At 37.6% G+C, this 57,671-nt stretch carries 51 protein-coding genes, 11 tRNA genes, 1 rRNA gene and 1 other annotated feature (1 of these 64 running past the window's edge); of the genes, 13 read left to right on the forward strand and 50 right to left on the reverse strand.

The window, feature by feature from the left end; translation table 11 throughout:
- The 13 genes from ACFSO7_RS00180 to ACFSO7_RS00240 form a co-directional block, all read right to left on the reverse strand.
- Positions 1 to 318 (reverse strand): 16S ribosomal RNA (locus ACFSO7_RS00180); the annotation flags it as partial.
- A 99-nt stretch (positions 319 to 417) separates the two neighbouring features.
- Positions 418 to 491, reverse strand: a tRNA-Gly gene (locus ACFSO7_RS00185).
- Between the two features lie 21 nt (positions 492 to 512).
- Positions 513 to 589 (reverse strand) — tRNA-Pro (locus tag ACFSO7_RS00190).
- Between the two features lie 6 nt (positions 590 to 595).
- Positions 596 to 672 (reverse strand) — tRNA-Arg (locus ACFSO7_RS00195).
- 77 nt (positions 673 to 749) lie between these two features.
- Positions 750 to 835: transfer RNA gene (locus tag ACFSO7_RS00200), tRNA-Leu, on the reverse strand.
- 65 nt (positions 836 to 900) lie between these two features.
- Positions 901 to 985: transfer RNA gene (locus ACFSO7_RS00205), tRNA-Leu, on the reverse strand.
- A 16-nt stretch (positions 986 to 1,001) separates the two neighbouring features.
- Positions 1,002 to 1,077 (reverse strand) — tRNA-Lys (locus ACFSO7_RS00210).
- A 166-nt stretch (positions 1,078 to 1,243) separates the two neighbouring features.
- Positions 1,244 to 1,318 (reverse strand) — tRNA-Gln (locus ACFSO7_RS00215).
- A 15-nt stretch (positions 1,319 to 1,333) separates the two neighbouring features.
- Positions 1,334 to 1,409: transfer RNA gene (locus ACFSO7_RS00220), tRNA-Asp, on the reverse strand.
- A gap of 81 nt (positions 1,410 to 1,490) precedes the next feature.
- Positions 1,491 to 1,562 (reverse strand) — tRNA-Glu (locus ACFSO7_RS00225).
- 9 nt (positions 1,563 to 1,571) lie between these two features.
- Positions 1,572 to 1,662: transfer RNA gene (locus ACFSO7_RS00230), tRNA-Ser, on the reverse strand.
- Between the two features lie 4 nt (positions 1,663 to 1,666).
- Positions 1,667 to 1,741 (reverse strand) — tRNA-Asn (locus ACFSO7_RS00235).
- Between the two features lie 178 nt (positions 1,742 to 1,919).
- A complete protein-coding gene (locus ACFSO7_RS00240) occupies positions 1,920 to 2,393 on the reverse strand; it encodes a SprT family protein (protein WP_377874286.1) in 474 nt (157 codons plus the stop codon).
- A gap of 98 nt (positions 2,394 to 2,491) precedes the next feature.
- Here ACFSO7_RS00240 and cmpA point away from each other — a divergent pair, with 98 nt between their 5' ends.
- Complete coding sequence (gene cmpA / locus ACFSO7_RS00245) at positions 2,492 to 2,605, forward strand: cortex morphogenetic protein CmpA (protein ID WP_377874288.1); 114 nt, start codon at positions 2,492 to 2,494, stop codon at positions 2,603 to 2,605.
- Positions 2,606 to 2,653: 48 nt separating this feature from the next.
- On the opposite strand, the gene ACFSO7_RS00250 is transcribed toward cmpA, so the two are convergent.
- From ACFSO7_RS00250 to acpS, 6 genes are all read right to left on the reverse strand, one after another.
- A complete protein-coding gene (locus ACFSO7_RS00250) occupies positions 2,654 to 4,831 on the reverse strand; it encodes a Tex family protein (RefSeq protein WP_377874289.1) in 2,178 nt (725 codons plus the stop codon).
- A 166-nt stretch (positions 4,832 to 4,997) separates the two neighbouring features.
- Positions 4,998 to 5,348 (reverse strand): type II toxin-antitoxin system endoribonuclease NdoA, encoded by a 351-nt coding sequence (gene ndoA, locus ACFSO7_RS00255; RefSeq protein WP_377874291.1) that lies wholly within the window; start codon positions 5,346 to 5,348, stop codon positions 4,998 to 5,000.
- Positions 5,349 to 5,352: 4 nt separating this feature from the next.
- Positions 5,353 to 5,634, reverse strand: a complete 282-nt coding sequence (locus tag ACFSO7_RS00260; RefSeq protein ID WP_377874293.1) for a CopG family ribbon-helix-helix protein — start codon at positions 5,632 to 5,634, stop codon at positions 5,353 to 5,355.
- A 124-nt stretch (positions 5,635 to 5,758) separates the two neighbouring features.
- A complete protein-coding gene (alr, locus tag ACFSO7_RS00265; RefSeq protein ID WP_377874295.1) occupies positions 5,759 to 6,925 on the reverse strand; it encodes an alanine racemase in 1,167 nt (388 codons plus the stop codon).
- Between the two features lie 443 nt (positions 6,926 to 7,368).
- Positions 7,369 to 8,382, reverse strand: a complete 1,014-nt coding sequence (locus tag ACFSO7_RS00270; RefSeq protein ID WP_377874297.1) for a LolA family protein — start codon at positions 8,380 to 8,382, stop codon at positions 7,369 to 7,371.
- 207 nt (positions 8,383 to 8,589) lie between these two features.
- On the reverse strand, positions 8,590 to 8,940 hold the full coding sequence (gene acpS, locus ACFSO7_RS00275; protein ID WP_377874299.1) for a holo-ACP synthase: 351 nt from the start codon (positions 8,938 to 8,940) through the stop codon (positions 8,590 to 8,592).
- Between the two features lie 281 nt (positions 8,941 to 9,221).
- Between acpS and ACFSO7_RS00280 the strand changes: the two genes are divergently transcribed.
- Positions 9,222 to 9,806, forward strand: coding sequence for a rhomboid family intramembrane serine protease (locus tag ACFSO7_RS00280; protein WP_377874301.1), 585 nt, complete (start codon positions 9,222 to 9,224; stop codon positions 9,804 to 9,806).
- A 52-nt stretch (positions 9,807 to 9,858) separates the two neighbouring features.
- On the opposite strand, the gene cshA is transcribed toward ACFSO7_RS00280, so the two are convergent.
- From cshA to ACFSO7_RS00300, 4 genes are all read right to left on the reverse strand, one after another.
- Positions 9,859 to 11,352 carry a degradosome RNA helicase CshA gene (gene cshA, locus ACFSO7_RS00285; RefSeq protein ID WP_377874303.1) on the reverse strand — a complete coding sequence of 498 codons (1,494 nt, stop codon included), beginning with the start codon at positions 11,350 to 11,352 and terminating at the stop codon, positions 9,859 to 9,861.
- Between the two features lie 299 nt (positions 11,353 to 11,651).
- Positions 11,652 to 13,025: a UDP-N-acetylmuramoyl-tripeptide--D-alanyl-D-alanine ligase gene (locus ACFSO7_RS00290; protein ID WP_377874305.1), complete on the reverse strand. Its 1,374-nt coding sequence runs from the start codon at positions 13,023 to 13,025 to the stop codon at positions 11,652 to 11,654.
- Between the two features lie 311 nt (positions 13,026 to 13,336).
- A complete protein-coding gene (locus ACFSO7_RS00295) occupies positions 13,337 to 14,422 on the reverse strand; it encodes a D-alanine--D-alanine ligase (RefSeq protein WP_377874307.1) in 1,086 nt (361 codons plus the stop codon).
- 211 nt (positions 14,423 to 14,633) lie between these two features.
- Entirely contained in the window at positions 14,634 to 15,407 is a 774-nt protein-coding gene (locus tag ACFSO7_RS00300) for a hypothetical protein (protein WP_377874309.1), read from the reverse strand.
- Between the two features lie 267 nt (positions 15,408 to 15,674).
- Between ACFSO7_RS00300 and ACFSO7_RS00305 the strand changes: the two genes are divergently transcribed.
- The 3 genes from ACFSO7_RS00305 (at position 15,675) to ACFSO7_RS00315 (ending at position 16,745) form a co-directional block, all read left to right on the forward strand.
- The gene (locus ACFSO7_RS00305) at positions 15,675 to 15,779 is read left to right on the forward strand and encodes a YjcZ family sporulation protein (RefSeq protein ID WP_377874311.1); all 105 of its coding nucleotides are present in this window, start codon (positions 15,675 to 15,677) and stop codon (positions 15,777 to 15,779) included.
- 99 nt (positions 15,780 to 15,878) lie between these two features.
- Positions 15,879 to 15,998, forward strand: a complete 120-nt coding sequence (locus ACFSO7_RS00310) for a YjcZ family sporulation protein (protein WP_377874313.1) — start codon at positions 15,879 to 15,881, stop codon at positions 15,996 to 15,998.
- 198 nt (positions 15,999 to 16,196) lie between these two features.
- Entirely contained in the window at positions 16,197 to 16,745 is a 549-nt protein-coding gene (locus ACFSO7_RS00315; protein WP_377874315.1) for a thioredoxin family protein, read from the forward strand.
- Between the two features lie 81 nt (positions 16,746 to 16,826).
- Here the strand turns inward: ACFSO7_RS00315 and ACFSO7_RS00320 are convergent, their stop codons facing one another.
- On the reverse strand, positions 16,827 to 17,270 hold the full coding sequence (locus ACFSO7_RS00320) for a GreA/GreB family elongation factor (RefSeq protein ID WP_377874317.1): 444 nt from the start codon (positions 17,268 to 17,270) through the stop codon (positions 16,827 to 16,829).
- A gap of 159 nt (positions 17,271 to 17,429) precedes the next feature.
- The gene (locus ACFSO7_RS00325; RefSeq protein ID WP_377874319.1) at positions 17,430 to 18,467 is read right to left on the reverse strand and encodes a flavin-containing monooxygenase; all 1,038 of its coding nucleotides are present in this window, start codon (positions 18,465 to 18,467) and stop codon (positions 17,430 to 17,432) included.
- Positions 18,468 to 18,813: 346 nt separating this feature from the next.
- Between ACFSO7_RS00325 and ACFSO7_RS00330 the strand changes: the two genes are divergently transcribed.
- From ACFSO7_RS00330 to ACFSO7_RS00350, 5 genes are all read left to right on the forward strand, one after another.
- On the forward strand, positions 18,814 to 21,030 hold the full coding sequence (locus tag ACFSO7_RS00330) for an MMPL family transporter (protein ID WP_377874321.1): 2,217 nt from the start codon (positions 18,814 to 18,816) through the stop codon (positions 21,028 to 21,030).
- A 129-nt stretch (positions 21,031 to 21,159) separates the two neighbouring features.
- Entirely contained in the window at positions 21,160 to 22,179 is a 1,020-nt protein-coding gene (locus ACFSO7_RS00335) for a SepM family pheromone-processing serine protease (protein WP_377874323.1), read from the forward strand.
- Between the two features lie 48 nt (positions 22,180 to 22,227).
- Positions 22,228 to 22,468: a binding site (T-box leader), on the forward strand.
- 225 nt (positions 22,469 to 22,693) lie between these two features.
- Positions 22,694 to 25,750 carry an isoleucine--tRNA ligase gene (gene ileS, locus ACFSO7_RS00340; protein WP_377874481.1) on the forward strand — a complete coding sequence of 1,019 codons (3,057 nt, stop codon included), beginning with the start codon at positions 22,694 to 22,696 and terminating at the stop codon, positions 25,748 to 25,750.
- A gap of 40 nt (positions 25,751 to 25,790) precedes the next feature.
- On the forward strand, positions 25,791 to 25,952 hold the full coding sequence (locus tag ACFSO7_RS00345; protein WP_377874325.1) for a hypothetical protein: 162 nt from the start codon (positions 25,791 to 25,793) through the stop codon (positions 25,950 to 25,952).
- 126 nt (positions 25,953 to 26,078) lie between these two features.
- Complete coding sequence (locus tag ACFSO7_RS00350; RefSeq protein ID WP_377874483.1) at positions 26,079 to 27,032, forward strand: nuclease-related domain-containing protein; 954 nt, start codon at positions 26,079 to 26,081, stop codon at positions 27,030 to 27,032.
- A 404-nt stretch (positions 27,033 to 27,436) separates the two neighbouring features.
- Here the strand turns inward: ACFSO7_RS00350 and ACFSO7_RS00355 are convergent, their stop codons facing one another.
- Genes ACFSO7_RS00355 through ACFSO7_RS00365 form a run of 3 tightly spaced genes read right to left on the reverse strand, consistent with a single transcriptional unit; the run spans position 27,437 to position 30,007 of the window.
- Entirely contained in the window at positions 27,437 to 28,222 is a 786-nt protein-coding gene (locus tag ACFSO7_RS00355; RefSeq protein WP_377874326.1) for an ABC transporter permease, read from the reverse strand.
- A gap of 7 nt (positions 28,223 to 28,229) precedes the next feature.
- A complete protein-coding gene (locus tag ACFSO7_RS00360) occupies positions 28,230 to 29,033 on the reverse strand; it encodes an ABC transporter permease (protein WP_377874328.1) in 804 nt (267 codons plus the stop codon).
- Positions 29,030 to 30,007, reverse strand: coding sequence for an ABC transporter ATP-binding protein (locus ACFSO7_RS00365; RefSeq protein WP_377874330.1), 978 nt, complete (start codon positions 30,005 to 30,007; stop codon positions 29,030 to 29,032). The genes ACFSO7_RS00360 and ACFSO7_RS00365 overlap by 4 nt, the downstream gene beginning before the upstream one ends.
- Positions 30,008 to 30,151: 144 nt before the next feature.
- Between ACFSO7_RS00365 and ACFSO7_RS00370 the strand changes: the two genes are divergently transcribed.
- Complete coding sequence (locus tag ACFSO7_RS00370; protein ID WP_377874332.1) at positions 30,152 to 30,565, forward strand: GNAT family N-acetyltransferase; 414 nt, start codon at positions 30,152 to 30,154, stop codon at positions 30,563 to 30,565.
- Between the two features lie 35 nt (positions 30,566 to 30,600).
- Here ACFSO7_RS00370 and ACFSO7_RS00375 read toward each other — a convergent pair whose 3' ends face one another.
- The 6 genes from ACFSO7_RS00375 to ACFSO7_RS00400 all read right to left on the reverse strand — a co-directional run bounded on the left by ACFSO7_RS00375 (position 30,601) and on the right by ACFSO7_RS00400 (position 34,856).
- The gene (locus ACFSO7_RS00375) at positions 30,601 to 30,951 is read right to left on the reverse strand and encodes a VOC family protein (RefSeq protein WP_377874333.1); all 351 of its coding nucleotides are present in this window, start codon (positions 30,949 to 30,951) and stop codon (positions 30,601 to 30,603) included.
- 55 nt (positions 30,952 to 31,006) lie between these two features.
- Positions 31,007 to 31,687, reverse strand: a complete 681-nt coding sequence (locus ACFSO7_RS00380; RefSeq protein WP_377874335.1) for a hypothetical protein — start codon at positions 31,685 to 31,687, stop codon at positions 31,007 to 31,009.
- Positions 31,684 to 32,424 (reverse strand): hypothetical protein, encoded by a 741-nt coding sequence (locus ACFSO7_RS00385; RefSeq protein ID WP_377874336.1) that lies wholly within the window; start codon positions 32,422 to 32,424, stop codon positions 31,684 to 31,686. The genes ACFSO7_RS00380 and ACFSO7_RS00385 overlap by 4 nt, the downstream gene beginning before the upstream one ends.
- Positions 32,387 to 33,307, reverse strand: a complete 921-nt coding sequence (locus ACFSO7_RS00390; protein WP_377874337.1) for an ATP-binding cassette domain-containing protein — start codon at positions 33,305 to 33,307, stop codon at positions 32,387 to 32,389. Before ACFSO7_RS00390 ends, ACFSO7_RS00385 begins: the two co-directional genes overlap by 38 nt.
- A 2-nt stretch (positions 33,308 to 33,309) precedes the next feature.
- The gene (locus ACFSO7_RS00395) at positions 33,310 to 33,708 is read right to left on the reverse strand and encodes a GntR family transcriptional regulator (protein ID WP_377874339.1); all 399 of its coding nucleotides are present in this window, start codon (positions 33,706 to 33,708) and stop codon (positions 33,310 to 33,312) included.
- 101 nt (positions 33,709 to 33,809) lie between these two features.
- Entirely contained in the window at positions 33,810 to 34,856 is a 1,047-nt protein-coding gene (locus tag ACFSO7_RS00400) for a DUF1835 domain-containing protein (RefSeq protein ID WP_377874341.1), read from the reverse strand.
- A gap of 443 nt (positions 34,857 to 35,299) precedes the next feature.
- On the opposite strand from ACFSO7_RS00400, the gene ACFSO7_RS00405 reads away from it, so the two are divergent.
- Complete coding sequence (locus ACFSO7_RS00405; RefSeq protein WP_377874343.1) at positions 35,300 to 35,962, forward strand: GntR family transcriptional regulator; 663 nt, start codon at positions 35,300 to 35,302, stop codon at positions 35,960 to 35,962.
- 120 nt (positions 35,963 to 36,082) lie between these two features.
- Here ACFSO7_RS00405 and brnQ read toward each other — a convergent pair whose 3' ends face one another.
- From brnQ to ACFSO7_RS00475, 14 genes are all read right to left on the reverse strand, one after another.
- A complete protein-coding gene (gene brnQ, locus ACFSO7_RS00410; RefSeq protein ID WP_377874345.1) occupies positions 36,083 to 37,438 on the reverse strand; it encodes a branched-chain amino acid transport system II carrier protein in 1,356 nt (451 codons plus the stop codon).
- A 398-nt stretch (positions 37,439 to 37,836) separates the two neighbouring features.
- Positions 37,837 to 38,640, reverse strand: a complete 804-nt coding sequence (locus tag ACFSO7_RS00415) for a LysM peptidoglycan-binding domain-containing protein (RefSeq protein ID WP_377874346.1) — start codon at positions 38,638 to 38,640, stop codon at positions 37,837 to 37,839.
- Between the two features lie 133 nt (positions 38,641 to 38,773).
- Positions 38,774 to 40,546 (reverse strand): ABC transporter ATP-binding protein, encoded by a 1,773-nt coding sequence (locus tag ACFSO7_RS00420; RefSeq protein WP_377874347.1) that lies wholly within the window; start codon positions 40,544 to 40,546, stop codon positions 38,774 to 38,776.
- Between the two features lie 166 nt (positions 40,547 to 40,712).
- Positions 40,713 to 41,648: a DMT family transporter gene (locus ACFSO7_RS00425; RefSeq protein WP_377874349.1), complete on the reverse strand. Its 936-nt coding sequence runs from the start codon at positions 41,646 to 41,648 to the stop codon at positions 40,713 to 40,715.
- A gap of 212 nt (positions 41,649 to 41,860) precedes the next feature.
- Positions 41,861 to 42,502 carry a DJ-1/PfpI family protein gene (locus ACFSO7_RS00430; RefSeq protein WP_377874351.1) on the reverse strand — a complete coding sequence of 214 codons (642 nt, stop codon included), beginning with the start codon at positions 42,500 to 42,502 and terminating at the stop codon, positions 41,861 to 41,863.
- Positions 42,503 to 42,628: 126 nt separating this feature from the next.
- On the reverse strand, positions 42,629 to 43,861 hold the full coding sequence (locus ACFSO7_RS00435) for an MDR family MFS transporter (RefSeq protein WP_377874353.1): 1,233 nt from the start codon (positions 43,859 to 43,861) through the stop codon (positions 42,629 to 42,631).
- A gap of 60 nt (positions 43,862 to 43,921) precedes the next feature.
- Positions 43,922 to 44,719 (reverse strand): hypothetical protein, encoded by a 798-nt coding sequence (locus ACFSO7_RS00440; protein WP_377874355.1) that lies wholly within the window; start codon positions 44,717 to 44,719, stop codon positions 43,922 to 43,924.
- On the reverse strand, positions 44,712 to 47,198 hold the full coding sequence (locus ACFSO7_RS00445; RefSeq protein ID WP_377874357.1) for an FtsX-like permease family protein: 2,487 nt from the start codon (positions 47,196 to 47,198) through the stop codon (positions 44,712 to 44,714). The genes ACFSO7_RS00440 and ACFSO7_RS00445 overlap by 8 nt, the downstream gene beginning before the upstream one ends.
- Positions 47,170 to 47,886 carry an ABC transporter ATP-binding protein gene (locus tag ACFSO7_RS00450; RefSeq protein ID WP_377874358.1) on the reverse strand — a complete coding sequence of 239 codons (717 nt, stop codon included), beginning with the start codon at positions 47,884 to 47,886 and terminating at the stop codon, positions 47,170 to 47,172. The genes ACFSO7_RS00445 and ACFSO7_RS00450 overlap by 29 nt, the downstream gene beginning before the upstream one ends.
- A gap of 363 nt (positions 47,887 to 48,249) precedes the next feature.
- Positions 48,250 to 48,756: a hypothetical protein gene (locus ACFSO7_RS00455; protein WP_377874360.1), complete on the reverse strand. Its 507-nt coding sequence runs from the start codon at positions 48,754 to 48,756 to the stop codon at positions 48,250 to 48,252.
- 28 nt (positions 48,757 to 48,784) lie between these two features.
- Positions 48,785 to 49,177: a DUF6010 family protein gene (locus tag ACFSO7_RS00460; protein WP_377874362.1), complete on the reverse strand. Its 393-nt coding sequence runs from the start codon at positions 49,175 to 49,177 to the stop codon at positions 48,785 to 48,787.
- A 206-nt stretch (positions 49,178 to 49,383) separates the two neighbouring features.
- Entirely contained in the window at positions 49,384 to 50,031 is a 648-nt protein-coding gene (locus ACFSO7_RS00465) for a response regulator transcription factor (RefSeq protein ID WP_377874364.1), read from the reverse strand.
- Positions 50,012 to 52,213 (reverse strand): sensor histidine kinase, encoded by a 2,202-nt coding sequence (locus tag ACFSO7_RS00470; protein ID WP_377874365.1) that lies wholly within the window; start codon positions 52,211 to 52,213, stop codon positions 50,012 to 50,014. Before ACFSO7_RS00470 ends, ACFSO7_RS00465 begins: the two co-directional genes overlap by 20 nt.
- A gap of 394 nt (positions 52,214 to 52,607) precedes the next feature.
- Entirely contained in the window at positions 52,608 to 53,162 is a 555-nt protein-coding gene (locus ACFSO7_RS00475; protein ID WP_377874367.1) for a GNAT family N-acetyltransferase, read from the reverse strand.
- 189 nt (positions 53,163 to 53,351) lie between these two features.
- Between ACFSO7_RS00475 and ACFSO7_RS00480 the strand changes: the two genes are divergently transcribed.
- Complete coding sequence (locus ACFSO7_RS00480) at positions 53,352 to 54,608, forward strand: MFS transporter (protein WP_377874368.1); 1,257 nt, start codon at positions 53,352 to 53,354, stop codon at positions 54,606 to 54,608.
- Positions 54,609 to 54,698: 90 nt separating this feature from the next.
- Here ACFSO7_RS00480 and ACFSO7_RS00485 read toward each other — a convergent pair whose 3' ends face one another.
- Together ACFSO7_RS00485 and rsiV are read right to left on the reverse strand one after the other, a co-directional pair.
- Positions 54,699 to 56,612, reverse strand: coding sequence for an acyltransferase family protein (locus ACFSO7_RS00485; protein WP_377874369.1), 1,914 nt, complete (start codon positions 56,610 to 56,612; stop codon positions 54,699 to 54,701).
- 269 nt (positions 56,613 to 56,881) lie between these two features.
- A protein-coding gene (gene rsiV, locus ACFSO7_RS00490) for an anti-sigma-V factor RsiV (RefSeq protein ID WP_377874370.1) crosses the window boundary here: on the reverse strand, positions 56,882 to 57,671 show its 3' portion. The gene runs 56 nt beyond the window's last position; 790 of the gene's 846 nt are visible here — the last part of the coding sequence; its start codon lies beyond the right edge, outside the window; it ends in the stop codon at positions 56,882 to 56,884.

A 57,671-nucleotide genomic window follows, 5' to 3' on the forward strand; every position in this document is an offset into this window, starting at 1 on the left:
GGCCGATCACCCTCTCAGGTCGGCTACGCATCGTCGCCTTGGTGAGCCGTTACCTCACCAACTAGCTAATGCGCCGCGGGCCCATCTGTAAGTGATAGCTTGCGCCATCTTTCAGCTTCCCCTCATGTGAGGAAAAGGATTATCCGGTATTAGCTCCGGTTTCCCGAAGTTATCCCAGTCTTACAGGCAGGTTGCCCACGTGTTACTCACCCGTCCGCCGCTAACCAATGGGTGCAAGCACCCAAAGATTCGCTCGACTTGCATGTATTAGGCACGCCGCCAGCGTTCGTCCTGAGCCAGGATCAAACTCTCCAATAAAGTGTTTGATTAGCTCATAAAGTTTACTCTGGCTTACTTCTATGATAGAAGTTTTTTATTTGTTAACGTTTGGTTGTTTAGTTTTCAAAGAACAATAGTTGGAGCGGGTGATGAGAATCGAACTCACAACATCAGCTTGGAAGGCTGAGGTTTTACCACTAAACTACACCCGCATTATAAAGTTTAAATTCTACTGGTCGGGAAGACAGGATTCGAACCTGCGACCCCTTGGTCCCAAACCAAGTGCTCTACCAAGCTGAGCTACTTCCCGATTAAATGGCGCGCCCGAAAGGAGTCGAACCCATAACCTTCTGATCCGTAGTCAGACACTCTATCCAATTGAGCTACGGGCGCATATTCTCTAAAAGCGACTTAATCATAATAACATTTTTAAGTTGTGAATGTCAACATGTTTTTTATTTTATTTTTTTTGGTGCGGCCGAGAGGACTTGAACCTCCACGGGGTTGCCCCCACTAGGCCCTCAACCTAGCGCGTCTGCCATTCCGCCACGACCGCATTTTATAAAATAAGAACATTTATTATGATAACAAATTAATGATCAATTTACAAGTGTTAATAATTGGTGCGGGTGAAGGGAGTCGAACCCCCACGCCTTGCGGCGCCAGATCCTAAGTCTGGTGCGTCTGCCAATTCCGCCACACCCGCATTATTTTTTAAAAAATGGTGAGCCATGAAGGACTCGAACCTTCGACCCTCTGATTAAAAGTCAGATGCTCTACCAACTGAGCTAATGGCTCGTAATAATATTACTGCTGAATAAAGTTTACTTCTCGTATTCGGGCATCTAAGATGTCCCCGCCTCAGGTAGTAATCCAAGAAGCGGCTCGGCGTGTACAACTCGTAGCATATTCATCGTTGAATCGCTCGTTGCTCTACCAACTGAGCTAATGGCTCGTAATAAAATGGCTGGGCTAGCTGGATTTGAACCAACGCATGTCGCAGTCAAAGTGCGATGCCTTACCGCTTGGCTATAGCCCAATAATAAGATATAAATGGCGGTCCCGACGGGAATCGAACCCGCGATCTCCTGCGTGACAGGCAGGCATGTTAACCGCTACACCACGGGACCTAGAGAAATTTCAGCGACTCGTTAGATATCTAAGAGTCGCTGAGTTATTTTGTTACAAGAACAAAATTTAAAACTTTTGTATGACCCATACGGGATTCGAACCCGTGTTACCGCCGTGAAAGGGCGGTGTCTTAACCGCTTGACCAATGGGCCATAATGATATGGCGGAGAAGGAGGGATTTGAACCCTCGCGCCGGTTACCCGACCTACACCCTTAGCAGGGGCGCCTCTTCAGCCTCTTGAGTACTTCCCCATAATGGCTCCGCAGGTAGGACTCGAACCTACGACCGTTCGGTTAACAGCCGAATGCTCTACCACTGAGCTACTGCGGAATAATTCTAGCTTTGTCGAAAAATACTTTGCTTCCCGTTATCGACTCTTTATATTATAAGAACGACTTTCTTGAATGTCAATAAGTAAAAATCATCCTTTACATTCACTCAAAATAAAACATTTACTATCAAGAGTCTACTTCAAAAAAGTTAACGGAATCTGAGTTTAACAGGTAAACTATTTGTTTGTCAACACCGTTACTTTTTTTAACTTCCCCTTACATTTTCCACATACATATTTTTGAATATTCACAGCTCTTTTCCTTTTAAAAACGAGAGAACATCTTGAACAAGAATAGACATAAACTTTTAGACTTCGATTTGTTTCCGGACGATCAGGAAGCTGCCCACAAAATCGGGGTGCACCAACCTGCAACATCAAATTCTTAAAATCTTTGTCTTGATGCATATAGCCCTTCTTTTCTAAATGAAGATGATAGTGACAAAGTTCATGTTTGATGATTCCAATTAGTTCCTGTTCACCTAACTGCTCATAATATCTTTTATTTATTTCGATATTGTGAGTTTGCAAAAGATACCTTCCACCCGTTGTTTTTAACCTTGAATTAAATACGGCTAGATGACGAAACGGCTTTTGAAAAAACTGAAGTGAGATTTTTTCAACTAATGATTGTAATTCCTCATCGGTCATACCGTTTCCTCCCTTTAACATGAACATGACAAACTATTATAGCATAGAATTAAGGTACCAATTTGTTTTTTGTTCTTAGTTAAGGAGGGTTCCTCTTCATGCCTACGTGGTTTCAAAAACAGATAAAAAAAGCTTTTCTTGAAAAAAATCGATACCAAATAAAACTATTAAATCAATGCTGGTTTTTTTACAGAAAAAAGAATAGTTCTTAATATTAAAAACAGTGGGGTTAATTCGTCCCCACTGTTAAATATTTTACTTTATTCATTCGGAGCTAACATGGTTAATGATACTCGTCCCTTTTGCTTATCTACCGAATCTACCCATACAGTAACGATATCGCCTACAGAGACTATGTCTAAAGGGTGCTTAACAAATCGTTTCGTTAATTTGGAGATATGGACAAGACCATCTTGTTTTACACCGATGTCTACAAATGCACCAAAATCTACGACATTTCGCACTGTACCTTGTAACTCCATCCCTTGTTTTAAATCGTCCAGTTGCAGGACGTCCTTTTTTAATAAAGGCGTTGGTAATTCATCACGCGGATCGCGTTCAGGTCTGACTAGAGCATCAATAATATCCTTTAAAGTAAGCTCTCCAATCGAAAGCTCGGATGACACAGACTTTAAGTCTATCAATTGTAAAGCATCTCGCAGCTTCTCTGTCCCCAAATCCTTTGTCGTAAAACCATACTTTTTCAACAATTCTTTGACTACACTGTAATTTTCAGGATGAATTCCTGTTCGGTCAAGCGGTTCCTTTCCATCAATAACGCGTAAAAACCCAATTGCTTGTTCATATGTTTTTGCCCCGAGACGAGGAATTTTCTTTAATTGATCCCGCTTTACGAACTTGCCTTCCTCTTCACGCTTTTTCACAATATTATTGGCGACCGTTTTCGACAGTCCCGCTACATATTGTAATAAGGAAGAAGAAGCCGTATTAACATTTACCCCAACCTGGTTAACCGCTGTTTCTACTACAAAGGTTAAGGAATCCGATAATTTCTTTTGAGATACATCGTGCTGATACTGACCGACCCCAACGGATTTCGGATCAATTTTCACTAATTCCGCTAATGGGTCCTGTAATCTTCGTGCAATGGAAACCGCACTTCGTTCTTCGACCTTAAAGTCCGGAAACTCTTCCCTAGCTAGATCAGATGCAGAATACACACTTGCTCCCGCTTCATTGACAATTAAGTAGTATACTTCTTTCTTTACCTCTTTTAATAATTCTGCAATAAATTGTTCTGTTTCTCTTGAGGCCGTCCCGTTTCCGATTGCAACCATTTCGACATCAAATTCCTTAATAATGTCTAAAGTTTTTTGTTTCGCTGCTTCTGTTTTCGAAACTGGAGGATGCGGATAAATCACATCAATTTTAAGAACCTTCCCAGTATCATCTACAACTGCCAGTTTGCATCCTGTACGGTATGCTGGGTCAACTCCAAGAACAATCTTTCCTTTTAATGGTGGTTGCAATAATAGCTTCCTTAAATTTTCAGAAAAAATATGGATAGCTTGTCCTTCTGCTTTTTCTGTTAGTTCATTTCGAATTTCTCTCTCAATAGAAGGTTGAATCAAGCGCTTATAACTATCTTCAATCGCTTCAATTACTATTTTTGCTGAAATGGAATTAAAATCTTTCGTCCATTTTTTCGATAAAAAGTTTAATACAGATTCTAGCGGTGGTTTAACCAATACTCTTAATACTTCCTCTTTTTCACCTCGGTTTAAAGCTAGGACACGGTGAGGGACTATTTTAGAAATCGGCTCTTCATATTGGTAATACATTTCGTAAATTTTCTTTTCATCCTTCTCTACATCTTTCACATTTGTTTCAATGGAACCATTTTTAAATGTTTCATGACGAATCCACTTACGACTGTCTGCATCGTCAGATATCCATTCTGCGATGATATCCTTCGCTCCTCCAAGAGCCTCTTCAAGACTCGTAACTTCATTTTCGGTCGAAATATATTCTTGTGCCTTTTCTTCTACATTACCTGAGGAAGGAAATGTCATCAGCCATTCTGCCAGTGGTTCTAATCCTTTTTCTTTAGCAATCGTTGCTCGAGTTCGCTTCTTCTGTTTATATGGACGATAAAGATCTTCCACTTCCTGTAACTTCGTCGCTTTAACGATTTGTTTATGTAGTTCATCTGTCAGTTTTCCTTGTTCGCCAATGATTCTTACAACTTCTTCTTTTCGTTGTTCAAGGTTCTGTATGTACTGCCATCTTTCGCTTATATCACGGATCTGAACCTCATCTAGCGCACCAGTTGCCTCTTTACGGTAACGTGCTATAAAAGGAACTGTGTTACCATCCTCTAATAAGTCAATCACATTATTTACTTGTTTCAATGATAGGCTTTGTTCATTCGCAATCTGCTTTAGTAATAGTTCTTTCTTCTCAATGGTTTGTTCCAATTTTCCAAACCTCCAACTCTTTTAAAAACTGTACTTTATCATTGTACCAAAAAATGGGTGAAAATTAAAAAGACAAGCCAATTTGCCTGTCTTTTGCAGATACACCAGTATTTTTTTTATAATATGTATAAAAAACGCTCTCTTGTTAAGAGCAGCGTATTTTCATTTAAAACTCGATGAGACCTAAGCTTATTTGTAAGGCTTCATCCACTTTCTCCATCATTTCGTCATCGAGATGAGTAATCTTATCCGTTAACCTCTGCTTATCAATTGTACGAATTTGTTCTAAAAGAATGACAGAATCTCGTTCAAAACCATAACGTTTCGCATCAATTTCAACATGGGTTGGCAGCTTTGCCTTTTGAATTTGAGCTGTAATCGCTGCAACAATGACTGTGGGACTAAACCGATTCCCGATGTCGTTTTGGATGACAAGTACAGGTCGGACGCCGCCTTGTTCAGAACCAACAACTGGGGATAGGTCCGCAAAATATACGTCACCACGCTTTACATTCAACGGGTTATCCTCCGCTAACTAGACGTTCTACTGTGTGTTCCGCTTCGTACTCTGCAAGGAAAGCTTCCGATGCAATCGTTAAGTTAAGTTTCGCCATTTCCATGTAGCCTCGTCTCATAGCTTCACGAATTTGTCTCTTTTTCCGCTCGCGCAAATACATTTTCGTTGCTTGATAGATGAGTTCGCTTCTGTTTACATTTTCTTGTTTAACAAAACCATCTAACTCATTTAAAAGATGTTGTGGCAATTCCACTAAGATTTCCGTTGTTGCGCTGGATTCAGACACAAACATACACCTCCACCGTCACTACACACCATTGTACTTACCATTTTTAATAATAACATTATTCTTGCCTTCTGGAAAGTCTATTTAAGAATTCCCCTATAAAACAGGCATTTTCAAGAAAGATTTAATCATAACTTAACAATGAATTTTGTAATTCAACCACCTTACCTGATTGAATGTAGATCCTAGGTACTCGGTTCGAAATAATACATGGTACCTCATAATTAATCGTATCTAGCTTTTTAGCAATTTCATTTGAAGATATTCTTTCTTCGGGTTGCTCACCAATTAATGTTACCTTAGTTCCAACAGGAACATAATGAGGGAGCTTAATCATGCATTGGTCCATACAAATTCTCCCGACTATCGGGGCTCTTATTCCATCTACGAGAACTTCTTGCCCTTGCAATTTCCGAATCCAGCCATCTGCATAACCAATAGGCAGAGTTCCTATCCACTCCTCCTCTGTTGATTCATAAGTTATCCCATAACTCACTTTTTCGCCTTTTTGCAGCTTTTTCACGTGGACAATCCGTGAATGGAGACTAAATGCTTCTTTTAAGGAAAAAGGTAAGAGATACTCAATTTCTAATGACGGAGTTAAGCCGTACATCGCAATTCCGATTCTTACGGCATTCCATAAGGCAAACGGAAATCTCAAAGCTGCTGCACTATTACTACAATGAATGATTTTTGGTGTTTCTTGAAAGGATGTTAGGATTTCCTCGAACTTCTTTTGCTGTTCATGTAAGTAGGAGTTGTCTAATTCATCTGCCGTAGCAAAATGGGTATAAACCCCTTCTATTTGGAATCGTGTATCTTGTTTTACAAAATCCTCAATAGCTTTTACTTCTTCACAAGTTCTTATTCCAATCCTACCCATTCCAGTATCAATTTTTATATGAATATTTACTGTTTGATGATCTTCTAAAAAGCTTTGCGACTCTAATAACCAATCGTAATAGAAAACAGTTAGTGTGATATGGTGTTTAACCGCTACTTGTATATCTCTAGGACGACTAGCTCCTAACACGAGAATAGGATCCATAATCCCTTTTTCCCTTAGAGCAATCGCTTCGTCTAAAAAAGCGACAGCAAGATAGGCGGCACCACAATCGATTGCACACTTTGCGACTTGTACAGCGCCGTGACCATAGGCATTTGCTTTCACAACAGCAATGATATTGACTTCATTTGGGATTAATTCCTTTATTGAGCGTATATTTTCTGAAATGGCATCTAAGTTGACTTCTGCCCAAGTATCTCGGTAAAAATAGCCTTGGCCCTCCACTATGGTTCACTTCCTATAGTTAAAAAACTTATTTGTTTCGATTATTGAATGGTTTATGTCAAATGTCAAATGGAAAAAGCCCTAGAAATCGTTTTTTTATAAGAAAAGCGCGGGGCGCCTTGATCAGCCCCGATAAAGAAGACTGGTCGATTGGCGAGAGTAGCGAAGCCAGAGACCTAGTCGCACTTATGCAAACCGTTCTTTGGTTTGCCAAGCAAAGCTTGCCCACCCAGAAAGTCGTTCTTTGACTTTTTGGGTGGCGAACATTTGACCTCGAGGTCGACAAGGGCTCGGGCGTCCTGTCGCATTGTCGACACTAGTACATCCTGTACGTCGGGGCTAGGACGCTTGCGCTGGACAATTTTCGAAGTCCGAAAAAATTATACTTACCTTATAAAGGAAGAAAGCAGACCTTCATTCGAAAGGTCTGCTAATCATTTATCTTATTTTACTCCGTCACCTTGAACAGAACGGGCAACCATAACCATTTCTTCTTTTGTTAGATTATTGGATGCAATCATATAATCAACACCATCTTGCGTCCAAGTAATCGAACGTTCTGTTAGTGCTCCAACAGTAAAGCCTAAGTCAACCGGCTCCCCTTTAACAAATGTTGCTGAACCCATTGTCGGAACAACCTGAGCCATTTCTTGAATGAGTGTATATGATTTTTCCCCATCAAACGTGAGAATCACGCGTTTTCCATCCTCTAAAGCAACTTCCTTTTCTCCAATAAATTCTACACCTGGAATTTCAGCCGTTGGATATTTTACAGAGAATTCTTTTCCAGATACTTCAGCCACTGCTGGTAACCCAATATTCGCACGTGCCATATTCTTTTGCATGTCGAAATCATCTTTATCAAAGCTTGCGTCAAACTTCAAGTTAGAAAATTCAACGGTAACAAGAGCATTGCGATCAGCATCCATTACTTTTACAACTGCAGGTGATAAATCCTTTTTATTCAATTTAATTTCTTGAATTGGAAGCATTTTATTATTTTGATAACGTGTCTTTGTTTCAAATACATAATGATCTTTTGTTGCTTCAAATTTTGCTTCTTTATCTTCTACAATATCTTTGATTAATGATTCATATAAGTAAGCTTGACTACTATTTTGCGGCCAATCACTTTGGAACTTAAAGCTTTTATTTAATGCTGGTGTTAGGACGAATACTCCTTCGTCATTTCTCAAAATCATTTGACTTTGATCTTGCTTCGCATTTTTCAAATTAACCCGGTAATAGGATGGATCTTTATGCCAAATTTGCACATCATATACTTGTGGCTCAGAGCCCATTTGTAGCGTCATTTTGGCATTCACTTTATAGCTGTTTAAATCTTCTAACTTACTATTCAGCGCTTTCACTACATCTTCTTGTGATTTAGCACCACACGCGGCTAATACAAAGATGACCATTAATCCAACGAAAAGCAGGAACAGCTTTCTCTTCATTCCTTCAACCCCTTCTTGTCTCATTTCATATATGAATTTACAAGAGACAACAAGATATACTTTGGAATGCTCGCTCCTTTACCTTGTCTAAAGGTAGGTCTTCCACAGCATAGCCTTGTCTCTCCTACTGCACTATGAATATATGAGACAACCTAAGGGATTATGACGGACATGGATGACAAGCGTTATTTTTTTTGTAATTTCCCCTTAACTTTCAATGACTACTTGGGCAACAGCATAGTCACGGCTATGAGAGATAGAGAGGTGTACCCCATCTTTTATTGGCAAGCAAATATGTGGTTTTCCATTAGTGTCTGACTGGACTTCAATATCAAGAAAGGATAATTCCTTACCAATTCCCGTACCTTTCGCTTTCGCAAAGGCTTCTTTTGCCGCAAATCTTCCTGCTAGAAATTCAATTTTTCGTGAAGGAGTTAATTTTTCAAAAAGCTGTTGTTCGTTTTCAGTCAATATTCGTTGTATAAATTTAGGTTGTCTCTCTATAATGGAGGAAATACGTTCTAATTCAACAATATCAATTCCAATTCCTGAAATCATTCTATATCACCCTTCTAAAAGATTTAATTTTGCATAAACACATAGTAGATAAGAAAAGCGGAAGCGCCTTGATCAGCCCCGATAAAGAAGACTGGTCGATTGGCGAGAGTAGCGAAGCCAGAGACCTAGTCGCACTTATGCAAACCGTTCTTTGGTTTGCCAAGCAAATGCTTCGAAACCCGGAAAGTCGTTCTTTGACTTTTTGGGTTTCGAACATTTGACCTCGAGGGGCTAGGACGCTTGCGCTGGACAAATTTAAAACCAAAAAACAGGGGGCTTACATGTTTACTAGAAAAGAGAGCTTTAAGGAATTTCTTCAATTTTATCCGATTGTTTCTATCCTAGTCATCATTAACCTTGTCTTATTCATTATTGGATACATCCCTTTTTTACCGAGAAATTGGATTTTCGAAACCTTTTCGGGTGTAAATCTCTATGTTGCCGATGGAGAGTATTGGCGTCTTCTAACCCCTATTTTTTTACATAATGGCTTTACCCATCTTCTGTTTAACTGTTTTTCCCTTATCCTTTTCGGACCAGCATTAGAAAGAATTGTTGGAAAGGGAAAATTCATAACCATCTACCTCTTATCAGGAATTGGGGCTAATATCGCAACTTTTCTCATCCAACCGTTAACCTACACCCATGTAGGTTCTAGTGGAGCCATATTTGGATTGTTCGGATTTTATTTAGCGATTATTTCATTAAAAAAAGAAATGCTTTCCCGCGAAAACTCACAACTCATTAAGACAATTGCCATTCTTAGCATCATTATGACCTTTCTCCAACCAAATATAAATGTAACCGCCCATCTATTCGGACTTGTTGCTGGTTATTTAATTGGAGCTGTAATGTTAAAAAAATAAAAATACAAAAAAGAACATGAAATACAATCATGTTCTTTTTAAATGCATTCTATTATCTGCTAAAATTTCTCGGCTTTGATTTACTGCTGCTACTGCTTCCACCATTCCCACTTGGCTTACGACCTTGTCCTTGACGGGATGGGCTTTTCTTACGAGCACTTGCTCCAGCATTGGAGTCTTTATAATTTCTGCGACGATCTTGTTGAGGCTTGCGATCACGTCTTTGTGGTAATGGAGCCTCATCTGTTAGCTTAATTGGTGTTGTATCTGGCTCTTTTGTAAGAATTTTTAACACAGCAGAAACGATTGTTGATGCATCATGTTCTTCTAAAATTTGATCAGCCATGCGTTTATAATATTGAAGGTTATTTCCTTCAATTGCTTGCATGATTTTTTCTAAAGCGGCTTTTTGTTGGCCTTCTAGCGCCTCATCTAAGCTAGGTGGCTTCATGCGCTCCATTTTTCGTTTCGTTGTTCTTTCAACAACCTCTAAATATGATTTCTCACGAGGAGTAATGAATGTCATCGCCATTCCCGATTTACCCGCTCTTCCTGTTCTTCCTACACGGTGAACATAGCTTTCAGGGTCTTGTGGAATATCGAAGTTATACACATGTGTGACGCCTGAAATATCAAGACCACGCGCAGCCACGTCTGTTGCTACTAACACATCAATTGTGCCTTCTTTAAATTTCTTTAGTACTGACATACGCTTTGCTTGGCTTAGATCACCATGAATTCCTTCAGCCGCATAGCCTCTTAAGTTTAGCGCATCTGAAAGCTCATCGACACGACGTTTTGTACGTCCGAAAATGATCGCTAATTCTGGTGATTGAATGTCCAATAATCTTGTTAAAGTATCAAATTTATTGCGTTCTTGTACTTCTACATAATATTGGTCAATAAGTGGAACGGTCATTTCCGTCGTTTTCACTTTTACTACTTCAGGGTTTTTCATAAATGTTTCTGCAATTTTTCTGATTGGACCTGGCATAGTAGCTGAGAAAAGTAATGTTTGGCGCTCTTCTGGAGTTTTTGAAAGAATCGCTTCAATATCCTCAATGAACCCCATGTTCAACATTTCGTCCGCTTCATCTAAAATGACTGTGTGGACATTTGAAAGATTAAGCGTTTTACGGTTAATATGGTCTAATACACGACCAGGTGTACCAACAATAATATGTGGATTTTTCTTTAGGGAACGGATTTGTCTTGTAATATCTTGACCACCGTAAATAGGTAGTACACGAGCCTTTTTACCGTATCCAATTTTGTATAGCTCTTCAGAAACTTGGATCGCTAATTCACGTGTTGGTGCAATGATGATTCCTTGGATGGAGTCACTTTTCATATCAATTTTATCAACTAAAGGAATACCAAATGCAGCTGTTTTTCCTGTCCCTGTTTGCGCTTGTCCGATCAAGTCCTTTTTTTGTAATGCAATCGGAATAGTTTCCGACTGAATGGGAGTAGCTTCTTCAAACCCCATACGTTTAAGTGATTTCATTGTATCTTGACTAATACCTAAATCTTGGAACTTTGCCAATATTTTCATTCTCCTTCGTAAATCTTTTTATATAATCTTGAGTATCGTATCAAGAAATGCGTTAGCGCTAAATCCAACCTCAGACAAGAACCCCGAGTTGCTGTGCGCTTGCGCCAGACAACCATAAGAGATATGTTTCATTGATCCCTCTCGGATGTAATTCTTTCTTAGCCATCAAAAAAGACATTCTCCATAAATGGAGTATGCCCTAAATTAAAAAAGAAATTTCCTCTAGACACTTTGATTTTAATCATAACATCATATATTAACGATTGCAAACAGAAAAGCGCTAAGTGGCTTTATTGCAAGCCTGCCACTACTTCTTCTAATTCCATCCCACGAGATGCCTTTACTAAAACTAAGGTTTGGTTATTTGTTCGTTTTTTTAATTCTTGGATAAGAGCATTTTTATCTAAGAAGGAAAAAATACGATCCTTATGGAACGACTCGCTTGCACCCATGGCGATCTGCTTAGCTAATTTTCCGTAGGTAAATACAAAATCAATTTTATCTGGATTTAAAGTTTGCCCCATATTGTAATGAAACTCGTCTTCTTTTGGGCCAAGCTCAAGCATATCTCCTAATACTAATATCTTTTGCTCATAGCCAGGTAAATAAGTGATAAGTTCAATGGCAGCATTCATTGAAGTCGGACTCGCATTGTAGGCGTCATTGATGATTTTCTCTCCATTTTTCCCTTCGACTAATTCCATCCTCATACTCGTTAACTTAAGATTTTTAAAACCTTCATTTAATTTGGAAAAAGGAATATCGAAATGAGTTGCGATAAGCATAGCTGCAAGTGCATTCATAATATTATGAGTACCTAATACGGGTAAATAAAATTTCTCGTCGCTCGTATTCACTTTGAAATAGCTTCCAGAGTCTCCAGAAATGATTTCAGTCGGATAAATCGTGTTTCTTATACTTCTTCCAAAGGTATGAATAAAATCTCCATTTTGATAAGTATCAAGTTTGTGTCTAAGTAAAGGCTCATCGCCATAATAAACGATATAACCTGGATCCTTTAACCCATTAATGATTTCCAGTTTCGCTTCAGTAATCCCTTCTCGTGAACCTAAATCTAATAAATGAGCTTCACCAATATTGGTAATAATCACGGCATCTGGCTTTGCTAATTTGGATAAGAAATCAATTTCACCTAAACCACTCATCCCCATTTCCAATACAGCCATCTCTGTTGACTCTTCTAAGCGGAGGATCGTTAATGGAAGTCCAATATGATTATTAAAATTGCCTTCTGTTTTTTGAACCTTATATTGAAGGGAAAGAAGATTAGCTACCATATCTTTCGTCGTTGTTTTCCCGTTACTTCCTGTAACTCCGATTACTTTTACATTTAATTGATCTCGATAGCTTTTAGCCAATTCTTGTACCGCTACTAAAATATCTTCAACGATGAGTATTGGTAAATGAGTAGGAGGATTAGGAACATTCTTTTGCCAAAGCGACGCTGCAGCTCCCCGTTCTATTACATCCTCAACAAATTGATGTCGATCAATATTCTCCCCAATAAAAGGGATAAACAGATTGCCCTTTTTTATTTCGCGGGAATCGGTACAAACACCTTGAATCAAAAGGTTTTCAAACGCTTCATAATCATTTAATACGGTGATCATTTCTGCCACTTGCTTGACTGTCCTTTGAATCATCCCATTCTCTCCTTTCATAGAAAAGCGCAAGCGCCTTAAATGTTTTCTTATTTCTTTGGCTCTGTTAAAGGCTATTGTTGATTTTTAAACCGTTGATTGGAGCGGAAGTCGCTTGACTCCTGCGGGATTAGCGGGACAGGTGAGACCCCACAGGCGCGTGTAGCGCCGAGGAGGCTCAGCGTCCGCCCCGCGGAAAGCAAGCGACTGAAGCGGAAATCAACACTCTAGTTTAACAGAGCCATTTCTTTAAAAAGCGCAAAGAACTAACGGCTTTTGATATGAACCGGTAGCGCCTTACGCTGGAAAATTTTCTATTCTAAAATATGTTTAATTTTTTGTTTTTCTGTATGTCTTTCTGTGGCTAAATCAACTAGTTTTTTGATTAATTCTGGATACTCCACTCCTGTGTGTTTCCAAAGTAACGGGAACATACTAAATGGTGTAAAGCCTGGCATCGTGTTCACTTCATTAATTAATAATTTTCCTTCTTTAGTTAAAAAGAAATCTGCACGAACGAGTCCTGAACAATCTAACGCTTTATATGCTTGAATGGCCATTTCCTTTAATTCCTCGTATACCACTTCAGAAATATCAGCTGGGATGACTAAAGCTGTATTCCCATCTTCATACTTCGCTTTATAGTCATAAAAATCCTTTTTCGGGATAATTTCTCCCGCTACTGAACACTCTGGATAATCATTACCAAGGATTCCAACTTCAATTTCACGGGCTGTTACGCCTTCTTCTATAATAATTTTTCGATCGAATTGGAAGGCATCTACAAATGCTTTTTCTAACTCAGCACGGTTTGTACACTTGCTTATTCCAACACTTGAACCGAGATTAGCTGGTTTAACAAAACATGGATAACCTAGTTGATCTTCAACCGTTAAATAAGTTTTTTCATTTTCTTTTTCCCATTCACTTCGGATAAAAGAAACATAATTTACTTGAGCTAAATTCGCTTGAGCAAAAATATTCTTCATGAACACTTTATCCATTCCAACAGCAGAAGCTAAAACGCCATTCCCAACGTAAGGAAGATTCAACAATTCTAAAAGTCCTTGTACTGTTCCATCTTCACCATTTGGACCATGTAAAAGAGGAAAAATCACATCTAAAGGCTGGGATTGCCCCTCCTGTTGATTTTGGAATACGGCCGGTGCTAATGAAGTTGGTGAGAGTGCCTCGTCTGCTGAAAACTCTAGTGCTTTTACATTTTCAACAGGTCCTGTTAATTGTGGTCCCCGAACCCACTGACCTTCCGTCGTTATATATATAGGGTGAATTTCGAATTTTTCTAAATCAAGTGCTTGAATAACAGCCATAGCTGTTTGCATGGAGACTTTATGTTCAGCTGACTTGCCTCCGTATAATAAACCTAGTTTCGTTCTCATGTTAGAACCTCCATTTTTAATCAACGAATATATTTTACCACTTTCTTTAAAAGGAAATGAAGATACAGGCGAAATTTCCACTTAATATTTTATATCTTTTATATTTATGAAAAAGAGGCTTGGTTGTCGCCTAAATTGCCTAATAAAAGAAAAGCCCCTTATTATTTATGACTTAATTCCATAAATAATAAGGGCTATATAATAATTCAAATTACAATAATACTTTCCACTCATTTGTTTTCTTATCATAGATTAATTTTCCATGACATGGATCATTTTCTATTGATAATGCTTCTTCATACATATCATCCATATCTAGAAAATCTCCTAGTACCCATATAGGAATTTCCATCCTCTGTCTTGTTTCTTCCTTTTTCTTCAAGGATATGACTATTCCTTCTCGTAAAAGATGTGAGAACTGAGTTAAAGTTTTCCCTGGTATAGAAGGAAATGATCGTGATTTTCGAAGGTTGAAAATGGTTTTTTTCGTATGATTTTCGCTCAATTTTAAGCCTAACACATTACCTAATATTTCATAGAAATCTCCCATATCCCGGTAATATACTTTATTAAACCAGCCATCATCATGCGCAAGATAAGCAAAACGATTGGCGAGCTTTTGATAAAAAGGCAGCTTCAAATGCTGTTTCAAATGGCCTAAATAGAGTATTTCGGCAATTTCTTGGCCATTTAATTCATTCAGCCCTTCCACTTCGGCAAAATCTATCCAACAGAAGTTCCCATAACCATATACACCATCATTAATAAGCTTTGCCACTTTGTCTTCTGAGACATATTCAAGCAAAGTATGCATATTGAATTCAGCATCATTAAAACGATGCTTTAGCAATAAAAGATGATTCAAGTTAGAAGAACATGATTTAATAAACTCTTTAAACTCAATTCCATACGATATAACATATTGATCCAGATTATTATGATGCAGATAGATGAGATCACGTATATCGTGAGCTTGCTTTTTCAATTACAAAACCTCCGAAGAAAGAAATGCCCTAACGAATTCATTCATTTATATTGTACCAAAAAACAACCAAAAACGAAAAAATGAATTTGGTTGTCCCTTTAGCACATTAACGTACTGGGGGACTGACCCCCAGTACGTTAATGTGCTAAAGACTATAGTGGACAAACTCATTAATCGGTGATTGACCCAAAATTCCATGTTTGCCTAGGTACACATGGCGGTGAAGTCCCATATGTTATTAAGGAAAATAAGAAAGGAGGAATGGTTATGTCAGGTACAGTTGGATGGCACGGCGGAGGTTTCGCTCTTGTTGTCGTATTGTTCATTCTTTTAATCATTGTAGGTGCATCTTGGGGATTCGGCTGCTGTTAATTAATCCTTCATCTTTACAAGAATGCTTTTCCTCAAGATTGTCTAACATCATGTATAAAAGAAAAATCATTAACTAAATTAAATTGGTGGTGAAATTTTATGTTCGGATACGGTTGTGGTTACCCAGGCTATGGGTATGGTGGTGGATATGGCGGTACGTTCGTATTAATTGTAGTATTGTTCATTCTACTAATTATTGTTGGTGCATCTTGGTGTTAAAACACACGGGTACAAAGAGAATTTCTCTTTGTACCTTTTTTTGCATTTAACTCATTAAGACATATGTACTTGTTAATACATATTGAAATTACTTTTTGTCTAAAAAAATAGAAACACCAATAAAAGCATAAAAGTTGCATAGGAATGTAAAATACCAGTACTTTAATGATAGAGACCATTATGAAGGGGAGAAAGATTATGAATTTGAATGACTGGTTTGACAAAGGAATGACATTTGAAGAATATCGTAGCAGTATGAAGGTTAATCAGCAGGAATTAAACCGAGTATATGAACAACTTACTTTTTCGGATGAAGATCGTACATTCTTCAAAGAAGTTGCGAACAAAAACTGGAGAGGAATTGTACTTACAGCTGATTGGTGTGGGGACGCTGCATTAAATGTACCTGTTCTTCAAAGAATGGCTGAGGAAAGCCAAATGGAGTTACATTTTCTTATCCGGGATGAGAACTTAGAATTAATGGATCAATATTTAACAAACGGCAAATCAAGATCCATTCCCATTTTCATTTTCATCGACCAAGAGGGGAAGGAATCCATGGTATGGGGACCAAGAGCTCCTGAGGTAGAAGAGATTGTTACATTATTAAGAAGTGATTTACCAGCTACAGACTCTCCTGATTTCCAAGAAAAACAACAAAACATGTACCGTCAGTTTAGAGAGAAAATCACTTCAGACCCTGAGGTTTGGAAAACGGTCATCGAAAGCGTGAAAAAGAAGTTTTAGAGTTCGCTTTGTATACCAAGGTATTTAAACCAGTTGCCAATTTTGACAACTGGTTTTCCCATTTCGTTTTGTAGTCACAAATTACTGTGGAAAATGCTTAATATCCACGATCTTAATTCTAAGTGTCCCAGTAGGTATCTCCAAAGAAATCTCTTCATCTAGGTTCTTCAATAATAATTGTCTTCCAATTGGTGAAAAGATCGATATTTTTCCGTAATCAGGATCGATTTCTTCAGGAAAACAAATGGTATAGTGCTCTTCCTCATCGTCATCTAAATACTTAACAGAGATGGAACTTCCAATGAAGACTTTATCCATCTTCGGTACTTCTTGATTAAGGCAAGAGGTGACATACTCATTTAAATGAAGCAAATACAAATCGAAAAATCGGTCCAATTTCGCCTGTGGCAACGAATGATCTTGCCATTGCAAGACCAGCTCTTGTTTATTTTTTTCAATATAGTCGATTTGCTGATAATAGAAATTCAAATCAGAGTGATCACTTGTTTTAAGATTATGGTTCATAGTATGTAATCACTCCCTTACAAACATTTACCAAATCCCAGAATATAATAATAAAAGACATGATAACCCCTCCCAAAAAATAAAAAAAATGGGATGCCACAACTAATGGCAACCATTTCCATTATAACATGTTTCTTTACAAAAATTCGATACGTCCATTCAATGATTTATATGTTCCATTAAATATTCTGCATCGTCCCCTACACCTAGAATTAGAGCAGAACCTCTGCGGTATTGCCATGGTAAACCGAGGAAGTACAACCCATTAATCTCCGTTATCCCGCGCTCATGCCTTACCTGCCCACTAGAAGTCATCACATTCGGTATATGTAACCATGGGTACTCACTGACAAACCCAGTAGCCCAAATGATATTCTCTACCTTCATTTTTGAACCATCTTCAAAAACCACCTCATCAGTGTGAATGGTTGTTGATCTCCCTTTTAGCTTGACGCTTTGATTTTTTATTTTTTCCTTTAGTTCGTAACCAAAGATCGGATCTCCTAGTTTTTTAAACCTTTTCCCAATAGTTGAATGGCGATTTGCTTTAAGTATCCCTATTTTTTCAAACCACCAAAAGATGCTTTTCCCAGCTAAGGATAATGGAAGAAAGCGGATCTTTTGCCCTACGGAAAGAAAGGTATCATGGGTCTTTGACAATTCAACTGCAATTTGTGTACCCGAATTTCCCCCTCCAACGACCAAAACTGAGCCCTCTTTCAACTGTGATGAATTTTTATATTGTGAGGAATGCAATTGCACGATTTCTTGGGGCAATTTTTTTGAAAATGTTGGGATTCTCGGGGTTTGAAAAGGCCCTGTGGCGATGATTACTCTTTTCGCTTGAATGACTGATTGACCCGTTTGAATATAGAATATCCCCCCCTCTTTATATACTTTTTCGACCTCCACTTCACATTGAATAGGCAAATCAAATGTTCGGGCATATCTTTCTAAGTAATCGGCCATTTCGTCCTTTGTTGGAAACACATTTTGTGCCCCTTCTAATGGTAACCCTGGTAACGAACTGTGAGAACGTGGTGTAAATAACACTAAGGAATCGTACCTCTTTCTCCAACTGTCACCTATGCGTTTTTGATTATCTAGAATGATAAATTTCATGTGCGACTTCTTTAAAAAATAGCCCATCGACAGCCCTGCCTGACCTCCACCAATGACAACTACATCAAATATCATAATTATTGCACCTTCTTATATATGAATATATGTTCATATATAAGATAATATATAATAACAAACTTGTAAATACTTTCCTTCAAAAAATGAAATATGACATTCATCGTCCGTTCATATTCGCTTCCTATAATGAAATAAGAAAAGCGGAAGCGCCTGTTTAGCGAGGTATGGACTGGCTCGCTCCGTATGAGATAAAGGAAACACGAAGAGCGATAGCGATTCGATGTTGACTTATCGTAAGGAGGAGAGGGACAGTACACTAGTCGCTAGGCGCTGGAGCTGGACAATTTTCGAAGTGAAAACAGGAATGCTTTCTTATTTCAAAGAACGATAAGGAGTGGATATGATGCTTAAGCCTTTTCAAAAAATAGTCAAATTCGCAAGCAGTTCAAAAGGAGCCAAAATCGTCATTATGGTCTGGATTGCGGCTGTGATCCTTTTGAGTGCACTTGCTCCATCCGCAAAAGTATATGAACAAAATAGTAAAGAAGGCAGTGTGAAAGGAAACACGCCATCTGAAATAGCCAATCAAGTTTTGAAAGAACAATTTCCCTCAACAGAAGGATTACCGGCACTGCTTGTTTTCCATCGTAACACCAAAATAACGAATAAAGACTTAGAGAAAATAAATGAATTGAGTAAGTGGCTCTCTTCAAATAAAAAGCCTGAACACATCATTAGCGCACTACCTTTTCATGAACTACCTACACCTGTACAAAAGCAAATGTTTTCTGAAGATGATTCGACACTTTTAATTAATTTACTTTTAGAACCTAATTTGGATTCCGACTTAGCTCTTAAAACATTGGATAAAATCAGAACGAAAGTGAAAGCCCTCCACATGGATCAATTACATTTTGAAATTACTGGCCCCGCGGGGATTTCAGCCGATACCATTTCTTTATTTAAAAGTGCTGATGTTGTGCTCATGCTTGCAACAGTCGGGTTAATCTTTATTATCCTTATTGCCATTTATCGATCTCCACTACTTGCGATTACTCCATTAATAATCGCTGGAATTGTGTATGGAGTAGTTGATCGAATCTTAGGCTTAGCTGGAGAAAATGACTGGTTTACCGTCGATAGCTCTGCTGTTTCCATCATGCTTGTCCTACTATTTGCCGTATTGACTGACTACAGTTTATTTATTTTTTCACGATATCGTGAAGAGTTAAAAAAATACGCTTCGAAGTATGAGGCGATGAGTGAAGCCATGCATCACTTATCTGAACCGATCCTTTTTAGTGGCGGTACCGTACTGTTAGCCATGCTGACGTTGTTTGTGACTCTATTTGAGCCTTACAATCATTTTGCTCCTGTTTTTTCAATTGCCGTTGTCGTTATTTTACTTGCAGGATTAACACTCATCCCAAGTATTTTTGCACTAATGGGCCGAAAAGCGTTTTGGCCATATGTTCCGAAGCAGGAAAAAGAGAAAAAGCAGAAAGAAACGATTTGGTCCAAAGTAAGTGTGCAAGTGATGAAACGTCCGGCCATATTAGCAGGCATTTTACTTATTGGCTTATTAATTGGTGCATTCAATTTTACTTCAATGAAATATTCTTTTAACTTATTAAAATCATTCCCAGATGATATGCCTTCACGTGTCGGGTTTGAATTACTTGAAGACCATTATCCTGCTGGCCAGTTAGCACCTGTAACGATCATCCTTCATACCGATAAAAAAATAACTGTAAATGAGGAATTTTTCCAAAAAATAACGTCACTAGAAAAAGAATTGGAAGTACAAGAAGGGGTTAATTCTGTAACTCCACTGATAACAGAGAAAATGATGAAAGACATTTCGCTGCTACCAAGAAACTTCTTGGCAGAATCGGGAAATGCCGTGCGTCTCCAAGTGATTCTGAATAGTAATCCATATGAAGTGAAATCGCTGGAAACAGTGAAGCATTTACGTGATTCAGCTGAGCAGCTAATAAAAAGAAGTGGCCTTTCAACAAATGACTATCAGCTTCACTTCTCAGGTCAATCCGCAAGTCAGCTAGACGTAAACGAAATGAATCAACGTGATATGATTGTCTTATTCTCAGTTGTAACCGTGTTACTTACGATTATGCTTTGGTTCCAAACAAGATCCGTTCTTTTACCTATATTGATGATGTCGACGATTCTTCTATCATATTTTGCAACATTAGGTTTCGGCTGGTGGATATTCAAACATCTTATGGGTTATGAGGCGATTAGCTATCGCTTGCCTGTGTATACATTCGTGTTCATGGTTGCGTTAGGAATTGATTACAATATCATGCTCGTATCGAGAATAAAAGAGGAAGCCACAAAGCTTCCATGGAAAGAAGCAGTTGGAAAAGGGGTTGCTTTAACTGGAGGAGTCATCTCATCAGCAGGTCTCATTCTTGCAGCCACATTTACCGTATTGATGACCCAACCATTACAAGAACTGTTTTTATTCGGGTTTACCATGGCACTTGGGATACTGCTCGATACATTTTTAATTAGAGGAATTTTCCTTCCGGCTATTTTAATTTTGACAAATAAAAAAGACAGAGCAGAAATAAATACTGGGCAAGATGTAATTGTATGAGTGTGGCGAACAGTGCAATAGCGCTGTTCGTCTTTTTATTTTGTTTTAGGTCAAAAGGATTTTTGTAAGTATTTGTCGAAATGAAAACTATCTATAGCCATTTAATATTTTACTAGGAGATTTTTACAAATGAAAAAAAGGTTAAAAATCATACTTATTTCGGTACTTATTCTCATCACCACCGCTTTTATTCCAACACCTTATTATCTCTATCAACCTGGACCGATTGAAGAATTATCCTCTAAAGTCCAAGTTCAAAACGGATATGAAAATGAAAAAGGCAGCTTTAACTTAACAACCGTATTAACTTCCAAAGCAAGCAATATTTATTATTTAGTTTATGGATTACTTGCCCCACATACTGAGATTAAAAAGGTTGAAGAAGTACAAGGAGATTTATCAGAAAAAGAATACTCAGATCGACTTGAATTTATGATGAAAGATTCCAAACAAAATGCTTTAGTTTCAGCTTTCTCTAAAGCCGGTATCGAGGTTCCAATCCAATATCACGGAATATTTGTAATGTACGTACAACCAAAATCAAAAGCCAAGGGAATTCTTAAAGTAGGAGATACAATCACAAAGGTGGATGGCCAAACGGTCAATGAAGTTGCTGCATTCACTCAGTATATAAGTGACAATAAAAACGTCAATGATTATGTAGAATTAACAATTTTACGTAATGGAAAAGAGATCAATAAGAAGGTAGAAGTCATTCAGCTTGACCCTTCCTCACAAAAATTAGGACTAGGCATACAACCCGAAGAAGATTTCACAGCCTCCATTTCTAAAGACGTAAAAATTAATAGTGATGACATCGGGGGACCATCTGCTGGACTCATGTTCTCATTAGAGATATATAATCAATTAACCCCAAATGACTTGACGAAAGGTTATAAAATTGCGGGAACTGGAGCAATTGATCATAACGGAAATGTCGGTCAAATCGGTGGAATTACACATAAATTAACTGCTGCTAATCAAGAAGGTGTGGACATCTTCTTCGCACCAAAGGATATAAACCCCATTGATTCTAATGAAAAGGATGCTAAAAGCTTCGCAGAAAAATATGAGTCTTCTATGAAAATAGTGCCGGTGGCTACTTTATCAGAAGCTATAAATTATTTAGAAGGAATAAAAGAAAAGTAATCTTGATTTGTCATTTAGAGCATGTTATTATAAACAAAATATTCCAAAAGTAAATCTATGAAGAGAATAAGTATGTTTGTATAATACTCTACAGCGAGCTGGGTATGGTGGAAGCCAGCGGGGAAAGCCAAACAGAATCATCATCTCTGAGATGCAAGGCTGAATTTTGAGTAAGTCTTGACGGATGTCCACCGTTACAAGGAACGCGTATGATGGTACGTTGACAGAGCGCTGCTGCATGTTGTAGCAGAATTTGGGTGGTAACGCGGGTAATACACTCGTCCCTTTTTATAGGGACGGGTGTTTTTTATTTTCAAGTAAGAAAGTACAACTTTTTGGGACTTTTTAAATTGTCCAGCTCCAGCGCCTAGCCCCTCGAGGTCAAATGTTCGCCACCCAAAAAGTCAAAGAACGACTTTCCGGGTGGCGAAGCATTTGCTTGTCGGGGCTGATCAAGGCGCTTACGCTTTTCTAATTAAAAGGAGGGTTTACCGTGGAAAAGGAAACAAACACAATGAGAGAACAAAGGCTACTTCAATACTGGGAAACGGAAGGAATTTTTCAAAAATCAGTTCAGAACCGAGAGAACAGCGAGACTTTCGTGTTTTACGAAGGACCGCCAACCGCCAATGGTCTTCCTCACGTTGGGCATGCTCTCGGTAGAACGATCAAGGATATCATCGCCAGATATCAAACCATGAAAGGAAAACAGGTCATCCGAAAAGCTGGCTGGGACACTCATGGATTACCTGTTGAATTAGGGGTTGAGAAAGCTCTTGGCATCTCTGGTAAGCAAGCGATTGAAGAATATGGGGTGGAAGCGTTTATTGAAAAATGTAAGGAAAGCGTCTTTTCCTATGAAAAGCAGTGGCGGGAATTTACAAGGGATTTAGGATACTGGGTGGATATGGATAACCCGTATATGACGATGAGCAATGAGTACATTGAATCGGTTTGGCATATACTTGGCACCATTCACGAGAAAGGCTGGTTGTATAAAGGGCATCGCGTCTCACCTTATTGCCCAAGCTGCCAAACTTCTTTAAGCTCGCACGAAGTTGCTCAAGGGTACAAAAATGTAAAAGACCTTAGTGCGACTGTAAAATTTAAGTTGAAGAATAAAGACAATGAGTTTGTATTGGGTTGGACAACAACACCTTGGACACTTCCGACAAATGTGGCACTTGCGGTAGGGAGTGAAATTGATTATGCAAAAGTCCAAGTTGAAAATGAAACCTATATTGTAGCTGCCTCTAGAGTCGATCAAGTTATCGGTCAACACGGTGTCATTTTAGAGACCGTTAAAGGTAAATCTTTAGTCGGTCTCTCGTATGAACCGCCTTTCCAATTTGCTGAGGTTAAAAAAGGACATCTCATCGTCGAAGCTACATTTGTGACAGAAGAAAGTGGAACAGGGATTGTCCATATTGCTCCCGCTTACGGGGAAGATGATTATCGACTCGTCCAAGAAAACGAACTTTCCTTCATAAATGTCGTGGATGAAAGAGGGCGGTATATGGAGTTGGTCACACCTCTTGCTGGGCAATTCGTTAAAGAGAGTGATGTGGATATCGTCAAATTACTTCATGAAAAAGGCCTGCTTTTTCATAAGGAAAAGTACGAACATTCCTACCCTCATTGCTGGAGATGTGATACACCTTTACTTTATTATGCGACAGAAAGCTGGTTCATTAAAACGACAGCATTAAAGGAAGATTTTATTGCAAAAAATCAACAGGTGAACTGGTATCCCGATCACATTAAAAATGGCCGCTTCGGAAATTTCCTCGAAGGACTTGTCGACTGGAATATTAGCCGAAATCGTTATTGGGGTACTCCGTTGAACGTTTGGGTATGTTCCTCCTGTCAAACAGAATTTTCACCTAAAAGTCTAACTGATTTAATGAAACATGCGAATGAATCATTTACTGAAATGGAGCTTCATAAACCTTATGTAGACAATGTTACGTTCAGATGTCCTTGTTGCGAAGGGACGATGCATCGAACACCCGAAGTCATTGATGTGTGGTTTGATAGTGGCTCCATGCCATTTGCTCAATATCATACCCCTTTTGAAAATGAGGAAATGTTCAAAAAGCAATTCCCTGCTGATGTAGTTGTTGAAGGAATCGATCAAACACGTGGTTGGTTTTATTCCCTACTAGCTGTCTCGATTTTATATACAGGGGAAGTTCCGTATAGGAATGTATTAGCAACCGGACATGTGTTAGATGAGCATGGACAAAAAATGTCTAAAAGTAAAGGAAATGCCCTAGATCCAGTTGAACTCATCAAATCCTATGGTGCTGACCCACTAAGATGGGCATTAGTAGAAGATAGTGCACCATGGAATCAAAAACGTTTTTCCAAGCGAAATGTTCAAGAAGCAAAATCAAAGCTGATTGATACCCTTTCAAGCATTTTCCATTTTTATCAGCTATATGCTGAAATTGATTCCTTCCAGCCAAATTTAGAAATTGTCCGGAACCTAAGCATTATGGATCAATGGATTTTATCTAGGGTTGCTACAACGGCAAGTGAAATGAAAAAAGAAATGGATCAGTATCAACTAACAAATGCAGCTAGATTAGCAGGACAGTTAGTGGAGGAAATGAGTAATTGGTATATTCGCAGAAACAGGCATCGTTTTTGGAGCAGTGGAATGTCAGATGATAAACTGGCGGCTTTTCAAACACTGTATACAATCCTTTTAGATACCTCAAGACTGTTGGCACCTTTTGTTCCTTTTATAGCAGAAGATATTTATTTTTCCTTAAAGGGAGAAAGTGTTCATTTAGCTAATTATCCTCATTTGCCGAATGAGTTACGGAACCATGAGCTTGAGGAACAGATGCAAGCCATATTGGAAATTGTAGAGCTTGGTCGAAGTGTTCGACATGCAAAACAATTAAAGACGAAACAGCCTTTAGCTAAGATGGTGATCATTTCTAGTTCTCTTGATCACTCTGAACTAATTCCTTTTGAAGAAATTATTAAAGATGAATTGAATGTGAAGACGATTGAATGGGCCGATTCATCGAATGAATTTATTAAACATCAATTGAAGCTTAATTTTAAAACAGCGGGTCCAAGGCTTGGGAAACATGTGAATGAGGTAAATCAAAGACTACTTCGAGCTGATTCTCATATAATTGAGCAATTTTTAAAAGATGAGGTTTTGTCTTTTGTGTTGGAGAATGGTGACAATATACATGTAACTCTAGAAGAAGTAGTCATCCAAAAAACAACCACTTCTCAAGGTTATTCCGAAGCGTCAAACCGAAATTTCACGATCATTATTGATACCCAGTTAACGAGTGAACTTATTAAAGAAGGAACGGTTCGCGACTTTATTCGGAGCATCCAAGATCTTCGGAAGAAGCTCGATTTACCAGTTGAAAAGAGAGTTCATCTTTTTGTAGATGGGCCAGAGGAATTTTTAAAAATGCTTAGTGAGTTTGATACTTTAGTTCAAAAAGGAATTCTCCTGGACTCCCTTCAGTTTGTAAGGGTGGATGAAATGGAGAAAATGACCGTTGGGGAGTATGAGATACTAGTAGGCATTCAATAATATGTTATGCTTATGGTAAAAAATACATGAGGTGAACTGGATGGACAATCAATATTTTGTCGGTTGGGGGACGCTCGCTCTTATTAATGCAGGGTTAGCCCAGGGGAAAAATAGAACAGGGCTTAACTGGTTTCTACTCTCTTTAGTTCTTGGACCAATCGCTACATTAATATTATTGTTTTCGGAGAAAAAAACTGATTGATGTGGAAAGCGAACAGTTTGGGGCTGTTCGCCTTTTTTGCTTATTTTTCCAATTTAAATCTAGTCCAGACTCTCTTTAGTGTGCTACGATACAGATAGATCATTTAGGAGGTGAACAATATTGATAATGAAAGATATCGATCCATCGCTTGTTCTACAAGGCTTGGAATCTGTTCAAAATCGTTTACGTGAAGGGCATCCGCTACTCGATCATTTTTCTGTTAAGTACTCAAATAAATTAGCAGGAATTGGTGGTGAGGAACGTGTCGCAGATGAATTTCGCAAACACTCTTTTTCCATAGACCACCGCATTTACCACGATCTATCCCTTTCTTCTAGTAGCCCATTTCAAATGGATAATTTTTTTCTAACTCACTATTATGGAATTATTTTTGAAGTGAAAAATATTTCAGGTAAATTGAGATTCTTGGATAATCCCGCACAGCTTATTCAAATCAAAGATGGTGAACAAGAAAGAGGCTTAGACAGCCCTGCTGCACAAGTCGAGCGAAATCGCGAACTACTGGACATTTGGCTAAAGAGCCGCAACATTCATTTGCCGGTCTATGGAGTTGTTGTGTTAGCCTATCCGAAACAAATTGTTGAAAAGGCACCCGCAAAGACAAAGGTTTTATTCCCCAACTTAATTGCCCCATTCATTCGAAACATTCCACAAAAACAAACTAAGTTGGACAATGATACGTTCCATTGGCTAGCAAGCGAACTATTAAACAACCACATTATGCATGTTCCAGACCCTATTTGCAGTACCTATCAAATATCTAAAAGTGACATCCTTACTGGAGTAAGGTGCGAATTGTGTGGCCATATCGGTATGGAAAAGACAACTAGAAGCTGGTATTGTTCAAAATGTAAAACCTCTGACCCGTTAGCCTATCAAAAAGCCATTAAAGAGTGGTTTTTACTAATTGGAAGAAATATAACGAATGCCGATTGTCGAGAGTTTTTGCATGTTGATAAGCATACTGCAACTCGCATATTGAAAAGAATGAATTTGCAAAGTGAAGGGTCATATAAAGACCGGACATATAGTATGAACTTTAACGATTTTCTAAAATAGAACAAGTATTTCTCTCTATCCGAGAGTATTTCCTCTCTATCCGAGAGTATTTCCTCTCCATCCGAGAGTATTTTCTCTCTATCCGAGAGTATTTCCTCTCCATCCGAGAGTATTCCCTCTCTATCCGAGATTATTTCCTCTCTATCCGAGAGTATTTCCTCTCCATCCGAGAGTATTTCCTCTCTATCCGAGATTATTTCCTCTCTATCCGAGAGTATTTCCTCTCTATCCGAGAGTATTTCCTCTCTATCCGAGAGTATTTCCTCTCCATCCGAGAGTATTTCCTCTCTATCCGAGAGTATTTCCTCTCCATCCGAGAGTATTTCTGCTCTATCAAAGAGTATCCACCAGAATTATAAAAGAAAAGGCGAACCACGCCGATCGTGCCGCTGTTCGCCTCCCGATCATGATCCTGTCGACCGATAATGTCTAACTCCAACATGCCACACCAAGAGGCAAGGTATAATAAATAGACTTCCTATTAACGGAACCAGCATGTAGAGAAGCTCGTTTCCCCCACTATTTTTTCCAAGAATAAATAGGAGCGGCAAGTAGTTGACTGTTCCAAAAGGAATGACGTAGGTGAAAAACTTTGCGACCCATTTTTGATAAATATTTAATGGGTATTGCGCCATTTCCCTGCCACCATCTGTAAAGATGTTGGTAAACTCAAGTCCTTGAACAGTCCAAAAACACATCGTCGCCGCCAATATATAAATTCCAACAAAAATAAAGACTCCACTTACAACCATCAGAAAAAGGGTAACTGCCTTAACCATACTCCACTCTATTGAAAGATTCACCAAAGCCCATACCAAAACCATCACACTTTGGAGTATTCTTCCAAATCTCGTAAACTCAAATTTTGATCCCAGTACCTGTACAACGGTGCTGCGAGGTCGGACTAATAGTCGATCAAACTCCCCATTCACAACAAGACTTGAAAAAGCGTCAAATCCACGTGCGAAGCACTCACTTATGGCAAACGCCATATGAATAACTGCGAAACAAAGGGCGACCTCGAAGAAATCCCATCCTTTAATTTGGCCGAAACGTTCAAATAAGAAGTAAAGCCCCGCGAAAACAGAAAACGGAATGAAAAACTGTCCGAACGATAAGAGCCAAAATGATGTACGGTATTGCATTTGTGATTTTAATAGAATGAGTAAATATTTAAAATAAAGACTCAAGTGCTCATCATCCTCCTTGTACGACAACTTGTCTTAATGCCTTGTTTAGCGACAATCTCCCTAACCAAACAAGAAGAACTAGCCAAATCAGTTGGACACCGATCCCCATCATCGCTTCATTCAGTGGGATGTGTCCAGAATAAACCCTAAACGGAAAATCAGCTGTTAAGCGGAACGGAAGTAGATAAGCGATATTTTGAAGCCAATCGGGCATAAGCGGAATCGGAATGATTAATCCGGCAAAAAATTCGCCAAGGACACTGATCATTAGTGTTGAACCGACAGGAGACATTGTGATAAAGACGGAAATATAAATAAACATAGAAATAGCAACAAGCAGAAATAATCCTAAAATTAATGCAAACACAAATAATACACCGGTAATAAAATTCGGTGGAAGTGTCATTCGATACGGTTCAGGTAGAAAAAAAGCAATAATTAAGATTGGAAAGCTTCTTAGTAAAGCACTCGACAGCCGTCCTGCTAGTAGTTTGGCATACCAAAAGCCGTATATTTCACATGGACGACAAAGCTCATAAGCGATATTCCCGCTTGTAATTAAATTAAATATCTCATTGTCACGAAACCATAACATAATAAATGATAAAAAAGATTGTTGTAGCCATATGTAAGTAATTAATGCCTTTAATGATATCGGCGGGGTGATAGGAGAATGTTCGTAGAATGCTTCAAAGATCATGATGTAAAGAAATCCCAAAAAAAATTGCGTTGCCACTCCAGCTAAAGCTGATGCTCTGTACTGCATTCCATTTAGTAAACGTAGTTTCAACACTGAATAATAGGCACTCATATTTGGTACTCCTTATAAAGCTGAACGATAACTTCCTCGATGGGCCTTGACTCAATCGCTACATCCACCAATTCTACTTTGCTAGATAATTGAGTGATTACCTCTGAAGTCAAAATTTGATCCGTATCTACACTAAGAACGGCTCGTTCAGGTGACCAAGATAGCATCGTTGTGCCTGGAATTTGAAAAGGAGTATTATTTTCATGATAATCAATCGTAATCGTTTTTTGTGTTCCAAACTGATTACGTAATTGTGCCAAATTCCCATCGTACAATAATTGACCTTTTCCAATTAAAATAACCCTTTCAGCCAAAGCCTCAATATCGCTCATATCGTGAGTGGTTAAAATAATGGTAACTTTCTTTTCTTCGTTGATTTTTTTAATAAACTGTCGGACGGCAATTTTTGAAACGGCATCAAGACCGATTGTAGGTTCATCCAAAAATAAGATTTTCGGACTATGAAGGAGTGAGGCGGCAATTTCACAGCGCATGCGTTGACCTAGGCTTAATTGGCGGACTGGTGAATTTAGAATGTCTTGCAATTCAAGAGCAGTCGTTAACTCGTCTAGATTTTGCTGATATTCCTCTTTGGGGACCTTGTAAATATCACGTAAAAGCTCAAATGAATCGATAACAGGAACATCCCACCATAGCTGAGATCTTTGTCCAAAAACGACTCCAATATGCTTGACATACTGCGCTCGGTCCTTCCATGGATTAAAGCCCATAATCGTACAATTTCCGTTGTCTGGTACCAAAATACCACTCATCACCTTAATTGTTGTCGACTTTCCCGCACCATTCGGGCCGATATAGCCAACAATTTCACCAGGTTCAATGGAAAAGGTTATATCCTTTAGAGCTGGAACAATCGTATGTTCCCGATAGAATAGTGCTTTTGTTGCCTGACGTAAACCTTTTGCACGTTTGGCAACCTTGTAAGACTTGCTGATACCTTTTAATTCAATCACATATTTCCCTCCCAACATTTTGAGTCACAGAGGGAAATATTAGCACTTTTAATTTATACCTGTCAAGAATTTTTAGAATATTAATAAAGGAGCTTTTAAGATAAATAGAGAATTATTATTTTAGAAAAACCAAAGGAGTCTATCATGACAAAAAATGAGCTTATTTATTCTTATGTGATCCCTAACTCTGACGATCTTTACAACCTTTATAACAATGATGGATGGAATGATTTCTTAAAACTACCAAAGGAAACTTTACATCAGGCAATGACGCAAAGCTGGTGTGTTTTAAGCGTTTATGATAAAAATCTTTTAATCGGCACAGGCCGAATCATTTCAGATGGACTGATTAATGCCTATCTTTGTGGATTAATCGTTCATCCAAACTATCGAAATCAAGGGATAGGAATGGAAATGGTGCGAAGATTAGTGGAGCATTGCAATAAAGCTAATCTACATATTCAATTACTCTGCGAGGAAGAAAAAGCCCCGTACTATGAAAAGCTAGGATTTGAAGAGTTTACGATTGGAATGAAATATAATGTAATTCAAAAATAACACCGTTGGTTATCCAACGGTGTCTTTACTAAAATCTACTTTTTTTGAATTAAACCAAAACCAAGTCCAACAGGATCCACTAAATAGGCCAGATAAAAATCATCAAACTCCATTTTATCTCGAACAATCAAAGCTCCATTCTCAATTGCCTTTGCAATGGCCTCATCAATGGAATCAACTTCAATTTGAATTCGGGTACCATGTGGATAATCGTTTGGACCTTTACCAATCCCACCATCAATCCCAGGCTTTTCATGATTTCCTGTCGTGACAGCCCAGTAATCCCAATGCGGCTCAGCCACTTTCCATCCAAAAACATTTGAATAAAAATTTGCTGCTTTTTCAGGATCTTGACTGTTTAATTCAAATCCAACCACTCTAGCCATCTACTTCACCTTCTCTCTAAAAACGCTAATAGGAATAAATAGATATTCTACAACTCTATTCTATTTCCTTCTTCACATAATGAATATTATTCATCTCGTTTAATTTAAGATTTTTCGGAATCCGCAAGTAGATTTTTTGTTCACCAAATCCACTTACTCTATCATTACGGATCGACTCTCCTTTAAATTGCTTGATGACAAATTCCCTGTTTATTAATGTAATATCAATTTTTTGCTGTTTTGGATAATGGATTGCTAGTGTTTGATCAGTTAGAGAAAATTGAATCGGGAGAACCTTGTCAGTAAAATCTAAATCATTGACTAATAACCCCTCACTTAAAACAAAAGCGTCAATTTTTCCGTCATCCGTTGTCTTTCTTTCTACAAAAATATTTGTCCCTGCTTCTTTATTTAGTGTAATTGTAAGCACCTTATTTTCATATTCAAAACCTTGCTTTTGAACGATGCTTTTAGAATCAATCTCATCTAATTTTCCTTCTAGGAGGAAATCATAGATAGGATACTGATTTTCTTCACGAATTCGGTCGTGACTTAGTACGGTACCCGGAAGGAGTGGAGCGACTACTACCGAAAGCATCAATAATCCGACATAAATGAAAAGGATCCAGTGGGTTACTTTGACCGTAACAAATTTAATCCTAGCCCTGAAAAATAAAAAAATGGCCGGGATTGAAACAAGTAGAACAAGTAGAAGAATGGTCGTAATCAAACTCATCGCCTTACCTCCATTCGGTTTAGGATACTAATTGCAGCTATAAATATCAATGCTGTCGTAATGACAATTTTGACAATAAATAAAGCTACTGACGGTTCCATAAAATAGAATTGATAAACATTCCCCAATGATGGCTCTCGTTGAAGGGAGGCATCAAGGAACAGTGATCCAAAAATTAAGATCGGAATAAACCCAATAAATATTTTACTTAATTGGACGAGTGTTCCAACTAAATAACCGAAGGCACTCATACAAAATACATATAAAATGGTCACAAGAATTCCGACAAATAGCTCATTAGCGACAATGGAAAAGCTATAAAACTGATGTTCAAATATAAAGTAACCTAAACATTTTACAAAATAACCTGCTAGCATCGCCGTTATTCCGCCAATCGTGCTTGCCGTTAATAAAAAGAAAACATTTGATAGATTGCTACTTAAACGATTCGTCACAAACGTAAAATCATTATAGCGAAATGGCTTCGTCGTAATGGTAATGCCAGTTGAAAGAGCCCAGAACATAGTAAAGATAATCACCAAATCAGAAGAATAATATTTTACATTAATCGTTATGTTATCCGAACTCGTTCCCATCCCACCAACCCCACCTAATGAGAAGAGAAGTCCAAGCAGTTGAATTCCAACGAGCGAACTAAACGAATCAATATTAGCTTTTAGCTTAAAGATATATTGCTTTTTAACGATTTCCATGAAATGAACTCTCGTCAAAGACATCATCAATTCCTCCTTTCGAGTCATCGGTTAAGTAGACACATAGATCACTGGAGCGCACAGGAGTCATTTCCAAGCCAGCAAGAGCCATTTTTTGAAGAGTGGTTTCGTTAAAATCATTTCTTACGACCGCATACATCATCTTTGCGCCTATATGATTTTTATAGAGTATTTCCTTATTATTAGTCCACTCATGTACCACTTCCGTTAGTCCTTTTAAACCAATCGCCCATTCCTTTAACTCTGTAATGGGTAAATGTAGAAACTTAGTTCCGTTTTTTATTAATAAAACATTCTCCAGTAAATCCTCGATTTCATCCAAATGATGACTGGATAGAATAATCGTGCGGGGAAATGCAATATAATCTTTAAGCAAAGCACGGTAGAAATCCTTCCGTACCGCTGCATCCATCCCCGTTGTCGGCTCATCTAAAATCGTTAATGGACAACGTGCTGCTAAGCCAATAATCATATTAAACGTACTCGTTTTTCCTTTAGACAGCCGATTATGGTAATGCTTAGGATCGAAGGAAAAATGGTCAAATAATTTTTTAGCCAATTGCATATTCCAATTAGGGTAAAAGCTACTAGCTACTTCTAATAACTCATGGAGCTGTAAGGCTGGCGGGAAATTCATTTGATCATCAACAAAAATCGAGTTCACTGACACGTTCAGATTATTAAAAGGTCGTTCTGAAAAAACTTCCACTTCTCCTGAAGTTTCTTTTATAAATCCTGCGATAATTTTTAGCAATGTCGTTTTTCCGGCTCCATTGCGTCCAATCAATCCTGTTATGCTATTTTCTTCAATTTCAAAAGAAAGCTTATTTAAGACATTTTTACGTAAATAAGCTTTCGTTACATTCGTACATTCAATCACCTTCATTATCAGCCCTCCTCCATTTGTGCTGCTTTTATCATCTCAATTAATTCTGTTTCATTTATATCTAAGCGATTAGCTTCTAAAACAAGCTCCTGCACTAATCGCTTCAATGTTTGGCTTTTGCGCTTATTAATAATCATCTCTTTTGCATTAGGAGAAACAAACATTCCAAGCCCTCGCTTTTTATAAAGAATACTTTCTTCAACAAGCAAATTTAGCCCTTTTGCCGCCGTTGCCGGATTAATCGTATACATATCCGCTAATTGATATTGAGAATATACCTTCTGATCACTCTCAAAATGTCCGTTCATAATTTCCGTCTCCAGCCATTCTGCAATTTGCACATAAATCGGCTTGATTCCATCGGTGTTAAGAATTGTCAGCACCCCCTTTATATAGTGCATTACTGTTGTAATGTAGTATATAATTCATTGGAAGATAATTCAAGTATTTAGCATAAAAAAAGCACGTGAAAGATGAGAATTCACTCCCATCTTCACACGTACTAAAAATTTCCTTGATTCTTCCGTAACTTCACACTATACAAACGCATGGCTTCCAAACTGCCTTCAAACTCAAATACACCTTTATCGATGAGCATCCTCAGACGATACTCTAAAAATTCATCACCCACATATTGCTCTAAATGCCCCAGGACCTCACCAATTAGCCTCGCTGATTTCATATATTCTTCCACATTTCGTCTACGATGTAGCCTCTTAGCTTTACTTACTATATAAGAATCATAAAAATCCTCTGGAACACTTTTTATTTTCCCATTCTCCCATATTCGTAAAGACTCTCGATTATCCGCAAGTTCGAGCCAATCTAACTCATAGCGCTCCCTTTCTAGCTCCGTTAAGGCTCCATTTTGTTCACGCTCGTAAATGACTTTGAGCCTTTCAGGTGAGATTTCACCCGAATGTAAAGCAACATAGTGAATCTCGGGTCGATCAAAATACTTCGCATGCATTTTTGTTGTATTGATTATATGAATCTTATTATTTCTTCCCTTTAGTAAATGTAATACATAGCGTAAGCCTGTCTGCTCATGAGCGTTGTCAGCTGTCCAGATGATAATTGGTAAGTATTCTGGAATCATCTTAATTTCGTTCAGCGTTTTTCGAAAGCTTCCTTCATATTCGGAAAAATCCTCAGGTGAATAATTTTGACTGCTTTTTACCCATTCAAATCTTTCCTTTTTACCTGTTTCTTCATGTAACTTCCAAATTGGGCCAACCGAGAACATGTCCCATAAAGAAATGACATGTTCCCCTTCAATATCTAAATCCTTTAGTACTACTTTTAAACAGCCTGCAGGAGATGGTCCAAATAGGATATGAATCCTTTTTGGTGCCCAGTCTTTATCAGTTTCTACTTTCGTTCTATTGAATAATGCTCTGTACATCTTATGTATATCCTTTACTAACTCCTCTTTAGAGTATTCTGTATTATCTAAAAAGTTGCTCCTAAGAAAGATATGGAGTAGTAATGACTTCACTTCTTCTTCTGAAAGATCTTGAATCTCTCTTTTCAGTTCTTCTAATTCCAATTCCTCTCCTCCTTAGCAACCAAACACACGGATGCAGTAAAACACATTTCCATTTTATGTTATTTCAAAGGTTAAAGAAACACATATTTATCAGTCCGATCAAGCTCATAAGAAAAGAGCGCGGCGTCTTAATATAACCAGAACTACTTTAAGTCTTAACATTCAAATTGATCGATGTATTGCTAGTATACTAATCTTATTTAATAGACGACTAAAAATGCTTTATAAACATTTTTGTTGAGCAGGCTAAAATTCCGCACGGAAACTATTATCAGTATTTCGAAGATAGAACTGGCCTCTATAAATTTATCATTATGATATTATCGGAAGCCAAAAACAAAGTTTGCCCATCATCAGGGTAACAGATATATTACATATATCTATACAACCCATTTTCCTGTATAATATAGGAATAATAAAATTCTTTTGGATGGTGAATCCTAATGCCAATACCTACTCATCATTCTAAGCCGGTTCGAATATCTGCAAAAGAAAGCGCATTCAATCAACTTCAACAATGGATTATTGACGGGACATTGCTTCCAGGTGAGAAATTGAATGATAAGGAGCTTGCCGAAGCCTTAGGTGTTAGCAGAACTCCGATCCGTGAATCTTTGCAACTCCTTGAAGCACAAGACTTCGTAAAAATGTACCCTGGTAAGGCAACTCAAGTATCGGAGGTTGAAAAAGAATCCATTACAGATCTTCTTCCACCCTTAGCAGCATTGCAAGCGTTATCCGCTGAACTGGCCATCCCTCACTTAACGGATGATGTCATCTCGTTACTAGAAAATTCAAATGAACGATTTGCTATAGCTGTCCGTTCGGAAAATTATTTTTCCGCCCTAAAAATCGATGAAGAATTCCATCAAATCATCGTTGATACGGCGAACAATCCGTATATTCTTAAAATGGTCTCGTCACTGCAAGCACACGTGAGGAGATTATTTTTCCACAATTCGATTGTCTTAACAGACAAGTCGATAGACGAGCATAAGGCAATCATTGAATCGCTAAAAGAAAACGACGCAGCAAACGTTTCTGCGATTATGCGGAAAAATTGGCTCCGTGCGATTGAAGAATTTCGTTCGCTAAAAACGAAATGAATGTAAAAGCCGGTTTCCTCAAACATTAAGGAAACCGGCTTTTACTGTAAAAAAATATAAAGTGAAGCTTCGAGCATTAGGGTTTTCTTCATCCCTCAATTTTGTAATCGGCAAATTTCTTTATGCTTGAGCCATGGATAATCTTTGTATACGAACAGCTATTCCTGTAATCAGGATAACAACTACAACTGGCAACAACCAGCCAAGCCCTGCGCTGTATAGTGGCAATGCTCGTTCATAAAATGACACAATCGGTTCTATCCATTTGAAATAGGGAATACCGAATAGATCACAAAACGTTTTAAGGCCATCAATTGAACTAATCATGAACCCCACTGCTGTCGCTGCCACATAAACAACACGTGAATGGTTAAATATCGGTGACAAAAACGTTAGAAGCATTAAGACAACTGAAAGCGGATATAAGAACATTAAGACTGGAATTGAATACATAATGATGTTCGATAATCCGAAGTTTGCAATAACGAATGAGAATAGTGAAAAGAAAATAACAAACTTTTTGTAGCTTACTTTCGGTAATAAAGTGTGGAAGTACTCACCACAGGCTGTAATCAATCCTATACTTGTAGTTAAACATGCAAGTAGAATAACAATTGACAGCATCACTGTTCCAAACATTCCGAAATAATAGGATGCCGTACTACTGAGTACAGCCCCTCCTGTTTCAAAAATACCGAATCTTCCTGTGCTCGTTGCACCAAGATAAGCGACTCCAACATAGATAAGGGCGAGGAATATAACCGCGACCATTCCCGATTTTACTGTTGCAGACAGAACTTCACGTTTAGATGTTACACCTAACGCACGGATCGCATTGATGACGATAATTCCGAAAACAAGCGAAGCGAGCGCGTCCATGGTGTTATACCCTTCCAAGAAACCCTTCGCAAATGCTCCACTCGTGTATGCGTCTTGAGGCGCCTCAATTGATCCCATTGGTTTTACAATTACAAAAACTAATAATACGAAGAGAAGAATAATAATCCCCGGTGATAGAATCTTTCCAACCCGGTCGACAATTTTCGCTGGATTTAAAGAAAGCCACAAGGTAACACCGAAAAATAACAGTGTAAAAATGAACAAGCCAACCTGTTCAAACCCTTCACCTACAAATGGTGATATTCCGATATCATAAGCAACTGTCCCTGTACGTGGAGTTGCAAAAAAAGGCCCAATCGTCAAATACAGAAGTGAAGTAAAAACGACTGCATAGCCTGGATGAATTCGACTCGCAAGTTCCTGCAAGTTAGAACTTCCCGAAAAACCCATAGCCAAAATTCCAATAAAAGGTAATCCAACTCCCGTAATTAAAAAACCGATCATTGCTGGCCAAATGTTCGTTCCGGCATTTTGGCCTAATTGTGCCGGGAAAATTAGATTTCCAGCTCCAAAAAATAAGGCAAATAACATGACCCCTATAACAAAGTATGATGAAAATGGCAGTTTAGTCTTCATATTATCCGCTCCCCCAAAGATGTAAAATTTATTTCTAGTTCAAGAAATATATCGATTTGTATGCAATATATCACTTGAAATATATTACTTCTATTCTTGAAAAATTTCAATATTTTTTATGGAATGTTTCGAAAATTTTAAAAGATACGCTGAGATTTCTATCCTACATAAGAGCCATGAAAGACTTTTTCGATGGAAAGCCATTGAGTTTTGTCCTTCATAACGGACATAAAAAACTTTTAATGGAAAAACAGAAAATTTAGTTCTTCATAAATTCATTTAGAAAAAACTTTCTCTTTTTTTCAAAAAACTATAATAAAATTAAAAAAGCCATAAAAAAAAAGAACCGGATTAACATACCAATCGTACGTATCCCGATTCTTTATAACGCTTATTTATTAAAATACTGAGATAACCGCTCCATTTTTATGGATGACAGTGACTTTTTGACCCGATTTTTTTTGATAATCAGAAGCAGCACCGTATGGAACTTTTAAAACTAACGGTTTACCTTTTTGATCAAATTCTACCGTAAAGTTGTCAGCTGCACCAACGATTTGGGCTTCTGAAAAATAGGTGGATCCTGGTATAACTAGCCGTTGACCAATAAGAACCATTTCCTTACTAAGTCCATTCTCCTTAACCAAATCTTGCACTGTTACACCAAAACGTTCGGCAATTCCCCATAATGAATCTCCAGGAAAAACAGTGTAGACTATTTTTTCACCATGAGAGAGAGTTACCACTGGCACTCGGATTTGTTGACCAATGATAATTTGATCATTATAAAAACAATTTATCTTTTTCAATTCATTTACCGTGATATCGAACTTTTTTGCGAGATAATAAAGACTATCTCCTTTTTGGACAGTGTACAGATTAGAATGCTCTTCTTTTTGAGGGACCATTATTTCGCCAGGTACCACAAGCTGCTGGCCAATAATAATCTTCTGTGATGTTAAAGCATTTGCTTCCATTAACAGCTCTACACTTACTTGATACTTTTTAGAAAGAAGATATAAATTATCATTCTTTTTTACTGTGTAATTTATGCCGCATGCTCCTGCTTTACCATTCATAAAGACTAATGCTGTAATAGCTCCAGTGATTGTGGCAACAGCTATTTTCTTATTACGAGCTCTCATTTTTTCCTTACGTGCTTCTGCGATTCTTTGTTTCCTCTTTAATGAAATTGTTTCCAATGTCCATGCTCCCCAATAATCTCTAGTTAGTAATTTTAGATTAAAATCCTATATAAGATTACGAAGTAGGGAGGGATTTTTTGACTATATTTCTAAAAATTTTATATATATCCATATTTCCAGAGGGCATTTTTCATCCTACCGCTTTTTTCAATTTCTCTATGTTAGGCATATTTTGTTTAGAATACAGCTCTTTATAATAACCGTTTCGTTGTAATAGACTTTGGTGATTTCCTCTTTCGATTATTTCACCATTTTTCATAACAAAAATCGTATCCGCATTTAAGATCGTTGAGAGACGGTGAGCAATCATAATGATCGTTTTGTCATTGTCAAATTGATTGATAGATTCCTGAACGAGCTTTTCACTTTCATTATCCAGTGCACTAGTTGCTTCGTCCAAGATGATCAGTGATGGATTTTTCAAAAATACACGAGATAATGCAATACGCTGCTTTTGTCCACCCGAAAGCTTGATTCCTCTTTCACCGATTTCTGTCTCATAACCATTTGGCATGGCTGAAATAAATTCATGGGCAAACGCCTTTTTGGCAGCAGTAATGATTTCCGCATCCGTCGCATCAAGCTTTGCCATTTTAATATTATCTTTAATCGAAGTACTAAATAAAAAGTTATCCTGTGTCACAATTCCCATATGCTCCCTAAGACTAGAAGTAGAATAATCTTTAATATTTACTCCATCGATTAAAACTTGCCCCTTTGATACGTCATACATTCTTAACAATAGCTGCAAAATCGTGCTTTTGCCTCCTCCACTCTCTCCTACAAATGCATAGGTTTTACCTTTTTTGAGTTCCAAAGAAACATTTTGAATGATTTTGTTTTGTCCATCGTAAGAAAAAGACACGTCTTGAAGATCAATTGAATGAGTGAACTGTTTTAATTCAACAGGATTTGCTTTTTCTTTAATCATCTTCGGTGTACTAAAGAAGTCAAATATTCTTTGCAAAGCAACACTTCCTTCAGTGATAGCAGGATAAGCATTCACCAAAGCCGCAACAGGACTTCTCATTTTATCGACATAAGCAAAAAAGGCAATTAAACTACCCATTGTTAAATGACCATCCAGTACAAATAGACTTGCAATGATAGCCACGATAAAAGGCGTCATATCACTCAAAACATTGACCGAAGCTAACATGATGGCATTTATCTTCGCATGATGATCGGTTAGCTTATCGAAATGGGCTAAATGTTGATCAAGTTGCTCCTTGTCACGTTGTTCTGAAGCAAACAATTTGGAAAGAAACGCCCCTTGTATTTTTTCAAAAATAAAGCCACTCATCACCGAACGGTAGCTCATCATACTCCGGGTAGATTTCTTGAATCTTTTTGATAGAAAATGAGCTAAAACAAATTGAAAGCCAACTAGTGCTACAGACAAGAATGTTAATTTTACATTTAAGGTAAGCATTACCACAACAACGAATAGTAGTACAATCATTTCAATAAAGATGTTACCAAACACAGCAGTTAAAAATCCTCTCACCTTTTCGATATCGTCGAAGAAGCGTGTTCCGATTTCACCGCTTTTGTTATCTACAAAATACTTAGCATCTAGAGAATGAACTTTTTTAAAGGCATCTTGGCGTAGTTTTTTTATAATATTGTTGTTCGCCTTTTGAATACAAAATTGTCTTACATATTCCATTGGAGTTCTAATGAACAGAAAAACAGCAAGCATCCCTATGGCAATGTACAATAATTGTTCAAGTTTATCGGAATGAGACAATTGTTCATTTTGAAGCAAGTGATCAAAAATAAATTTTAATATCAATGGAACAAATAGTGGGATCAGGAACCGAAATAGGCTTCCAACAAATCCAATTATATATAAGCTCTTTACCTGTTTTACATATGGTAGAAATTGCTTGAAATCATTCAATGAGAAAACTCCTTTCCTTGGTTGAGATGATTTCATTTTACGGCGTTTCTCCTCCTTAAAAACCGCAGTCTTTCTGTATCATGACCGCATGGTTTTTGAGTCATCCCGCAAGTTTTTTGTGGTAGACCGAATAGAATTGAAAAAACCGCCATTAGAGGAGAGTATGTCAATAGCCCTCTAATGGCGGTTTCTCAATATCTTTTTTCTTTTTCGAAGGATTTAGGGATATTAATGTAATAGAAAGCAATACACAAGTAGCTCCTATTAAATGATACCAATATATTTTTTCTCCCAAAATAAAATATGCAAATACAATTGCACTAATTGGCATAAAAGCAGTAAATACTGCAGTTGAGCCACCAGGTAACTCTATAACAGCTTGATTCATTAAGATTACTGCTACGACAGTAACAATTACTGCAGAATAAAGCACAAGAATCAATACTTTCCAATCAATGCTCGTAAAGTCATAAGTCAATGCATCCTTAATTGCTAATGGTAAAAACAAAACAGCTCCAATTATTACTACAAATGCACTTGTTTCCAAAGGACTATGATTTTTAGATACTAATTTTCCAAAGGTAATAAAAATTGACTCTCCAAACACTGCTAACAGGATTAAGAAATTACCCAATAATGAAGAAGTAGACCACGAAGAATTAGTAGTCGCTCCAAATATATTAATTATAATCGTACCAATTAATGCAATGACTATTCCCACAGTTTGATTAATATTTAGTCTTTCTTTTAATAAAAATATAGATACAATACTAACAAAAGCTGGTGTTAGGCTTGTGATAAGTCCACTTTCTAATGCACTAGTAAACTTTGTTCCGTACAATAAAAAAATACTAAATAGAAAAACACCTAGTAATGCTTGAATAAAAAATATCTTTGCATCATTTTTCTTAGGTATAGAAAAACTCTTCTCCTGCTTAACTAATAAAAATATAAAAATCAAGGATGCTATTCCTAGCCTTAGCTCCGAAAATAGAAAAATAGGCATTTTAGCAGATGCAATTTTGTTTAGAGCGATAAATGTACCAATTAAACTCATTGCAGTAATGATTTTTATATAAGGGCTAAAGTTCCTTATAATCATCCCCTCCACTAATGTATTTTTTAAAAGATTATTTCTTGTAATTGTTCTTTTTACTAATGTAATGCTTGTCTAGAATTGCCTTTGATTATTGTGAGGCATTTCTGTTTGGAGATTATTCTGTGAAAGGTTTGGCATGGAAGCTAGATGATGTTAAAACCTTATCTACACCTATCGAAACGTTAAATAGTTGTATGTGACTACATTCTTGTAACCTAACTATTCAAGTACGGATAAACGATTGTTGAGGCAGTCGTTCTTGCCACTTCTTCCCCCATTAATTTTCCTACTATATAAAGTGACATATCGATGCCCGCAGATACTCCCCCTGAGGTTAATACATTTCCATTATCAACAAAACGTACATCTCGTAACACTTCAATATCTGGATATTTTCTTTCTAAATAATTAAAAGCAAGTGGATGAGTAGTCGCTTTTTTATTTTTTAACACCCCTGCTTCCGCTAACAAAATAGCACCAGAACAAATAGAAGCGATTATTTCACTTGATTGACTAAAAGTAGAAATCCAATTAAGTAATTCCTTATCCTGCAGTCCTGCTTCAATCGCCTTCATAGGGCCACCTGGGATAATGGCGATATCTAAGGTTTGATTTAAATTTTCAAAACTAAAGTCTGGAATTATTCTAAGACCATTATTTGAGGTAACAACCCTACCATCTTTGGAAATCGTCCATACTTTAAATGGCTTCCTTTCTACTGATATGCCTTGTGTTAATAATTCTGGTACTTCATTGACATCTTTCGCAGTGAGAGAAAACACTTCAAATGGTCCTGAATAGTCTAATACATCTACATCATCAAATAAAACGATTCCAACATTCCACTGGTTTTTCATTTACATTCACTCCAAATATTAATTTATTTCAATTACAAATGGGAAAGCTCTTACTTTTCCATTTTATCTACCTGTCATTCCTTGATTTTCAACTGGTTATTGACCATTCAGTATATAATTCGCCTATCAACCAGAAGATACTGCTTTTACATGGTGGTACTGACTTTTCTGAAGATGCAGTTTCCGTCCCCATCCATAGAAAACAATACTAACTAAAGAAAATAAAGCGAACGTAAGAAACATCGTTTTACCACCAAATGAAGCGAGTAGTATCCCACCAAACCAAGGTCCTATGAAGTTACCAAACTCACTAAACCCTTGGGCTCCATAATACATACCTCGCATCCCATGCGGGGTGATTTCATCCAGCTGAGCATATTCCGATGGGATGATCAAAATTTCTCCAAACGTGAATATGATCATAGCAAGGATCAAGCCAGACCAGCTTGTTGAAAAGGCAAATCCTATTTCACCAATAGCAAATAACAAGCTTCCAAAGACAATACGACTGAAAAGTCCGAACCTTTCAGACCACCTTGTAATGAACACTTGAGTTAAAATAACAGTGATTCCATTTATACTCATCAAGTAGCCGAAAAGCTTAATGCCATCGGATATATTTGTTTTTAAGTATTGGGAAAAAGTAACGGACATTTCACCATGAACAGCCGTAAGTAGAATACTCCCAATAATAAATAGTAGAAGTACCTTATCTTTTCTAAATACGTTCCAAGCTCCGATAATGGTTACCTTTTCAGTACTTTCTGAATCGATTTCCTCAAAATTATTAGAACGAACTAGGGTTCCCAATAGAAGGAAAAGAATAAAATACATGTTAGCTGTCAGAACAAACGCTATCGTGTTTCCTGCCAAGCCAAAAAGGGTTCCAATAATTGGACCTATTGAATACCCAATATTCCCTGCCAGATATCGATTAGAAAATACTCTAAATCTTTTTTCCTTCGGCGTTACATCCGCCATCAATGCCTTTGAAATCGTTAAGAAAAAAGAAGAGAAAAGACCGCGAAGAATATTTAATAGGAATAGAAATAATGGCTGGCTAGTAAACACAAAGCCTATAAATACAAAGCCCAATACAATTAGACTAAGTAGCATCAAGCGATTTCTACCAAAGAAATCAGATAGAGTTCCTCCTACAAATCCACCTACAGTAGCAGTTAAAGCACCGGCACCAACAATCAGTCCAAGAGTAGCTGGATCTAAGTGAGCGGTATTCATCAGATAAATGGGCAAATAGATGACACTCATAGAACTAGTTAAGCTAATAAACACGGTACCTAACATTAATAAATGGACGAGAGGATGGTAGGCTTTAAAATAAGTAGAGAACCTGAACATATCTTTCTCCTTTTATATAATTGAGGCGAAAAAGTGCATTTTTCGCCTCATAACTATTTTTTAGGGCACATTTACAACATAAGGTACCGTAAACACTTGACCGTCCTTTTGGAATTGCCCCCATATTTTATATACTCCACTTTCTGGAAAATTGGTTTCAAAAACGGCTTCTGGCCCGCTTCCTTGATCTTCCAATGCATGAACGTGTAAATAGCGCTCACCGTTTTCTGATAAAATTACGACATGCCCAATCGAACCTAAATATGGTTCGAGGTCAGAAATAGGTTGATTGATTTCATCTGTCAGTGTGAACTTCAGTGATAGTTCTTTCTTAGCCTCTATCTGAGGATTAATCGTTAATGTCACCTTCTTGCCATTAATCGTCTTCTCGAGACTCTCATCCACAGTAATAGCAACTGGCTGAGCACTAGCGCCCTCGATATTCACCCACTCCATCTTACTCATTGAACTTCCATTTTTCGGTTTGAAATCAGCGACCATCCGGTACTCACCACCAGCAGGAAACTCATTTACGATTTCAAATACTCCATTACCTTTGTACTCTGGATGAATGTGGTTAAAATAGGATAGATCCTTGCTTACGACAATTAAATGTAGTAATTTTTCATGGTTAACCTCAAAATCATTAATTGGCTCATCATTATTTGTAATTTTAAGTCTAATAAGCTTTTCATGGTTGGGAGCTTGATCTGCATCAAGCTCCCATTCTACTTTCACATCATCCGTGACAATTCTATCACTCACCTCAATAATTTCTTCTTTTTCCCAAGAGGTTTTCGTTCCACAGGCAGTAAGCATCACAGTCAATAAACCCATTAAAATAACCCGTTTATTCATATCGCAATGCCTCATTCAGTGGAGTTTTGGCTGCCTTTCTTGATGGAGTAAAACTTGAAATTAAACTAATAACGATTCCGAACAGGAAGATGATCATCATAATCATTGGTGAAACACCAAATTCAAATGTTAAGGAATTGACCTCTACAAAACTAGAGGTGAGATAGATTAAGAGAATTCCAAATAAGATACCAATGACAGTTGCAGAAAGACCTATACCAAACCCTTCTAGTAAAATCATTCTTATAATTTGACCCCTAGTAACCCCTACCGCACGCATCATCGCTATTTCTCGTACCCGTTCCATAATATTAATCAGCAAGGTATTCGTAATCCCGATACCAGAAACAATAATTCCAAGGACAACAAGTGCATTAATGATGGTAAAAGATCCTGTGATCGTACCGCCGATCATCGAAACCCAATCCTCAGGGCCCCACATTTCTTCGATTCTTTCACCAAATTGGTCGTAAATGTTTTCCCTCAATTGAAGAGGACTCGTTTGTTCATCCTTGATCACCAATATATTTCTCTCATATTTCACACCGAAATTCTTCTTGAAATGCTCTTCGTCCATAAAAGCGCTATAACCGCTATTTTTCATTGTCGTAACCACATCGACTACTTTAAAGGATTTTTCACCCTCCAAAGTACTTAAAGTGATACTGTCACCAATCTTTCCTCCCCAAACTCCAAAAGAAGTTTCATCAAGTATAATTTCATTACTGTCTAATTCCTTAATCAATTGACTATGCGATCCTTTTGAACCAGTAAATAGCGGGAAACGGTCAATCCATTCCTCCCCTACGCCGAATACTGGGAGCATCCGTTTCTCACCGTCCATTTGCCAAACGATGTTTTGCAATGAATAGGTGGATGCATCTGCAACACCTTCAGTATTTCTGATGATTCCGATATCTTCTTTCTCAATATGATGGAACATGATGTCTAGGTTCCCACCATATGATTGATGAATGACTCGTTCATACGATTGTAAAAGCGCAGAATTTAATGAGCTCATTAACACAATCATCGCAATCCCTAGACATAGAATGACAGAAGTCATAGAAGTTCTGCCGATATTCCGATTTAAATTACGAATCGCCACGTCTCCTGAAAATTTGAATACAGGACGATAGAACCCTTTCAACAGAAGACTAAATAATTTAAAAAGATAAGGAAATAACAAGGCGATTCCTATCATAAGCGGAAGAACCAATATCAAATGCTTAATAAAGAAGCTTGATAGAATAAGGAGTATCCCGATGATTCCAAGCCACTTATTATTACTACTGGCTTTGGCCTTGTTCTCTTTTAATATTTCAATAACACTTACCTTACCCACCTTTCGAATTGGATACGAGGAGGCAAGGAGTGGGACGAGTAAACCAGCAATCACTGACACAATCAGACCCGTTGTAAGTACCATGCTACTAGTACTTTGGACACCATAAAGCATGAAAATGAGTGCTTTTAGTCCAAGAGCAAGACCGTAACCGACCAAGAGGCCAAAGACAGTTCCGATGATAGCTAGTAGAAAAATTTCTGTCAGTACCATTACTTGTAGCTGGCTAGGTGTATAACCGATCGTCTTCAACACAGCAAATTCATTTTTTCGTTCTTTAATGCTAACGTACAGTGAATTAAAAATGATAAAAGCACTTAGTGCGATTCCTAGGAATCCTGCAATATATAAAGCTAAAAAGAAAGTGTTAAGGTCTTTAAAAACGGTGTCAAAGTTTACGACCATCGGCTGTAGGTAAATACCGGAATTCTCTTTTACTAGATGGTCCAATTCGTGCTCAACTGCCTCAAGTTGATTAGGACTTTTTGCTTTAACCTGAATGGCTTGGATTTTTGCATCTAAATCAAACCAATTTTGGACAACAGGTAAAGGCACCGCTACTGCCCAATGGTGATATTTAGCCATATTCCAGCTGGACGGACCCATTAGATCCTTGGTGTACTTAACAATGGCAGATACCTTGATCTTTTTCACACCATTGTCTGTATCAAAGGTAATCGTATCACCCACTTTAGATCCCCAGACTTTGGCCGTTCGATCGGTAATAACTGCCCCATCAGATCCTAAATTACCTTCAATTAATTTGAAACCAGTAACGGGAGTATCGAATTGACTATAACCAGTTATCATCACTCTTTTTTGTATAGATGATATTCCCTTTTCTTCTGTAACAAGCTTCGTATTTTCCTTTAGCATAGCAACAGATGTGTAATCCTCACTTTTCTCCATCTGCTTGTGAACATCTTCTGAAAAATAAGCTTCCGTACCAGCTATATTAAAATCAGCTTTTGCAAAAGCTTCTTTTATATAGATTGGAAAAGCCTTTTCCGCCGTATCGACTGCTGCAATAACACCAAACGTAGAAGCCACTCCAATGATAATCGACATGATGGTGAGGAAGGTCCTCATCTTCCGCCGCATTAAGTTACGCCATGCGATTTGCCACTGTTTCATTTCGATATCCTCCCTTACGACCTTCATCAACGATTAAGCCATCTCTCACGACAATAATTCTGTCTGCTGCCTGGGCTGCCTGCTGATCATGAGTGACCATAACAACGGTAATTTGTTCTTCCTTATTTAACTTTGACAAGAGCTGTAAGATGTCTTTTCCATTTTTCTGATCAAGATTTCCCGTCGGTTCATCTGCCAAAATTAATTTCGGTTTCATTGCCAACGCTCTAGCGATCGCTACTCTCTGCTGTTGACCTCCGCTTAACTGGGATGGAAATTGCGACTCTTTCCCTTCTAGATTTACATCTGCTATCAATTTTTGGACCGTTGATTTGATATCCGCTTTTGAAGCGTTATTTGCTGAAAGTGCTAGTGCTATATTTTCTCCGACCGTCATCATCGGGAGAAGCTGATAGTTCTGAAATACAAAGCCAACCTTTGTACGTCTAAAAAGAGTAAGCTCTTTTTCGTTCAATCCATTTAAATGAATGTCATCAACCATGATCTTTCCGGATGTCGGAAGATCGAGTCCGCCCAGCAGCTGAAGAAGTGTGCTTTTACCTGATCCGCTTGGACCCATGATTGCAACAAACTCCCCTCTACTAATGTGGATATTGTTATTTTTTAACGCAAAGAAATCTCCTGACTCTAATGGGTATACTTTTGAAACATCTTGAACTGTTATCATAGAAAAACCTCCATTTTTTTGAATATCAATTTCTATCCCACTCTTAACGGGCAGTAAGACCCCCATCTCAAGATTTTCTGAGTGAACAAAGAAGATAGGTGGGGGATCAACTGCCCGTAAAGGTCCGATTAGTTCAACTAACCATCAGTGGGGGATGAAGAAAACCCCCACTGATGGTAGTTTCACTTTATAGTGACTAAGTATTGGATGATTTCATTCTACGGTGTTTCTACTCCTTACAAACCGCAGACATTTTGAGAAGCACCGCAGAATTTTGGGGTACTGCCGCATCTATTTTGCAGCCATCACTGACAAAAAAATAAACCTTAACAAGAATGGTTAAGGTTGGTAGCTCTTCGTTCATTAAATCATTAATTTTTGATTGGTCTTCTGTTTCCTTGTCTTGATTAGATGTATAGCACCAACAAAGCATGCTAAAATCACTACTGATACAAATAAGATGATTAAGTACATTGGCAAGAATTTTAAGGAAATGGCAATCCAGGCAAACATAAGTGACACAGGGCTTATCGCTTTAAGTAATTTATAAACTACTTTAACCACTCCAGACCGAATAAATGGGGTTGCTTCTAACAATAAAATAGTCGGGTTCATGATTGTACCAAATACAAGTGGGATAACGATATAGGAGTGAAATCGTGTTTCCATCGACAATTCCAATAAGTACACAAAACCAATTGCGAAAGCTTGCATGAAGAAATCGATATGGGCTGATGTAAGCTTTCTAGCATTAACAAAAATTCTTTTCATGATTGTATCCTTTTGATAATGAACTGCCGCAAGAGGTAGCGACAAAAAAATTCCAATCATAAAGGAAAATAATCCCCATTGTAATAATAGATCATTCATCTACGTTCATCCTCCTAGAGTCTTTAATTTAATAAAAGGTCAATATAAAAATAGCAACGATAAAATCATATGTAGCGCATAAAGGGGGAAACCATTTGATGACTTTCGTTTTTATCATATGAGGGTGATGGAACATATCCCATATTCCATGCAAAATAAAACCTACCCCTACCCAAATAGGAGAGTACACGTAGCCCAAAAAGGCAAATGTAAAAAACAGACATGACATAGCAAATTCAACAGAAATCCATTTAATCCGTGAATCCGCAAGTGCCGCTCCTAAATAAACACATGCAGTATACGCAAGGAAGAGCACAAATAACTGATAAGAAAATGGCGATGAAAATGTATGAAACATTCTAATAACTAGCAACGCTAAAAGCAAACCTGCGACAATCGACCGAACATATAATTTCTTCAAAATTCTCCTTCCCTTCATCGATAGAATGAAATCATTATAAATCAATGGAAGAAGCTTACACGCGCAAACAAATCAGTTAGAACCGCAAAAATTTGGGGAATTCCCGCAATTAAGAAAAGAGGCTTGCGTTAAATAATTTTATAAATCCCAAAAAATTAATCTATAAGAAAAGAGACCAGTAAACTCCGGTCTCTTTGATACATTCATCAATATAAATCTTCAGTTGGCAGAACTCCTAGGCTTTTCGCCTTTTTGATCGCTTCTACCCTTGAATTAACATTTAGTTTTTGAAAAAGTTCTGTCAAACTGTATTCTAATGATCGCTGACTGATCAAAAGTGTTTTGGAAATTTCTTTATTACTATGCCCTTTTGCTAATTCACGAAGAAGAATTTCTTCCTTTTGGCTTATTGTTGTCTTTTCATTTGCATTCTCACTATTCACAACAATTTCCTGCCGTCTAAGTTGCTTCAGAAGCTGCATTGGAACAATAGCCTCTTTTCTTGCTGCACTTCTTATTGCTTGGACTAATTGTTCTCGTGTTGATGTTTTTGAAATAAAACCAGAAACACCTGACTCCATCAATAAATTAAAATGAGGGGCAATATCAAATCCTGAATAAATCAAAATGATGGAGTCTGGAGCATCTGCGAGCACTTTTCGCGCTAAGTCGGCTCCATTTATATTAGGCATATACAAATCAAAAAGAATCACCTCAAAATTCTTTAAACGAATGAGATCAGGGACAAGATATACATCTGTCTCAATCGTTACTTTCATGTCTGGTTCTGACTCTATTAACATTTTTGTTCCTTCGACAACTGATCGATGATCATCAACTAATAATATTTCCATCATTATCACCTACTTGCTTTGTGGTTGTGGGGATATGGATAAGAACTTGAAAACCTTCTTGAGGAGCAGATTTCAATTCCATACTCCCATCTAAACTAAGTACCCTGTTTTCGACTCCTACGATCCCCATATGTTTAAATGATCCACTAAATGAAGATAAATCCATTCCTACCCCGTTATCAGCATAAGAAAAATGGATATATTCTTTATTACCAGTCAAATTTATTGTTACTTTTGTAGCCTTCGAATGTTTGGTTGCATTATTTAACAACTCTTGAACAATTCGATAAATCCCCAATATCTGATCTTCATTAAGAGGATATTTCAACTCCATTTCAGAATAATCAATCTCATAATTAGAAAACATCCGTGCGTAAGAAAATAGACTTTTTAATGATTCTACGAGGCCCATTTTAATGAGAAATGGAGGACGTAATTCATTACACGTAATACGTATTTGATGTATAGCATCTAATATTCCTTCTTCAATCTCAATAAGCTCATCCTGTATTTCCTTTTTAAAAGAAGTCGAGGAGCGTAATGATTCAAGTTTACGATACCAAATGATAAGATCCTGTAAAACGGTATCATGTAAATCACTAGAAAGGGAAGCTCTTTCCTTCTCCGATAGTTTAAACAAAAGTCGCAAAATCCATTTTGGCGTCTCATTATTCGTTACCAAACCTTCTAGACGGTTCATTAAATCTTCGATTAGCTGAAGATTATCATATAAAATTGTGACAGAATGAATGACTGTTTCAAGCCACTCTTCCTCTAATTTATGCAAACTTCGATGGATTCCAATCCTCAAATAGACCATTTGCTCCTTTTCGCCGATTTTGATCCATATATCATTCAGATGTTGTATAGTAGATTCTTGACCTCTAGAAACTTCTTCTATCGACACATTCGTTACTGGTAATACATTCTTTACCTCTGCAACTAGTCGGTCTTCCAGTTCTGTTACTTTCATGACATTGGCAAGGTCATTCGAGAAACGGGTGATACTTTGCTGGAGGGACTTATATCTTTCTTCACTTTGGATTAATTCCAGCTCCTCCCGTTTTTTCTCTGTAATATCCTTTACGATTCCGTGAACTCCATTGAGTTCACCGAAGAGAAAGATAGGTACAAAGGTAATATGGACGATTCTTTCCCCCTTTTCCGATCGTGTAATTCGACACTCCACGTCTTGTGGTTCCTTCATTTCCATGACCTGTGAAAGGATATCACCAACCGTTTGATGATCCTCATCATTTATTAACTCGATAAAATGACGATTTATTAGTGTATCTAGTTGTATTCCAGTAATTTTTTCAAAAGAAGAATTAGAATTAACAAATTCCCCGTTTAAATCAAGGGAAAATACACCATCCAAATTGTTTTCAAATAAAGACTTATATTTTTGTTCACTCTCCTCTAACGCTAACTCTGACCGCTTCTTCTCTGAAATATCCAATATCATACCATCAAGACGTTCGATAGCACCTGTTTTGTCAAAATACGGATGGACAATTAACCTAGCCCATTTAATCTCTTCTTCCATATGAATAAAACGAATAATCTTATTTACTGGCATCCCCTTACCAAGGGTTGATTTTACTTCCCCACTAAGCATTTTATTATCATCTGGATGAATATGATCGTGTAAACGAATAGGTTTTGCCATGATTTCTTCTCTAGGTATTCCTGCTATTTTTTCTATACTTTCAGAACAAAAGGTTTGATACGTAAAATCTTTATCTGAAGCCCATACGGCTGCATTCACACTTTCTAATATATTTTCAAGCAATTGCTCTGTCTTTTTACGCTCCGATATATCTCTAACTACCGCTACAACATACTTAACATTTCCTTGACTACCTAATACGGGCTTTACTCTTGCTTCCGCATGAATCGTCGTACCCTGTGCATGGATCACACGATACTCCAAATTAACTGGCAGCTTTTTATGCAATGCCTGCATATATGAATCACGAACACGGTCTCTATCCTCTGGATGAATAAGACTGAATGCATCCATCCCTATATATTCTTCAATTAAATAACCTAATGTTGGTTGAATAGATGGTGATACATAAAGGACAGAAGCCTCATTATCAACAAGAACGATAACATCCGTTGTATTTTCAGCTACAATTTTGTACCTCTCATCTTCATTTATTAAATAATCATTGTACATAACATTACCCCTTATGATGTTAGTAATCTACAAAGATCAATCTTATTAAAGATATTATAAAAGAGAAAATAATGATTAAACACGCAAAAAAATGAGAAGTGTCCGAAAATTATAAGAAAAGCGCAAGCGCCTTGATCAGCCCCGACAAGCAAATGCTTCGCCACCCAGAAAGTCGTTCTTTGACTTTTTGGGTGGCGAACATTTAACCTCGAGGGGCTAGGCGCTGGAGCTGGACATTATTCGAAGTCTAAAAAAGTTATACATTATTACCTTTAAAAAAAATCTGCCCATAGCAGATTTTTAATTGATGAACTATTTTCTACCTTTATTTGAAAGTCCGGCTCTAATAAAAACACCCCTTCACTAGAAGAGGTAGAATTTTTTTATATTTCTTCTATAGTTCCTTCTCAATTACAAGCCCCGCAAAAGTCTCGTCAGATAATATCTTGTCACCATAATAGCCTATGATTTTAGTAAATTGTAAGCTTGTCCAAAAACGAATAGCTGGCCAATTCTTCAATTTAACTAAAAGTCTTATCTTTGAAAAAGTGGTTTCACGTAGTAACTCTTCCAATCTATTGATAATTTCCTTACTATAACCTTTACCTTGATAAATAGGGTCAATAAAAAGAAAGTTAATCCACACAATTTCTTCCGTTGGATAGCCAAAATAATAGGTGATATACCCGACTAATTCATTCGTTGATTTTAAATGAAAGGATTGAATTTTAAAATTTCCCCTCACACCATTTGGTGGCAAATCCCCTTCAAGGATCGTTTTTTTTATATGCTCGGGATCGATCTCTTCATTACCTTCCCATTTCCTTAAATAATCACTTTTCTCGCAAAGTTCTTGTAGAACATCTGCTTCATCAAGTGTTACATCACGTATCCACATTCGATTGGATTCCCATTTATCCAAGATCTTATTGGTCATACTATCATTCATTCCTTTCCCCCCTTCAATAAGCTTTTTGTATTAATATTATACACTAATTATTCTATTAATTTTGATAATAACGGCGGTTTGCGGGGGTACTTCAAAATCATTGCGGTGTTTGTGCGGAAACTTTGCGGATTCTAGCCCCTTGTCCTGACGTATGATGAGTTCATCTTATTTGAAAGGTGTTGTCACAATATGTCAGACCAAACACAGACGATGTCTCCTACAATGCGATCGTTATTTTCCAATCGCTTTGTCCAAGCGATTTTGTTATCTGGTGTTTTCCTGCAAATGGGGATTTGGGTACGTAATTTTGCCATTTTGCTCTTCGTTACGGAACAGACGAACAAAGACCCTTTTGCCATATCCATGATTTCCGTCGCAGAATTCGGTCCAATCTTTTTATTTTCTTTTATCGGAGGAACCTTTGCCGATCGGTGGAGACCTAAACTTACGATGGTACTTTGCGATATATTAAGTGCTCTATCCGTATTTATCGTACTCTTGGCACTCGTATATGGAGGTTGGGAAGCAATCTTCTTCGCCACTCTCGTCTCATCCATTTTATCTCAGTTCTCTCAGCCTTCTGGTATGAAGTTATTCAAGCTTCATGTTCCAGATTCATTAATGCAGCTTGGAATGTCGATGAACCAAACAGTACAGGCAATCTTTATGATCTTAGGTCCAATGATCGGAACTTTAATTTACTTCCGATTCGGTATCAATGTAGCGGTTGCAATCATGGGGACTTGTTTCCTACTGTCTGCTTTCGTACTTACCTTCTTACCACCTGATCGAAAAATGGAAGCCATACCGACTTCAAATTTCACGCAAGAAATGAAAATGGGCTTTCGTTACGTCATTTCCAATAAAATCTTCGTTTATATGGGTGGATTCTTTTTGGCGGCGGGAATGGGGATTGGTCTTGTTAATCCACTTAGTATCTTTTTGGTGACAGAGCATCTACATCTGACAGAACAGCATTTGCAATGGTTTACTGCTACCAATGGAGTTGGTATGATTCTTGGCGGCTTTGTTGCAATGGCTCTTACTAAGAAAACGACTCCTCAGAATATGCTTCTGATTGGCTTTATTTCGAGTGCCATTTCTGTCGCAGCCATGGGTTCTATCAAACTTGTGTGGGTTGTCTTAGTGACTCAATTTATATCAGGAATGATGGTGCCTCTTATCCATATCGCTTGTCATACATTAATTCTTACGAATGCTGAGCAATCGTTCGTAGGCAGGGTAAATGGCATTTTGAATCCCCTTTTCATGGGAGGTATGGTTTTAAACATGAGCTTGGTCGGCATACTGAAAGATCAATTTTCACTAGGTGTTATGTATTTAATCGCTTCTGGTTTATTTACTTTAGGCGCATTAGCCATGTTACCAATGCTGCGTAATAAACAGATCAACCAGATGAAGATAGCGGAAATGCAACATCATTAAGTCGTAAAAATATAATTAACAAAAGAGAGAGGTTCATATCGAAACATTTCTCTCTCTTTAGATTTTTATACCATTAACTTAAAAAATCGTTTATTTCTTATTAGATTTTAGCGCTTGGTCAATAAGAGTTGTTAAAGCTTCGATACCTTTAGGTTGTAGATGTACACCGTCAGGAGTAAAATATTCCGAATGGTTTAGAGCTGTCGAATGCCAATCAATCAAGGTAATATGATCATACTCATTGGCTTTTGCTTCTAAAGAATGATTCACTTTGCTTTCCCAAGGACGGGGTACCCGTGTGTTCACTAAATAGATATGAGCTTTTGAAAATGATTGAAGTAATGAATCGATCTGAGTATTTGTAAAATAACCATTTGTACCCAATTCAATAATGACAGCATTCCCTGACTCATTAAATTTTGTATAAGATTGTGCAAGCTCAATTGCCTGAGATACCTGTCTTCCAACCTTTCCATCAATCTCCATTTCCGGATACTTTTTATGCAAGCTTGCAGCAATGTCTAACATGACAGAGTCCCCAATGGCCAGTATTTTACTATACGTGTTATTTACAGATGTGACACCCGTTTCTGTTTTCTCCACTTGGGGGATTTCTTTGTTCTGTTCAACTTTTGGTGCTAATTCTTTTTCATTATTTTGATCAGATGGCTTTTTTTCCAAAACCATACTTTCCTGTTTTTTAGATGAGCTCGTAACAGAACCTATAATGCTAGAAGGCTGCTCTTCATGATTTAGGGTTGGATAGGAATCCATTAAATCCTTTTGTTGCTCACTTTTTACCACATCCATAATACCAAAAGTAAACACCAGAAGGACGAGCGGCAGGACGATTGTTGTTATCTTTCTAACAAAAGATAACCCCTTCCACTTTAAAAAATTGAGGGCGAGATAATGCCGAAGATATAGTCGGAAGCCGTGTTTTCGAATTGGCATTTCAATCAATCGATAGGAAAATTCCGCAATGATAAATGTGATTACTACTTGCAAACCAACACGCCAATATACTGGATTTCCAATTTCATGCACAGGAGTACTGAGAACCGTAACTGGGTAATGCCAGAGGTAGATTCCGTAAGATCTTGAACCAATCCAGCGGAGGGGCTTAAAAGAAAGTAATTTTCCTAAAAAACTAACTGGATGACTAATACAGGCGATTAGGATGGCCGCATTTACACAAAAGAGCAGCATTCCTCCTCTATAAAGAAACGATTGATATTCATCCAAAAATATAATAGAAAGAATAAGAATACCAAATGCAATGAAGCTCGTTATATTTAAAATGTTTCCTAACTTAATAGTAAGATATCTCGAAGAAAGTCTCTTCATTGGCCAAACAAAGGCAAGTAAACAACCAATTAGTAATTCGAATGACCGTGTATCTGTCCCATAATAGACACGGCTTGGATCTGCCCCTGGCTGATACAATAAACCCATTAACAAGGTCGAAATAGCTATTCCGATAAGGATAAGGATTGAAAAACTGCTGCGCTTTTTAAATACAGAAAAGCCCGCAATTAAAACGATGGGCCATAGGATATAAAACTGTTCTTCTATCGCTAGAGACCAAAGATTCTTTAAAGGCGAGGGTGATCCGAAACTGTCAAAATAGGAAAGCTTATGGAAAATAAACCACCAATTACTCGTATAAAAGATGGAAGAAATGGCATCTCCTCTTATAGTGTCTAAGCGATCGCGATAAAACAGCATAACCCACACAAATGTGGTAATAATCATTACATAGGCTGCCGGCAGTAATCTCCGAGCTCGTTTAATCCAAAATTCACGCACATTTAGATCAAGTTGATTTCCTTGCGTCGGTAAGGCGATGGAAGTGATTAAATATCCCGATAAAACAAAAAAGATATCTACCCCTAAAAATCCCCCTCTAGCCCAGCTAAAGCTAAAATGATAGGCCATTACTGATAGTACAGCGAAAGCACGGATTCCATCTAAACCAGGAATAAAGTGGTGTTTATTTGTCATACTTAAAAATCTCCTTCTTATTCGTCATCAATCTTCATGGTGTTTGTAAAAAGGATTTCCATTTATCCAAAATGCTCATTCCTCTTCATAACCTATTTAGAAAAGCGGAAAATCGTTCCGTTTACTTATTCGCTCTTAGTTATAAACGCTAGCATCAAGCAATTTACTTTGCTGAAATAATAATTTTAATAGAAATTATGAAACGGCACACTCTTTTCTTCTTTATTATTTAAGAAGGTAAGGGGGTGCCGCTTAACTATGTCTTCAACTTAATGAATATATCTTTCTCCAACTAGGATGTCCGAAATAACTTCCGTTGGAATTTTAAACTCTACAGCGCCCATATATCCCGGGGCAACCTCATATTCGTCAAATGAAATCATTAGTTTATTATCGTCACTAATGTAAAACTGCTGATTTGGATTAATTTGTGTAAAAGGTTCCACTTCGTCATCTGTTATAAAATAAATCTTATTAGGGTCTGCTTTCATTTGTTGTTTCATTTGTTCTATAATGTTTTCACTAATAACGTTTATATATTGATCATTTTCAAATAAGCTTTTCAAGGTGATTAACGCCTCATTTTCTTTATCAATGGTCACATAGTGGTTTTGCATATATCCAGAAGCCTGTATAGTTTCAATACTGCGGCGGATAGATAATAGAACAGGCGTATTGGTGACCGTCTCAAAATCGCTATCAATCGCTAGGCGGCCATTCTTGTTAGCCGCAATGAACTCCTCATACAGCTTTTTACTTTCTTCTAAATATTTTTTATTTATGCTGTCTTCCAATGTTTTATTTTCAAGGCCTGTAATTGCTGGTGTTTTCACATTAATGCTAGTGTTATTCTTTTCTTCTTTAAACTCATTGAAGGTGATCACCTCGACAATCCCCTTCATAAAAGGAACTTTATACATGGCATGCGCCGCATCAGGGCTGAAATTGACGGTTGCAGTCAGCAGTAGGGCTGCTGCGGCTGCCGCTGTTGGCCACATATACATTCGTTTTTTCTTTTTCTTTTGTGGGAGTGCCTTAATGATCATTTCGTCTAACTCC

The sequence above is a fragment of the Bacillus sp. CGMCC 1.16607 genome, from assembly GCF_042683745.1.
In the GTDB taxonomy this organism is placed as follows: domain Bacteria; phylum Bacillota; class Bacilli; order Bacillales; family Cytobacillaceae; genus Pseudoneobacillus.

Coding starts and splice junctions, on each gene's coding strand:
- ACFSO7_RS00425 (WP_377874349.1), bottom strand. CDS start 41,648: ATGATTATAAGGAACTTTAGCCCTTATATAAAAATCATTACTGCAATG.
- ACFSO7_RS00385 (WP_377874336.1), bottom strand. CDS start 32,424: ATGTCTTTGACGAGAGTTCATTTCATGGAAATCGTTAAAAAGCAATAT.
- ACFSO7_RS00320 (WP_377874317.1), bottom strand. CDS start 17,270: ATGAACCATAATCTTAAAACAAGTGATCACTCTGATTTGAATTTCTAT.
- ACFSO7_RS00465 (WP_377874364.1), bottom strand. CDS start 50,031: ATGGAAATATTATTAGTTGATGATCATCGATCAGTTGTCGAAGGAACA.
- ACFSO7_RS00310 (WP_377874313.1), top strand. CDS start 15,879: ATGTTCGGATACGGTTGTGGTTACCCAGGCTATGGGTATGGTGGTGGA.
- ACFSO7_RS00455 (WP_377874360.1), bottom strand. CDS start 48,756: ATGAATGATCTATTATTACAATGGGGATTATTTTCCTTTATGATTGGA.
- ACFSO7_RS00430 (WP_377874351.1), bottom strand. CDS start 42,502: ATGAAAAACCAGTGGAATGTTGGAATCGTTTTATTTGATGATGTAGAT.
- ACFSO7_RS00345 (WP_377874325.1), top strand. CDS start 25,791: ATGGACAATCAATATTTTGTCGGTTGGGGGACGCTCGCTCTTATTAAT.
- ACFSO7_RS00380 (WP_377874335.1), bottom strand. CDS start 31,687: ATGAGTTTGATTACGACCATTCTTCTACTTGTTCTACTTGTTTCAATC.
- ACFSO7_RS00325 (WP_377874319.1), bottom strand. CDS start 18,467: ATGATATTTGATGTAGTTGTCATTGGTGGAGGTCAGGCAGGGCTGTCG.
- ACFSO7_RS00390 (WP_377874337.1), bottom strand. CDS start 33,307: ATGAAGGTGATTGAATGTACGAATGTAACGAAAGCTTATTTACGTAAA.
- ACFSO7_RS00315 (WP_377874315.1), top strand. CDS start 16,197: ATGAATTTGAATGACTGGTTTGACAAAGGAATGACATTTGAAGAATAT.
- ileS (WP_377874481.1), top strand. CDS start 22,694: ATGAGAGAACAAAGGCTACTTCAATACTGGGAAACGGAAGGAATTTTT.
- ACFSO7_RS00350 (WP_377874483.1), top strand. CDS start 26,079: ATGAAAGATATCGATCCATCGCTTGTTCTACAAGGCTTGGAATCTGTT.
- ACFSO7_RS00375 (WP_377874333.1), bottom strand. CDS start 30,951: ATGGCTAGAGTGGTTGGATTTGAATTAAACAGTCAAGATCCTGAAAAA.
- ACFSO7_RS00405 (WP_377874343.1), top strand. CDS start 35,300: ATGCCAATACCTACTCATCATTCTAAGCCGGTTCGAATATCTGCAAAA.
- ACFSO7_RS00480 (WP_377874368.1), top strand. CDS start 53,352: ATGTCAGACCAAACACAGACGATGTCTCCTACAATGCGATCGTTATTT.
- ACFSO7_RS00270 (WP_377874297.1), bottom strand. CDS start 8,382: ATGAAGAGAAAGCTGTTCCTGCTTTTCGTTGGATTAATGGTCATCTTT.
- ACFSO7_RS00330 (WP_377874321.1), top strand. CDS start 18,814: ATGCTTAAGCCTTTTCAAAAAATAGTCAAATTCGCAAGCAGTTCAAAA.
- ACFSO7_RS00470 (WP_377874365.1), bottom strand. CDS start 52,213: ATGTACAATGATTATTTAATAAATGAAGATGAGAGGTACAAAATTGTA.
- ACFSO7_RS00360 (WP_377874328.1), bottom strand. CDS start 29,033: ATGAGTGCCTATTATTCAGTGTTGAAACTACGTTTACTAAATGGAATG.
- acpS (WP_377874299.1), bottom strand. CDS start 8,940: ATGATTTCAGGAATTGGAATTGATATTGTTGAATTAGAACGTATTTCC.
- ACFSO7_RS00395 (WP_377874339.1), bottom strand. CDS start 33,708: ATGCACTATATAAAGGGGGTGCTGACAATTCTTAACACCGATGGAATC.
- ACFSO7_RS00290 (WP_377874305.1), bottom strand. CDS start 13,025: ATGATTCAAAGGACAGTCAAGCAAGTGGCAGAAATGATCACCGTATTA.
- ACFSO7_RS00295 (WP_377874307.1), bottom strand. CDS start 14,422: ATGAGAACGAAACTAGGTTTATTATACGGAGGCAAGTCAGCTGAACAT.
- ACFSO7_RS00485 (WP_377874369.1), bottom strand. CDS start 56,612: ATGACAAATAAACACCACTTTATTCCTGGTTTAGATGGAATCCGTGCT.
- ACFSO7_RS00445 (WP_377874357.1), bottom strand. CDS start 47,198: ATGAAACAGTGGCAAATCGCATGGCGTAACTTAATGCGGCGGAAGATG.
- ACFSO7_RS00435 (WP_377874353.1), bottom strand. CDS start 43,861: ATGTTCAGGTTCTCTACTTATTTTAAAGCCTACCATCCTCTCGTCCAT.
- ACFSO7_RS00305 (WP_377874311.1), top strand. CDS start 15,675: ATGTCAGGTACAGTTGGATGGCACGGCGGAGGTTTCGCTCTTGTTGTC.
- ACFSO7_RS00370 (WP_377874332.1), top strand. CDS start 30,152: ATGACAAAAAATGAGCTTATTTATTCTTATGTGATCCCTAACTCTGAC.
- cmpA (WP_377874288.1), top strand. CDS start 2,492: ATGCCTACGTGGTTTCAAAAACAGATAAAAAAAGCTTTTCTTGAAAAA.
- ACFSO7_RS00240 (WP_377874286.1), bottom strand. CDS start 2,393: ATGACCGATGAGGAATTACAATCATTAGTTGAAAAAATCTCACTTCAG.
- ACFSO7_RS00450 (WP_377874358.1), bottom strand. CDS start 47,886: ATGATAACAGTTCAAGATGTTTCAAAAGTATACCCATTAGAGTCAGGA.
- ACFSO7_RS00335 (WP_377874323.1), top strand. CDS start 21,160: ATGAAAAAAAGGTTAAAAATCATACTTATTTCGGTACTTATTCTCATC.
- ACFSO7_RS00280 (WP_377874301.1), top strand. CDS start 9,222: ATGTTTACTAGAAAAGAGAGCTTTAAGGAATTTCTTCAATTTTATCCG.
- brnQ (WP_377874345.1), bottom strand. CDS start 37,438: ATGAAGACTAAACTGCCATTTTCATCATACTTTGTTATAGGGGTCATG.
- ACFSO7_RS00440 (WP_377874355.1), bottom strand. CDS start 44,719: ATGAATAAACGGGTTATTTTAATGGGTTTATTGACTGTGATGCTTACT.
- ACFSO7_RS00475 (WP_377874367.1), bottom strand. CDS start 53,162: ATGAATGATAGTATGACCAATAAGATCTTGGATAAATGGGAATCCAAT.